General features: G+C 60.2%; 41 protein-coding genes and 1 tRNA gene. 21 read left to right on the top strand and 21 right to left on the bottom strand.

Annotated features, from left to right (window positions below):
* From pbpC to ACRAUW_RS02670, 4 genes are all read right to left on the bottom strand, one after another.
* On the bottom strand, window positions 1-2,206 hold a 2,206-nt coding region (gene pbpC / locus ACRAUW_RS02655), incomplete at its 3' end, for a penicillin-binding protein 1C (RefSeq protein WP_431361075.1).
* A gap of 52 nt (window positions 2,207-2,258) precedes the next feature.
* A complete protein-coding gene (locus ACRAUW_RS02660) occupies window positions 2,259-7,145 on the bottom strand; it encodes an alpha-2-macroglobulin family protein (RefSeq protein WP_431361044.1) in 4,887 nt (1,628 codons plus the stop codon).
* 165 nt (window positions 7,146-7,310) lie between these two features.
* Window positions 7,311-7,970, bottom strand: coding sequence for a DedA family protein (locus ACRAUW_RS02665; RefSeq protein WP_431361045.1), 660 nt, complete (start codon window positions 7,968-7,970; stop codon window positions 7,311-7,313).
* Between the two features lie 213 nt (window positions 7,971-8,183).
* Window positions 8,184-9,872, bottom strand: a complete 1,689-nt coding sequence (locus ACRAUW_RS02670) for an FAD-dependent oxidoreductase (protein WP_431361046.1) — start codon at window positions 9,870-9,872, stop codon at window positions 8,184-8,186.
* Between the two features lie 135 nt (window positions 9,873-10,007).
* On the opposite strand from ACRAUW_RS02670, the gene ACRAUW_RS02675 reads away from it, so the two are divergent.
* The 3 genes from ACRAUW_RS02675 to ACRAUW_RS02685 all read left to right on the top strand — a co-directional run bounded on the left by ACRAUW_RS02675 (window position 10,008) and on the right by ACRAUW_RS02685 (window position 14,536).
* Window positions 10,008-12,944 (top strand): sensor domain-containing phosphodiesterase, encoded by a 2,937-nt coding sequence (locus ACRAUW_RS02675; protein WP_431361047.1) that lies wholly within the window; start codon window positions 10,008-10,010, stop codon window positions 12,942-12,944.
* Window positions 12,945-13,009: 65 nt separating this feature from the next.
* Entirely contained in the window at window positions 13,010-13,807 is a 798-nt protein-coding gene (gene pflA / locus ACRAUW_RS02680) for a pyruvate formate lyase 1-activating protein (RefSeq protein WP_431361048.1), read from the top strand.
* 87 nt (window positions 13,808-13,894) lie between these two features.
* On the top strand, window positions 13,895-14,536 hold the full coding sequence (locus ACRAUW_RS02685; protein WP_431361049.1) for an energy-coupling factor ABC transporter permease: 642 nt from the start codon (window positions 13,895-13,897) through the stop codon (window positions 14,534-14,536).
* 84 nt (window positions 14,537-14,620) lie between these two features.
* Here ACRAUW_RS02685 and ACRAUW_RS02690 read toward each other — a convergent pair whose 3' ends face one another.
* A complete protein-coding gene (locus tag ACRAUW_RS02690; RefSeq protein ID WP_431361050.1) occupies window positions 14,621-15,913 on the bottom strand; it encodes an NAD(P)/FAD-dependent oxidoreductase in 1,293 nt (430 codons plus the stop codon).
* A gap of 74 nt (window positions 15,914-15,987) precedes the next feature.
* The gene (ycfP, locus tag ACRAUW_RS02695; protein ID WP_042083824.1) at window positions 15,988-16,527 is read right to left on the bottom strand and encodes an alpha/beta hydrolase YcfP; all 540 of its coding nucleotides are present in this window, start codon (window positions 16,525-16,527) and stop codon (window positions 15,988-15,990) included.
* A 505-nt stretch (window positions 16,528-17,032) separates the two neighbouring features.
* Here ycfP and ACRAUW_RS02700 point away from each other — a divergent pair.
* Window positions 17,033-18,439 (top strand): nucleobase:cation symporter-2 family protein, encoded by a 1,407-nt coding sequence (locus ACRAUW_RS02700; protein ID WP_431361051.1) that lies wholly within the window; start codon window positions 17,033-17,035, stop codon window positions 18,437-18,439.
* A 63-nt stretch (window positions 18,440-18,502) separates the two neighbouring features.
* Here the strand turns inward: ACRAUW_RS02700 and ACRAUW_RS02705 are convergent, their stop codons facing one another.
* The 3 genes from ACRAUW_RS02705 to ACRAUW_RS02715 all read right to left on the bottom strand — a co-directional run bounded on the left by ACRAUW_RS02705 (window position 18,503) and on the right by ACRAUW_RS02715 (window position 21,485).
* Window positions 18,503-20,299, bottom strand: a complete 1,797-nt coding sequence (locus ACRAUW_RS02705; RefSeq protein WP_431361052.1) for a M3 family oligoendopeptidase — start codon at window positions 20,297-20,299, stop codon at window positions 18,503-18,505.
* Between the two features lie 123 nt (window positions 20,300-20,422).
* On the bottom strand, window positions 20,423-21,343 hold the full coding sequence (locus ACRAUW_RS02710) for a DUF808 domain-containing protein (RefSeq protein WP_431361053.1): 921 nt from the start codon (window positions 21,341-21,343) through the stop codon (window positions 20,423-20,425).
* A 1-nt stretch (window position 21,344) separates the two neighbouring features.
* Window positions 21,345-21,485 carry a hypothetical protein gene (locus tag ACRAUW_RS02715; protein WP_021231002.1) on the bottom strand — a complete coding sequence of 47 codons (141 nt, stop codon included), beginning with the start codon at window positions 21,483-21,485 and terminating at the stop codon, window positions 21,345-21,347.
* A 251-nt stretch (window positions 21,486-21,736) separates the two neighbouring features.
* On the opposite strand from ACRAUW_RS02715, the gene ACRAUW_RS02720 reads away from it, so the two are divergent.
* Window positions 21,737-22,339 carry a DUF924 family protein gene (locus tag ACRAUW_RS02720; RefSeq protein WP_431361054.1) on the top strand — a complete coding sequence of 201 codons (603 nt, stop codon included), beginning with the start codon at window positions 21,737-21,739 and terminating at the stop codon, window positions 22,337-22,339.
* 83 nt (window positions 22,340-22,422) lie between these two features.
* On the opposite strand, the gene ACRAUW_RS02725 is transcribed toward ACRAUW_RS02720, so the two are convergent.
* From ACRAUW_RS02725 to ACRAUW_RS02740, 4 genes are all read right to left on the bottom strand, one after another.
* A complete protein-coding gene (locus ACRAUW_RS02725; RefSeq protein WP_431361055.1) occupies window positions 22,423-23,682 on the bottom strand; it encodes a dicarboxylate/amino acid:cation symporter in 1,260 nt (419 codons plus the stop codon).
* Window positions 23,683-23,886: 204 nt separating this feature from the next.
* Window positions 23,887-24,318 (bottom strand): CC0125/CC1285 family lipoprotein, encoded by a 432-nt coding sequence (locus ACRAUW_RS02730; protein ID WP_431361076.1) that lies wholly within the window; start codon window positions 24,316-24,318, stop codon window positions 23,887-23,889.
* A gap of 266 nt (window positions 24,319-24,584) precedes the next feature.
* Window positions 24,585-24,661: transfer RNA gene (locus ACRAUW_RS02735), tRNA-Pro, on the bottom strand.
* Window positions 24,662-24,773: 112 nt separating this feature from the next.
* Window positions 24,774-26,117, bottom strand: a complete 1,344-nt coding sequence (locus tag ACRAUW_RS02740; RefSeq protein ID WP_431361056.1) for a dihydroorotase — start codon at window positions 26,115-26,117, stop codon at window positions 24,774-24,776.
* 80 nt (window positions 26,118-26,197) lie between these two features.
* Between ACRAUW_RS02740 and ACRAUW_RS02745 the strand changes: the two genes are divergently transcribed.
* Window positions 26,198-27,073 carry a 6-pyruvoyl trahydropterin synthase family protein gene (locus ACRAUW_RS02745; protein WP_431361057.1) on the top strand — a complete coding sequence of 292 codons (876 nt, stop codon included), beginning with the start codon at window positions 26,198-26,200 and terminating at the stop codon, window positions 27,071-27,073.
* Between the two features lie 71 nt (window positions 27,074-27,144).
* On the opposite strand, the gene ACRAUW_RS02750 is transcribed toward ACRAUW_RS02745, so the two are convergent.
* Complete coding sequence (locus ACRAUW_RS02750; RefSeq protein ID WP_431361058.1) at window positions 27,145-29,157, bottom strand: methyl-accepting chemotaxis protein; 2,013 nt, start codon at window positions 29,155-29,157, stop codon at window positions 27,145-27,147.
* 252 nt (window positions 29,158-29,409) lie between these two features.
* On the opposite strand from ACRAUW_RS02750, the gene hinT reads away from it, so the two are divergent.
* The 12 genes from hinT (at window position 29,410) to tyrA (ending at window position 41,764) form a co-directional block, all read left to right on the top strand.
* Window positions 29,410-29,760, top strand: coding sequence for a purine nucleoside phosphoramidase (gene hinT / locus ACRAUW_RS02755; RefSeq protein ID WP_021231009.1), 351 nt, complete (start codon window positions 29,410-29,412; stop codon window positions 29,758-29,760).
* Complete coding sequence (locus tag ACRAUW_RS02760; protein ID WP_431361059.1) at window positions 29,760-31,196, top strand: COG3014 family protein; 1,437 nt, start codon at window positions 29,760-29,762, stop codon at window positions 31,194-31,196. The genes hinT and ACRAUW_RS02760 overlap by 1 nt, the downstream gene beginning before the upstream one ends.
* An 83-nt stretch (window positions 31,197-31,279) precedes the next feature.
* Window positions 31,280-31,678, top strand: coding sequence for a YcfL family protein (locus tag ACRAUW_RS02765; protein ID WP_431361060.1), 399 nt, complete (start codon window positions 31,280-31,282; stop codon window positions 31,676-31,678).
* The gene (gene lpoB / locus ACRAUW_RS02770) at window positions 31,678-32,274 is read left to right on the top strand and encodes a penicillin-binding protein activator LpoB (protein ID WP_431361061.1); all 597 of its coding nucleotides are present in this window, start codon (window positions 31,678-31,680) and stop codon (window positions 32,272-32,274) included. Before ACRAUW_RS02765 ends, lpoB begins: the two co-directional genes overlap by 1 nt.
* A gap of 10 nt (window positions 32,275-32,284) precedes the next feature.
* Window positions 32,285-33,109 carry a phosphotransferase gene (locus ACRAUW_RS02775; RefSeq protein WP_431361062.1) on the top strand — a complete coding sequence of 275 codons (825 nt, stop codon included), beginning with the start codon at window positions 32,285-32,287 and terminating at the stop codon, window positions 33,107-33,109.
* A 3-nt stretch (window positions 33,110-33,112) separates the two neighbouring features.
* Window positions 33,113-33,970 (top strand): DUF6279 family lipoprotein, encoded by an 858-nt coding sequence (locus tag ACRAUW_RS02780; protein WP_431361063.1) that lies wholly within the window; start codon window positions 33,113-33,115, stop codon window positions 33,968-33,970.
* Window positions 33,971-34,066: 96 nt separating this feature from the next.
* Window positions 34,067-34,501 carry a hypothetical protein gene (locus tag ACRAUW_RS02785; protein ID WP_431361064.1) on the top strand — a complete coding sequence of 145 codons (435 nt, stop codon included), beginning with the start codon at window positions 34,067-34,069 and terminating at the stop codon, window positions 34,499-34,501.
* Between the two features lie 159 nt (window positions 34,502-34,660).
* A complete protein-coding gene (secD, locus tag ACRAUW_RS02790; RefSeq protein WP_431361065.1) occupies window positions 34,661-36,463 on the top strand; it encodes a protein translocase subunit SecD in 1,803 nt (600 codons plus the stop codon).
* Between the two features lie 136 nt (window positions 36,464-36,599).
* On the top strand, window positions 36,600-37,517 hold the full coding sequence (secF, locus tag ACRAUW_RS02795) for a protein translocase subunit SecF (protein WP_431361066.1): 918 nt from the start codon (window positions 36,600-36,602) through the stop codon (window positions 37,515-37,517).
* Window positions 37,518-37,806: 289 nt separating this feature from the next.
* The gene (gene glgC, locus ACRAUW_RS02800; protein WP_431361067.1) at window positions 37,807-39,102 is read left to right on the top strand and encodes a glucose-1-phosphate adenylyltransferase; all 1,296 of its coding nucleotides are present in this window, start codon (window positions 37,807-37,809) and stop codon (window positions 39,100-39,102) included.
* A 325-nt stretch (window positions 39,103-39,427) separates the two neighbouring features.
* Window positions 39,428-40,501: a 3-deoxy-7-phosphoheptulonate synthase gene (locus ACRAUW_RS02805; protein ID WP_431361068.1), complete on the top strand. Its 1,074-nt coding sequence runs from the start codon at window positions 39,428-39,430 to the stop codon at window positions 40,499-40,501.
* Between the two features lie 135 nt (window positions 40,502-40,636).
* A complete protein-coding gene (gene tyrA, locus ACRAUW_RS02810) occupies window positions 40,637-41,764 on the top strand; it encodes a bifunctional chorismate mutase/prephenate dehydrogenase (RefSeq protein ID WP_431361069.1) in 1,128 nt (375 codons plus the stop codon).
* Between the two features lie 328 nt (window positions 41,765-42,092).
* Here the strand turns inward: tyrA and icd are convergent, their stop codons facing one another.
* Both icd and ACRAUW_RS02820 read right to left on the bottom strand, forming a co-directional pair.
* The gene (gene icd, locus ACRAUW_RS02815; RefSeq protein ID WP_033114311.1) at window positions 42,093-43,346 is read right to left on the bottom strand and encodes an NADP-dependent isocitrate dehydrogenase; all 1,254 of its coding nucleotides are present in this window, start codon (window positions 43,344-43,346) and stop codon (window positions 42,093-42,095) included.
* Window positions 43,347-43,502: 156 nt separating this feature from the next.
* Window positions 43,503-44,375, bottom strand: a complete 873-nt coding sequence (locus ACRAUW_RS02820) for a helix-turn-helix transcriptional regulator (protein ID WP_431361070.1) — start codon at window positions 44,373-44,375, stop codon at window positions 43,503-43,505.
* 133 nt (window positions 44,376-44,508) lie between these two features.
* On the opposite strand from ACRAUW_RS02820, the gene manA reads away from it, so the two are divergent.
* Window positions 44,509-45,708: a mannose-6-phosphate isomerase, class I gene (gene manA / locus ACRAUW_RS02825; RefSeq protein ID WP_431361071.1), complete on the top strand. Its 1,200-nt coding sequence runs from the start codon at window positions 44,509-44,511 to the stop codon at window positions 45,706-45,708.
* Between the two features lie 295 nt (window positions 45,709-46,003).
* Here manA and hda read toward each other — a convergent pair whose 3' ends face one another.
* The 3 genes from hda to upp form a co-directional block, all read right to left on the bottom strand.
* Entirely contained in the window at window positions 46,004-46,705 is a 702-nt protein-coding gene (gene hda / locus ACRAUW_RS02830) for a DnaA inactivator Hda (protein ID WP_013723920.1), read from the bottom strand.
* Window positions 46,706-46,807: 102 nt separating this feature from the next.
* Window positions 46,808-47,827 carry a DUF2066 domain-containing protein gene (locus ACRAUW_RS02835; protein ID WP_431361072.1) on the bottom strand — a complete coding sequence of 340 codons (1,020 nt, stop codon included), beginning with the start codon at window positions 47,825-47,827 and terminating at the stop codon, window positions 46,808-46,810.
* Between the two features lie 150 nt (window positions 47,828-47,977).
* Window positions 47,978-48,604: a uracil phosphoribosyltransferase gene (gene upp / locus ACRAUW_RS02840; RefSeq protein ID WP_411685236.1), complete on the bottom strand. Its 627-nt coding sequence runs from the start codon at window positions 48,602-48,604 to the stop codon at window positions 47,978-47,980.
* Between the two features lie 176 nt (window positions 48,605-48,780).
* Between upp and purM the strand changes: the two genes are divergently transcribed.
* Both purM and purN read left to right on the top strand, forming a co-directional pair.
* Window positions 48,781-49,818 (top strand): phosphoribosylformylglycinamidine cyclo-ligase, encoded by a 1,038-nt coding sequence (purM, locus tag ACRAUW_RS02845; protein WP_431361073.1) that lies wholly within the window; start codon window positions 48,781-48,783, stop codon window positions 49,816-49,818.
* Entirely contained in the window at window positions 49,815-50,453 is a 639-nt protein-coding gene (gene purN / locus ACRAUW_RS02850; RefSeq protein ID WP_201908343.1) for a phosphoribosylglycinamide formyltransferase, read from the top strand. Before purM ends, purN begins: the two co-directional genes overlap by 4 nt.
* A gap of 118 nt (window positions 50,454-50,571) precedes the next feature.
* On the opposite strand, the gene ACRAUW_RS02855 is transcribed toward purN, so the two are convergent.
* Together ACRAUW_RS02855 and ACRAUW_RS02860 are read right to left on the bottom strand one after the other, a co-directional pair.
* Window positions 50,572-51,333, bottom strand: a complete 762-nt coding sequence (locus tag ACRAUW_RS02855; RefSeq protein ID WP_431361074.1) for a Nif3-like dinuclear metal center hexameric protein — start codon at window positions 51,331-51,333, stop codon at window positions 50,572-50,574.
* A gap of 158 nt (window positions 51,334-51,491) precedes the next feature.
* Window positions 51,492-51,574, bottom strand: an 83-nt coding sequence (locus ACRAUW_RS02860) for a helix-turn-helix domain-containing protein (RefSeq protein WP_431361077.1), incomplete at its 5' end; no start/stop codon positions are given.

Below are 51,574 nucleotides of genomic sequence, written 5' to 3' on the forward strand. Positions count from 1 at the left end.
GCTGGCCATTGAGAAACCAGGCCGGCTTGCCGACACCGCCCAGCACCTTGGGCTGTAATCGGTAACGCTGACTGCGGATAAGGTTACCCTCCCCCAGCGCCACGATACGAATGGGGGCCTGCAGCTCGGCACTCTGCCCTTCCCCTGCACAACCGCTGGCCAGCAGCGCCTGCCGTCGCTCGCCGGATGTTCGCCAAGGCTCCAGCGACAAGGGCCAGAGGGCCCGAAAGCCGGATTGCGCCGCATCTTGGCAGCGGGCCAAGGTCGGCTTGCCCGTGGCGGTCAGTGCGACCTGGCGCAGCGGCGAGGGCCAGTCCATGGGATCCGGCAAGGTGGGAGGATCGCGCCCTTCCAGCAACCAGGCGCTCTGACGCTGCAAACAGGCTTCAGGCAGGGTCGCGCTGGCCTTGCGCCCCAGCGGCCAGCAAACTTCGGCCTCGCTCACCGTGTTGGGTTGTGCCGGCAAGGGGCTGTTATCAGCCAGCCGCGAGTAGACCGAAAGCAGCAGCGGCACCGCTGCACTCTGCCCGTAAAAACCGGGCATGGGAGTACCATCGGGGCGTCCCAACCAGACGCCGATAGTCCAGCGACCGGAGACCCCCATGGCCCAGCTGTCGCGATAGCCATAGCTGGTGCCGGTCTTCCAGGCCAGTCGATTGACCCGGCCGGTCGCCTCGCTGGCAAAGGGTTGATCCGCCCGCCCCTGCGCGCTCAGGATCTGCCAGATGATCCAGGCAGCGCCCGGGCTCAGCAAGGGGCGCGACACCGCCTGCTGCCCCGCCAGCCAGACCGGCATCGCCACCTGCCCCTGCCGGGTCAGCGCGCTGTAGAGCGCCACCAGCTGCTCGAGTCGAATGCCCGCCGCCCCCAGCGCGATGGCCGGATTGGGTTTGTCGGAGAGCGCCAGCCGCACTCCGGCGTTGTCGAGGCGGCTGACCAGCTTGTCGGGCCCGAGCGCCTCCAGCACCTGCACCGCTGGCACGTTGAGGGATTGCTGCAGCGCTTGGGCGAGGGTCACCGGCCCCTGAAAGGCGCCGGAAAAGTTGGCGGGGCGATAATCCGAGCCCAGCCTTGGCGCATCGGAGAGCAGGGAGGCCGAGTGCACCAACCCCTCGTCCATGGCCAGACCGTATATGAAGGGCTTGAGGGTGGAGCCGGGAGAGCGGATTGCCTGCACCATGTCGAGATAACCGTGGCGACGCAGATTGCCATACTCGGCGCTGCCCACATAGGCACGCACCGCCATGGTTTTGTTATCTACCAAGAGCAACGCCGCTGAGGTCTGCTCGGGGAAGCGACGGATATAGCTCGCCACCCGCCCCTCCAGCCAACGCTGCAGATCACCATCGATGGTGGTGTGCACCAACGCCCCCGCCTGATGGTCGGCGGCGAGGCGGGCAAACAGCGGCGCCTCCATCGGCGTGAAGTGACCGCGGGCCAGCACCGGCTCGATGCGCCCCTCCAGCCACACCTGTTCGGGCCAGACACCCTGAGCCACCAGCCGCTGCATTACCTTGTCACGGGCGGCGCGGGCCCGCTCGGGATGCCGGTCCGGCCTGTTGCGGCTGGGAGCCTGCGGCAGCACCGCCAACAGCGCTGCCTCGGCATAGGTCAGCTTGGCCGCACTCTTGCCAAGGTAGGCAAAACTTGCGGCCTGCACCCCCTCCAGATTGCCGCCAAAGGGCGCCCGGTTCAGATAGACGGTAAGCAAGGTGCGCTTGTCATAGTGCCACTCCAGCTGCAGCGCACGCGCCATCTGGCGCAGCTTGCCGAGCACGCTCCTGTGGTAGGGCTCGATAAGACGCGCCACCTGCATGGTGAGGGTCGAGCCGCCCGACACGGCTCGCCCATAGCGCAGCCACTGCCAGACCCCACGCACCATGGCCACCGGATTAACCCCGGGATGACGCCAGAAGTAGCGATCCTCGTAGCCCAGCAGCGCCTCGATATAGCGGGGGGAGACCTGCTCCAGGGTCACGGGGTAGCGCCACACGCCGCTGGTATCGGCAAAGGCGCGCAGCGGTCGCCCCTTCATGTCGAGCACCACCCGTGCGTAGGCAGGGTCGAGCGGTGGCGGCGGGAAGAGTCGATCCAGCGCCAGCAATGACAGGAGCAGTGCTACAACTCCCAGCACCGAGAAACGCAGCCAGCGTGGCAGACGACCAAGCCAGCGCCAGCAAGCGCGGCCAGTGCGACCCACTTTCAGCCAGCCACGCTGCCAGAAAGTGAGCGGGCGAACCCGCTCAAGGGAGGGAATGTTACTCAGAGATGATCACCTCATGGATATCCTCACCCACAGCCCGCAGCTCGGGGCGGTACATATCCTCCACCTGGGTCGGCGGCACCTGATAGCGGCCCGGCGTCACCGCCCGCATCAGGTAGACCAGTTGCTGGTTGCTCCCCTCGCTCAGATCCAGCGCCGCCGTGTAGCGGTCATCGCGAAACTCCTGATGCTTGAGATAGTCGTTCCACTCGCTCTGCCACGCCGGTTTCCCCTCAATGGAGAGCTCTTCCAGCTTGATGCTGTTGCCAAGGGCCGGGTTCTCCAGCTCGAAGCCAGCAGGCACCATCTCTACCAGCAGGGCATCGGGCACCGCCGATTCACTGCTGACGTTGAGCCGCACCACCACCAGATCGCCCACCTTCACCTTGGCGGGATCAAACGGCTGACCATCGCTGTTGAACCAGCTGCGGGTCACGCTCATCCCCTTGCTGATCCGTGCCGGTGCCTGTTCGGGGTAACCGACCAGGGTGCGCTGCACATAGAGGGAGCCCTTGCCCTCGTTGGTGACGGTGCTCGCAGCCAGCGCCTCGGTGGCGCCCTGCTGCAGAGGAGCCGAACCGCTCAGGGGTCCACTGCCAAGAGAGGAAGTTACCTTGGCCTGCCAGTCGACGGCCGGATCGAAGCGGGCGAGTCGCAACAGGGCGAGCCGCTCCTGAGTGCTGAGCCACTGACGGTGAGCCAGGGTGTCGGCCACCTTGGCGCTGAGGGCCGGCCAGCGCTCCGCAGCCAGCTTGTGCTGGCGCAGCAAGGAGAGCTCAAGGGCTTCATCGCGCAGCGGTGAGCCGTAATCACCCAGATAGTCATCACCGCGCTCGGTCGCCAATGCCCGGCTGAGGGCCTTGGCGGCGTTCTGCTCATCCCCCATGGCCGAGAGCGCCAGCGAGAGGTGCAAGAGCGGCAAACCTGAGCGGGCGTGATCGGCCTGCTGCTCCCAGATAAGGCGCAGGGTAGCGAGCGGCGCCTTGCCCACCCGGGCCAGCACATAGGCGCTGTAGGCCTGATAGGCCAACCGGCTGTGCTCGGGGGCACTGCTCCAGCGCTCACCATACTGACTGTCGGTGAGATAGCTTTGCAGCCGGTTCAGCGCCTGATTGAGCATCGCCTCCGGCACTGCGTCGCCCGCCTCCTTGCGCGCCAGCAGGTAGTCGGCGGCATAGGCGGTGAGCCACTGCTCCTCGTCGGAGCGACCATCCCACAGGCCAAAGCCACCGCTTGGCAGTTGCAACCGCTGTAGCCGTTGCAGCAGGGCGCGTTGCACATCCGCCTCACTCGCCGCTTTCTTGCCCTCTGCAGGTTTGCTCCAGGCGGCCCGCTCATCGGCCGTGGTCAGCAAGTAAGGCCAGGCACGGGACAAGGTCTGCTCCAGACAGGCGTAGGGGTAGTCGGCCAGCGCCTGCCACTGGGCTGCCGGATCCCAAGGCGGGGTGCCGGAGAGGCTGAGCAGCCCCTGCAGGTTGGCGCGATCCAGCCCGGTCAGCTCAGCTGGCGCAAAGCTCATCTGCTGGCCGGGGGCCAGCATCTGGTAGCGCTGGCGAGTCTCGGCCGGCCAGGGGGAGCGCAGCGGCAAAGTCCAGTCGCGGCTGATGGCAAAATCCTTGCCGCTAGCCGCCAACTGCAGGCTTGCCACGCCGCTCGCTCCGGTCACAGTGAGCGGCAGGGTCAACCACTGCTCCTCGCCATTTTTAAGGGACAGGGTGCCGGGCAGCTCGCCATTTGCCTTGAGCCCGCCATTGAGGGTCCAGACAAGGGAGAGGGTCTGATCCTCGCCGCTCATGTTGCGCAGCTGCACCAGCGCCCGGGTCTGATCCCCTCTGGCGCCAAAGCGTGGCCAGCCAATTTCGGCCACCAAGGGGGCGACCACCTTGACGGCGCGCTCGGCCTCCCCGACCTGCTGTTCGTTCCAGGCCAGCGCCATCAGTGCCAGCTCGCCGTTGAAGTTGGGCAGTTCGAGCGGGATCACCGCTTTGCCCTGCTGGTCAAAACTCACCTCGCCGCTCCACAGCGCGGCTACTTCGACCCGGCTCTCAAGCGCGCCACCCTTTTTCAGCGGCGCCCGATCGCCGCCGTAGTTGAGGCGGGCCAGCTTGCCATCTTGCGGCGGGATCACCTGACCGTAGTTGTCGAACAAATCTTGGGCGAAGCGCTTGCGACCAAAGAAGATCTCGAACGGGTCGAGAGGCTGGTAGTCGCTGATATTGAGCACGCCCCGATCCACCGCCGCCAGCACCACCCGGCCTTGGCTATTGGGGGTGGAAGTGGCGGTCACTTCCAGCCGAGTGAGCGGCACCGCTTTATCAGGCGCGCTCAGGGTGAGCGGCAGACGGCGCGCTTCCCGGTCCAGGGGGAGCGGCACCAGTCCGACCGAGCGCAGGCTCTGCCCCTGTTGCTTACCAGCCGGTTTGGAGGCGCTGTCTGGCGCGGCGATCTGGGCCGAGATATGCAGATCGTGGCGCTGCCACTCGGGGCTGACCGGGATCTCGAACTCGCCGCGGGCATCCTTGGCATCGCCACCGGCCCCCTTGAGCTCGATACGCTGCCACCAGCGCAGGCCGTCGCCATCTTCCACCAGCAGCAACCCCTTGCCGGGGCGCGGGGCAACCAAAGTCACTTTGGCCTTGTCGCCCGCCTGATAGGCGCGCTTGTCGAGGGTGATGGCAATCTTGTCAGGCCGTGCCTGCTCGCCACCGCCGCCCCAGGCGTAACTGCCGATCTCCACCCGCAGGCTGGATTGATGGCCCTGGCTGTTCTCAACCTCCAACCGATACCAGCCCGCCGCCAGTTGCAGCGTGAGCGGGGTCGGCCCCTTGCCATCCAACTGCAGGGTCTGCTCCTGTTCCAGATAGGGCTGGCTGTTGAACTCGTACTTCCACCCCTCGCCATCGGCGTAATGCCAGTAGTAGTCGCGGTACTCGTTGATGAGGCGCACCTTCACCGCCCCCGCCACCGGCTGGCCTTGCTCATCGAGGTTGAGGATCTGGAAGGGGAGCGGCTTGCCCCCCTCTACCCGATCGGCCACGAAGTCGGCCTTGAGTGCCGGCCACTGGCTGCCCGCGGGCCAGCCATACTGGGTGCGGCTGCGATTGACGGCGCGGCCACCGGGCTCGGCGAGCGACACCCGATAGGCCACCTCCAGCGGCCCGAGGGCGCGCACCCCATCGAGCTCATCAGCAAGCGAAAAAGTCCCCTGCCCCTGCGCATCGAGGGTGAGATTGAGAGGCTCGAGATCCTTGGCCTGCTCCGCGAGCAGCACGTCAGCCAGCGTGAACTCCTGCCACTGGGTAAAGGGCATGGTGGCGCGGCTGATTTTCACCTCCACCTTCGCCTTGGTGGCACTGGCCGGCGCGCCGTAGAGATAGTCCCCCTGCAGTGGCAGGCTGAGGGCGGCGTCCAGACTCGTCACTTCGCCATCCGGCCCCTTGCCAAGCTGCAGTTTCAGCCGTTCCGGCAAAAACTCCTCCACCAGAAAGGGCCACTCGAAGCGACTGCCAGCGGCGGTCTTGAGGTTGATGGTCCAGCGCCCGAGCGGCGCATCATCCGGCAAACGCAGACCGTAGTGGGCCGCGCCCAAATTGTCCGGCAGCAGCCGTTTCTGTTCGAGCAGCTGGCCGTCCGGCTGCTTCACCTCCAGCTCTACCGCCATGCCCGGCAGCAGCTGGCCATCTTGGCCCTTGAGCAGGATCTCGCTGTCGAGCCGCTCGCCGGGACGATAGAGATCGCGCCCGCTGAATAGATAGAGCTGCTGAGCCTGCCAGGGCTGGGTGCCAAGATCGAAGGTGGAGAGATCGAGCGCCGCCCCATCGAGACGCAGCACCGCCAGATGGTTGCCCTGTTCGGCCAGCAGCAGGCGGGCACCCTGCACCTGATCGAAGCGACGATGGCCCTGCGGATCAGTGGTTTGCACCTGCAGCCGGTTGCCCTTCTCGTCGAGCAGGGAGAGCTGCACATCCTTGAGCGGGTCGGCGCTGGCCAGGGAGCTGACGAACACCTCCAGCTGATCGCGGTAACGGCGGGCACTGAGCCCCATGTCGCTCACCGCGAAATAGGTGGTCTCCTTGCGCCAGTCGTAGTTGCCAAGGGGGGACATCACGGCAAAGTAGACGCCAGCCTCCGCCAGCTGCGGCTCCTTCACATTGATGAGGCGGGTCTCGCGCCGGTTAGCATCGAGCTCCAATGCGTAGCGGCCGCTGAATACCCGCTTGGCCCGCTGGGTGATCTGCTCAAGCTCCCAGTTGCCCATGCCAGCACCGGGGCGATACTCGGCCAGAAAGCGGGGCAGATACTCGGCATCGACCCGGAAGAAATCGATATTGACCTCATCCACGTTGACCGCGCTGATGGGCAGGCGCAGTTCCTGACGCAGCGGCAATACCATGCCGCTGGCGGTAAACGAAGCCCCCGCCTCCAGCGGGCGGGTCTTGAGCGTCCAGCTCTGGGGGGATGGGCCCAACCCCGCCTTGAGGCTCACTTCATAGCTCTTGTCGGGCTGTACGTTCGGAAAATAGAGGGTGCGACCATCTTCGGCGAGGATCCACTCCCCCTGCACCTGCCTGCCACCTTCACTGACCCCGAGCCAGCTCTGCCAATTGGCCTTGGGCGCCAAGGAGCCGGAGAAGACCAGCGCCAGCGCCGGGGCATCGCGATACTGGCGGGCATTGGCCTGCACTACAGAAGTTGGCGCCCCGGCCTCCTGCTGCGCAGTGGATTCTGTGGTCGGTACTTGGCTGGCGGGCTTGTCAGGGCCACAACCGGCCAGCAGCAAACCGGCCAGCCCGGATAGCAGCAAGACCGACCAGCGGCGGCGCAAAGCGCCGGTTCCGGCGGTAGAGCGGTGAGAAGCAGAGGGAGAGTCGAAGAGGCGCATAGGTTCCATCCCGAGTTGGAGCGCTGCAAACGCAGCGTGGCTGGAAACAGGATAAGGCATCCTGCTCACCCGACACAAAGCTCATTACCCGAATGGGCACAATTCCGCGCCCCTGCAGCACGAGAACCCCCTTGCCCACTGTTCCAGTGCGGCAAGGGTTGTCATCTAGTCGTGGCTGGTCTCGTTTTTTGCCCCGCCTTTGAACCAGCGAAACAGGATGGCCATGACGGCCGCCAGAAACAGCACCAGCGAGGTAATCAGCAGCGCCCGGGTCAACAGTTCGCTGTGGTGGAGGAAGAAGGGAGTATTCATCGCCAGCTTGCCCACCAGACTCAGACAAAGTGACCAGAGCACAGCGCTGGCAAAGCTCGCCACGCACATCCGCAGCACGCTCAGGCGGCCAATCCCCATCAGCATGGGGGTCAGAACCCGCACGAACGGGATAAAACGGGAGGAAAACATCGCCAGAAAACCGTACTTTTTCAGCAACTGGGTCGCCTTGGGCAGGCTGTCGGGAGGCAACATCCGCTCGATGTGATCCATAAAGCGGGTGCGCTGCAGGGCTCGCCCCTGCCAGTAGGCGAGCACAGAACCTATGCCAGCAGCTAACGGCAGATAGATAAGCGTCACTTCCGTCCCCAGAACGCCCATTCCCACCAGCCCACCAGCCAGCAGCACCAGACTGTCTCCCGGCAGGGGGAGAAAGACAAATGCCGACTCCAGAAACAGCACCAGCATCAGACAACAAATAAGCATGGACATCGCCTGCATCTGAACCAGGGCGTCAAAATCCTGATGCCAAATGGCCATCAGCATATCCAACATGTCACTCTCCCTACTACACGGTTCATGTTCAAAGAAACACGATTTATAACGCCCCCCCCCTGAACAAAACGTTAATTTTGTCCGGCATGGGAAATAAAGTGTGTCGAAATATTGCAGCAAAAGGGGATGCAAGGAGGGCGAAAAGAAGAAGCAAAAAGCCCCTCATCTTGCACGCACAAGGGAGAGGGGCAAACAGGCACAGAAATAAAACGGTTACTCGGCGGTGGCCATCTGCCAGGTTTTGAAGCCGCCGGAGAGATTCTTCACTTTAAAGCCGTGCTGGCTCAGCAGGCGACATGCCACATGGCCACGCAGCCCGACCTGACAGCTGATCAGCAGCTCTTTCTCTTTGGGCAACTCATGGAGGCGACCACGCAACTCGTCGAGGGGGATATGCAGCGCCCCCGGAATGCGGCCCAGCTTGTCGAGCTCCGGGCCATTGCGCACATCCACCACCAGCTGATGGGGGTTACGAGCCTGCACCTCGGCCACATGGCAGAGCAGGGCATCCCCCTTCAGGTGGTTGCTCGCCACAAACCCGGCCATATTGATCACATCCTTGGCCGAGCCATAGGGCGGCGCATAGGTGAGCTCCAGATCTTGCAGGTCAAACACGGTCAGGCCAGCGCGCTGGGCTACCGCCAGCACATCGATACGCTTGTCGATGCCATCCTTGCCGATGGCCTGGGCACCGTAAATCTTGCCATCCGGGGCAAACAGCAGCTTGAGGCTGACCGGATGGGCGCCAGGGTAGTAACCGGCGTGGCTGCCCGGGTGGACATAGACCTTCTCGAACGGCAGACCCAGCTGCACCAGTCGCTTCTCGTTGAGGCCGGTGCTGGCCACCGCCAGATCGAACAGCTTGCAGATGGCGGTCCCTTGCGTCTTCTTGTAGGTTTCGCTTCGGCCCAACATATTGTCAGCGGCGATGCGCCCCTGCCGGTTGGCCGGGCCCGCCAGCGGGATCAGCACAGATTCGCCGGTGACGAAGTCAATCTCTTCCACCGCATCCCCCACCGCGTAGATAAAGGGATCCGAGGTACGCATCCCGGCATCGACCTTGATGCCACCCCGTGGCCCCAGCTCCAGCCCCGCCTTGGCGGCGAGCAGGGTTTCCGGTTTGACGCCGATGGCGAGGATCAAGAGACCGGTATCAAGATGGGAGCCATCATTGAGGGTCAGGCGCAGGCCACCGCTTTTGGCGGTCGGTACGGCGGAGGTCTTCTCGGCAGACAGATCCAGACTCTCGATGGCCAAGAGGCCGGTGCGCAGGCGCAGGTCGATCCCCTCTTCCCGGATGCGGGCATGGAGCATGTTGGCCATCTCCTTGTCCACCGGCGCCATCACCTGATCGGCCAGCTCCAGCAGGGTGACATCCAGCTTGCGCTGGTGCAGCGCCTCCATCATCTCCATCCCGATAAAGCCGCCGCCCACCACGGTAACGTGGCGTGGCTGATCGTGGTGAAGAGAGGCCAGAATCCGATCCATGTCGGGGATATTGCGCAGGGTATGCACCCGGGGGCTATCGATACCGGGGAACGGCGGACGTATCGGGGCGGCGCCCGGGCTCAGCAGCAGCACGTCATAGGGTTCGCGCTGCTCTTCACCGGTTTGCAAGTTGCGCACCAGCAATGTCTTGCCTGCCTTGTCTATCTCGATTACGTCGTGAAAGACCCTCACATCCACGTTGAAACGGCGCTTGAAACTCATAGGAGTCTGCAGCAACAAGGCATCCCGGTCGGGAATATCGCCCCCGATGTGATAGGGCAGACCGCAGTTGGCGAAGCTGACAAACTCGCCCCGCTCGAACATCACGATCTCCGCCTTTTCACTCAAACGACGAGCTCGAGCAGCCGCCGATGCGCCCCCGGCGACACCACCGATAATCAGGATCCGTTTCATCTGCAAGACTCCTCGTAGAAAATAACGACCAATAAATTAGCAACAACTAATTTAGATTTCAATGAAATTTTGTTTCTCGCGATTTTGCAGTATCCTTGCAACCCCGACGGTTGCTTAACAGGATGTGGTTTGTTCATGTCGTCTACCGCTCTCAGTCCTCTTCATCCAGCCATCCATACGCCGCTCTTTTTTCGTCTGGATCTGCGCAGTCAACGGCTGGTCGCCCTGACCGACGTGATGCAAACCCCGCTCTACTGGCTCGATGAACCGCGCACCCCCTGGCCGGCCCAACTTCCCGATGCCCTGCGCCTGCCCATCGAACAACTGCTGGCCAACGGTCATGGCGGCAAGACCAGCGTGCGCTTTGCCAATCAGTTGTGGCATATCGCCCTCGCCCACGAGCAGGATGGCTTCTGGCTTATCTGCCTGCAGCATCGGCATCTGGAGCCGGTCTGCGAACTGACACTGCAACTGCCACGCCTCAGCCAGATGGCGAGCCGACAACAGTATGCGCCTCTGCTGGAAACCCTCAAGGAGAGCCTGGGTGCCGATCGGCTTATCCTCTGGCACTATCAGGCCAACGGCGATCTGGGCTGCGAGCAGCTCACTCCGGTGTTCACCCTGGGGGTCGAGGCGCTCTACCCCATTCGCGGCGACAGCCGCTATATCCGCGCCCTGCGTACCCGCAAATCGTTGAGCTTCTCGGAAGCGGCCCACCAGCCGATGCTGAGCAATCACCTCTATCTGACCAGTGCCGGTGTGCGCTCACGCCTCGATGGCGCCCTGCTGGAGCAGGACAAGCTGTTCGGGGTGCTGAGTCTGGAGTATCTCGACCCCACCCCCATTAGCGATGAAATGCTGCAACTGGTGCGCAACAGCGCCCAGTTGCTCGGCCACTGGCAGCCACAACCGGAAGAGCAGCACGCCGAGTTGGCCCTCCCACCCGAGTTGCACCAGCAGACCGGCATCGACTACTGCAAGACGCTGGTAAGCTGGGCCATGAGCGCCAGCGGTGCCCGGGTGGGCTGGATCGGCGAGTTCCAGCCCCGCGGTCAGGATCTCTGGATCATCCCCCGCTGCTTCATCAATGAGCAGAGCTTCTCCACCCTCAAGCCCATCCAGCTCGATCCCGGCCCCGCTCAGGAGCTGTTCCAGCACGGTCAGGCTATCTACGTGGAAGATCTGCCCGTGCGCTATCCCAAGGCAACCCAACTACTGGCCCTCAATGCCAGCGCTTATATTGGCATTCCGCTCCATGGCCAGATCGGGACTCCCATTGGCCAGCTCACCCTGCTGCTCGATACCCCCCTTGAAGAGCCCGAGCCTTTGCTGGATCTCTTGAGCAGCCAGCACAAGCGGGCCGCCATCGAGCTCAAGCGACTCGCTACCGATGATGCCCTGCGCCTCGCCGAAGTGGCCTTCAATACCCACGATGGTCTGATCGTGATGGATCACAACGGCATCATCCTCAAGGTCAACAACTCCTTTACTCGCATCTCCGGGTTTGGCGAAGTAGAGGTGATCGGTCACTCCATTAGCAAGCTGCGCCCCACCTACTACGGGGACAATATCAAGGAAGATATCAGCCACACCGTCAGCAAGCAGGGGTTCTGGCTTGGGGAAGAGCGCTGCCTGCACAAGGATGGTCACCTCTTTCCTGTGCGCTTGATGGTTAACGGTGTCAAGGATGAGCAGGGTGAGCTCAGCCACTTTATTTGCAGCTTCTACGACATCACCGAGGAGAAAGAGGCGGCCAGACATATCGAGCAGCTCGCCTACTACGACGATCTCTGCGGGCTGCACAACCGGCGCAGCCTCAACCATATTTTGCAGCAGACCCTGAGCGCCCCCAACGGACAATGGGGCGCCCTGCTGCTGCTGGATCTCGACAACTTCAAGTCGATCAACGACTCCCTCGGTCACGCCTGCGGCGATCAACTACTGCAGGCCGTGGTAGAGCGTTTCAGGGCCTTGCCCCAGGACAATCTGGTACTGGCGCGCATCTCGGGGGATGAATTTGCCCTGCTCTTTACCCAGCTCGGACAAGGGGAAGTCACCGCCAAAATTTTGGCTGAGCACTTTGCCCGCGAGCTGATGGGGCTGTTTCGCACCCCGTTCGATATCGGTGATCACAAGCTGCACTGCAGCGCCTCGGTGGGGATCAGCCTCTTTACCACTAACGGGATAGATCACCTCACCCTGATGCAACAGGCTGACACAGCCACCCACATGGCCAAGCGGGCCGGTCAGGGTCACTACGTCTTCTTTACCGCGGCGATGGCCCAGCAAGAGAAGAACCGCCTGACCCTTACCAATGAGCTGCGCGATGCCCTGCGTCATCATGAGCTGCAGCTGCACTATCAACCGCAATACCGGGTCGACAATGGTTCACTGTCGGGTATCGAGGCGCTGCTGCGCTGGCAGCGCAGCAACGGTACCATGGTGCCACCCGGGGAGTTTATCCCCATCGCCGAAGAGACCAGCCTGATCCTCGAAATCGGCTACTGGGTGATGAAGACCGCCTGTGCGCAATACAGCTTCTGGCTCAACCGTGGCCTGCAGATCCCCCATCTGTCGGTCAACGTCAGTGCCCGCCAGTTCCACACTCAGGGCTTCGTGCAACAGGTGGAGTACATCTTGCGCGATACCGGTGTGCCCCCCTCCCGCCTGCTGCTGGAGGTGACCGAATCGGTAGTATTGGAGAATCGGCAGGAGAGTATCGCCAGAATGCGCCAGCTCAAGGAGCTCGGCATCCTCATCTCCATCGACGACTTCGGTACCGGCTACTCGTCACTGGCCTATCTGCGGGATCTGCCCGCAGACGAGGTGAAGCTTGACAGAAGCTTCATTCAGACCCTTGTACACAGTGAACAGGACAGAGCCATCGTCAAGGCGATACTCGATCTGGCCCAGGTCTTCCGTTTTACCGTCACAGCCGAAGGGGTGGAAGAGGAGGCGCAGCTGGCCATCCTCAAAGCGCTGGGATGCCAGCATTATCAAGGGTTTCTCACCAGTCGGCCGCTCACAGTCAAGGGGCTGGAACAGCGGCTTGGCAGCCGGGCGCCGGACTAAAGGTGTAGGATCAATAGGGGTTTATGTAATAAAATAACGGCCTGCTCGAATCGTTGGAGTTGTCTATGTCAGTCATTAACCGGATCCCTGCCGTTGAAATCAGTGAACACGCCGAGAATCACGACACCATTGGCCGGATCCATTCCGTCGAAACCTGCGGCACTGTCGATGGCCCGGGAATACGCTTTATCGTATTCATGCAAGGCTGCCTGATGCGCTGCAAGTACTGCCATAACCGCGATACCTGGGATACCGAAGGTGGCCGCGAAGTGACCGTACCGGAGTTGATGAGTGACATCACCAGCTATCGCCACTTCATGAATGCCTCCGGCGGTGGCGTGACAGCGTCCGGCGGTGAAGCCATGCTGCAACCGGCCTTCATTACCGAACTCTTTACCGCCTGCAAAGAGAAAGGGATCCACACCTGCCTCGACACCAACGGCTTCGTCCGCCATCTCGACGAACAGGTGGACAAGCTGCTCGAACAGACCGATCTGGTGCTGCTCGACATCAAACAGATCAATGACGAGAAACACATTCCGCTGACCCACGTCAGCAACAGATACACCCTGGAGTTTGCCCGCTATCTGGCGGCCAAAGGCAAGACCATGTGGATCCGCTATGTAGTGGTTCCAACCTGGAGCGATGACGACCAGAGTGCCGAAGATCTCGGCAAGTTTATCGCCGAGCTGGGCGAGAGCGTGGAGAAGGTGGAGCTGCTCCCCTACCACGAGCTCGGCAAACACAAGTGGGACGTGCTGGGCGATCCGTACGAGCTGAGCGGGATCAAGCCCCCCAGCAAGGAGACCATGGAACGGGTCAAGGGCATCCTCGGCAAGTACCACAACAACGTCAAATATTGATGGTAACAGCAGGCTGACTCGTCAGCCTGCTCTGCTATGAGCGGTCGGGAAGGCCGCCCGGACTCTACTGCATGAATGGACGACAAGATGAGTGAAGGACAACTCGCCGCCCTCCTGATCTGGCTGGTACTGCTGGCTTTCAGCCTGCGCCGCCCCCTGTGGCAGAGCCTCCATGACAACCCCCTCTATCAACACCTGCTGCTGGGGAGTGCCATCGCGCTGGTGCCGCTCTGGTATCTAAGGGCCGGTCTGCATGAGGGGCTGGAGGTCCATTTTCTCGGGCTCACCACCCTCACCCTGCTGCTTGGCTGGCGGCTGGCGTTGCTCGCCCCCTGTCTGACCCTGCTGGTGCTCGGTTACTTCGGCGTCACCAATCTGGCCGATTTTGGCTGGCAGGCACTGGTTGGCATCGCCCTGCCGGTGGCCACCAGCTGGCTGCTGTTTCTGGCCAGCTGGGCCTGGCTGCCGCGCCATCTCTTTGTCTATATCTTCGTTGCCGCCTTTCTCGGTGGCGCCATCACCATCTCGGTCAAGGTGGCCGCCAGCGCATTGCTGATGGGGCTGAGCGACAGCTACCCCTGGCATACCATCACGGCAGATTACCTCTCCATCTGGCCACTGCTGCTGTTCCCCGAAGCTCTGCTCAACGGCATGGCGATGACGGTGCTGGCCATCTACCGCCCTCACTGGGTCAATACCTTCTTCGACCGCACCTATCTGGGCAAGTAACGCTCTCTTTCCTGATCTGCGCCCATAAAAAAGGAGAGGCCATCGCCTCTCCTTTTGGTATTCCGAATTGTGGTTAATCCTGGCTTAGTGCAGCTTCAGGGTCGGGCGCAGTACCCGGTTGATGCGACCCACCAGCATGATAAGGCCGGTCTTGACGTAGCCGTGCAGGGCGATCTGGTGCATCCGGTAGAGGGAGATGTAGACCAGACGGGCAATGTAGCCCTCCACCATCATGGAGCCGCGCATCAGGTTACCCATCAGGCTGCCCACGGTGGAGAAGCGGCTGAGGGATACCAGCGAACCGTGGTCGTGGTAGAGGTAGGGCTTCATCTCGCCGCCGTTCATCTTGGCCAGGATATTCTTGAACGCCTGGCTGGCCATCTGGTGGGCAGACTGGGCGCGAGGCGGCACGAACTTGCCATCCGGCTGCGGGCAGGCTGCGCAGTCACCGATAACGAAGATGTTCTCGTCACGGGTGGTCTGCAGGGTCTCTTTCACCACCAGCTGGTTGATGCGGTTGGTCTCAAGACCAGCGATATCCTTCATGAAATCCGGCGCCTTGATACCGGCCGCCCACACCATCAGGTCAGCGTCAATCAGCTCGCCATCCTTGGTATGCAGACCATCGCTGGTCGCTTCGGTGATCATGGTGGCGGTACGCACGTCCACACCCAGCTTGACCAGCTCCTGATGGGCGGCGCCGCTGATGCGCTCCGGCAGAGCCGGCAGAATGCGCGGGCCCGCTTCCACCAGGGTCACCTTCAGGCTGTCGGTGGTGAGGTTCTTGAAGCCGTAGGCGTAGAGCTGCTCGACCGCGTTGTAGAGCTCGGCAGAGAGCTCGACGCCGGTGGCGCCGCCGCCGACGATGGCAATCTTCACCTTGTCGCCCGGCTTATATTCGGTGGCGAACTGCAGGAAGCGGTTCATCATGCTGTTGTGGAAACGGTGCGCCTGGGTGGGGCTATCGAGGAAAATACAGTGATCCTTGATGCCCTTGGTGTTGAAGTCGTTGGAGACAGAACCGATGGCCATCACCAGATAGTCGTAGGGCAGTTCGCGCTCGTTGACCACGATGTCGCCATTGTCGTCGTGGATCGGGGCCAGCACGATGCGTTTATCGTCACGCTTGATGTCGGTCAGGGTGCCGAGCTGGAAGTCGAAACCGTGGTTCTTGGCGTGAGACTGGTAGCTCAGGGCATCGATGCCCGCATCCATGGAGCCGGTGGCCACTTCGTGCAGCAGGGGTTTCCACAGGTGGGTGCGGTTGCGATCGACCAGAGTGATCTTGGCCTTGTTCTTCTTGCCAAGCTTGCGACCCAGACTGGTGGCCAGCTCCAGGCCACCGGCGCCGCCGCCTACAACGACAATATTCATCATGATGATTTTCCTCGGTTCCTCAAAACGAAAGGGAGCCATTGGCTCCCTAAAACGAAATCGGTCGACGTGATGGATCAGGCTTCTTTGAAGGCCTTCATCCGCTGCAGATGATGCGAGATATTTTTGAACTTATGAGTCTCGCGCTCATCCCACACGATGTCGTAATAGTTCTTCAATTCACGTTCAGTTTCCCGATTATCGCGCACTTCATCCTGAACGGAAAGGATACACAGGCAGTTTCCTGAATTTTTCTTACGAAATTCAGTTACACACTTGGTACCGATATCGTCATATTCTTCCGGTCGGTCGATCTTGCCCTGCATGTTCTCTTCCGGATGGAGGTTGGGGTTGAAGATCACTTGGCGAATGCCGCACAGAAAGCCGATCCGCTCGCTCCAGTAGCCACCAAGACCCACGCCGCAGATCAGCGGTTTGGGATCGGTACTCATATCGAGCTGTTTTTTCACTTCCTTGAGCAGATGGCTCATATCATGACGGGGGTGAACCGTGCTGTAGTGCACGAAACGCACATCATCATCAATAAACTGCAACTGCAGCACTTTCTCGTGATTGCCTGGGCTGGTGGCATCAAAGCCATGCAGATAGATGATCATGGATAAGACCTCAGGATCTGTGTCGGTTTTATCGAAACTACCCCAGCGGCGGCCCCGTGCGCCACCAAAACATCCAACTTTCTTGCTTTGGATCACGCCCCAACCCCCGATTGCGCCCAGCAGCCCGCGAGCGCCGTTACATGCAGACGGGCGTATTGCGAGCAACGTTATGGTGCCTGGCTATCAAAGTGAGATCGACAGACCGATAATGATAAATCCCTTACCAATCTGAGATGCCCCCACCTCCTTCCCCTGCCAGCAGCCGGACACTTATCTGGTCGGTATGTGACTCATCCCGCAAAAACAAGGCGTTATCGCCAAACGTTTTCTCTCGTGAGCGGAATTGTGCATGTTTTGTGCACTGACCCGTGCAGTACCGGCTCCCTCTCACCACGGAAAAGGGATCTGGCACCTCTGTCAATACACGAGATCAATGACCGGGAAAGCTGCGGCTTTCACTATCTTGCCTGTAGCAGTTGCGCGGGCTTCAAGGAGTGATCTGTTGATGAACGAGACCAATCCCCCCTCCCCCCGACCGGGTGCGCGCAAGCGCCCGGTGGATGAAGTGGAGCGCATGCTCCCCATGGGCCAACTCTTTACCCTGGGCCTGCAACATGTGCTGGTGATGTACGCCGGCGCCGTGGCGGTGCCGCTGGTGATTGGCGGCAGTCTGGGGCTGCCCAAGGAGCAGATCTCCTACCTTATCAGTTCGGATCTCTTCTGCTGCGGCATCGTCACCCTGCTGCAATGTGTCGGGATTGGCCGCTTTGCCGGGATCCGGCTGCCGGTCATCATGTCGGTCACCTTTGCTGCCGTGATGCCGATGCTGGCCATCGGAGCCAACCCGGATCTGGGGCTGACGGGCATCTTCGGCGCCACCATCGCCGCCGGTATCATCTCGACCCTGCTGGTGCCGCTGATAGGTCGGCTGATGCCGCTCTTCCCCACCGTCGTGACCGGGGTGGTTATCACCTCCATCGGGATCAGCATCATGCAGGTGGGGATCGACTGGATGGCGGGGGGCAAGGGCAATCCGGAATATGGCAGCCTGCGCTATATCGGCACCAGCTTTCTGGTGCTCGTCTTTATCCTGCTGGTGACCCGCTTCACCAAGGGCTTTTTCAGCAATATCTCGGTGCTGCTCGGGATCATCTTCGGTTTCGTGGTGGCCATCGCCATGGGCGAAGTGAGCCTCGATGGCCTCGGCGAGGCAGCCTGGTTTGCCCCTATAGTGCCCTTCGCCTTCGGCTGGCCCACCTTCGATCCCATCTCCATCGCCACCCTGACGGTGATCATGCTCATCACCTTTATCGAGTCGATGGGGATGTTTCTGGCCCTTGGCGACATCGTCGGCCATCCGGCCAGGCGCGGAGATATCGTGCGCGGGCTGCGGGTGGATGGCATCGGCACCATTATTGGTGGGATATTCAACAGCTTCCCCCACACCTCCTTCTCCCAGAATATCGGTCTGGTGAGCGTGACCGGGGTATCGAGTCGCTGGGTCTGCGTGATGTCGGGGGGGATCCTGCTCGCCTTTGGCCTCATCCCCAAGATGTCGGTGCTGGTCGCCTCCATCCCGCCCTTCGTGCTGGGGGGCGCCGGTATCGTCATGTTCGGTATGGTGCTGGCCACCGGCATTCGCATCCTGGCGCGCACCGATTACAACAGCAACCGCCACAACCTCTATATCGTCGCCATCAGTCTCGGAATTGGCATGATCCCGACGGTCTCCGGGAATTTTTTCCAGCAGCTTCCGGCGCAGCTACAACCGCTTTTTCATAGCGGTATCCTGTTGGCCACCATCAGTTCGGTGCTGCTCAACCTCTTCTTCAACGGCTATCAGCCGGACCTGAGTCACCAGACCCGTCCTCTGTTCGTTGGTCCCATCAAACCGCAGCAAGATCAGGCATAACAAACAGGCCCCCGGACTGCGAGACTGTCCGGGGGCCTGTTGTTCATATCACCGCTGACCCAATCAGGCAGGCAACTGCGCGAAGCGCTCTACCGCCTGCGCTACTTGTGCCAGACTCCCCTGCCAGAAGGCGGCCTCACGGATATCCTGCCCCAGATGCTTGGCTACCAGATCTTCGGCGCTCATCCGGCCGGTATCGCGCAGCAAGGCGCGATACGCCTCGGCCACGCCCTCTTCCCCCGCCGCCTTGCGGCTCATCAACTGCTGATAGACCCCGAGGCTGAACAGATAACCGAACAGATAGGGGTAGTTGTAAAAGCCCAGCCCGGCGATGGAGAAGTGCGCCTTGGCCGCCCAGAACATGGGGTGATAGCGGGTCAGGCTCCCCTCATACCAGCGTCCCCACGCCTCGTCGGTCAACGCCTTGAGCCGCGCTGCCGGCACATAACCCTGCGCCCGCTCGGCCACCAAGGCCTGCTCGAAATCGAAGCGGGCCGGGATATTGACCAGGAAGGTGGCCGCGCCGTCGGCCTCAGCCCAGGCGATGGCCAGCTGCTCTTCCGTGCTTTGCGCCTGCTCGAACAGGGCGCTGCGCACCAGGGTTTCGGCGAAGATGGAGGCAGTCTCCGCCAGCGTCATGGGGTAGCTGCGCTGGCTCATCGGCAGATCGCGAATGACCCAGTTGTGCCAGGCGTGGCCCAGCTCATGGGCCAGGGTAATGACGTTATCCATGGTGCCGGCATAGGTGACGAAGACCCGCGGCTCGACCGGTTCGGCAAACTTGGTGCAGTAGGCACCGGTGCGGCGATTTGGCGTGGGCGCCGCATCGATCCACCCCTTCTCGGCCATCATCCGGGCAAACTCCCCCATCTCGGGATCGAAACGGCTAAAGGCATCGGCAATCAACTCGATCGCCTCATCAAAAAGAATGTCACGGCTGCTGGAAGCTGGCGGCGGCGCAAAGAGATCCTCCGGCCCCAGATCGTCGAGACCAAGGCGCTCGGCCATCAGCTCCAGCGCCCGCTGGCCCAACTCACGGGCTCGCCAGGTTTCGCTCATCAGGGCATCGAGGGTAGCGCGCTCGATATGGCTCTGGTGACAGGAGAGATCCAGCGCATCGAGCAACCGGGTGTTGCCACGCTGACGAGCCAGCTCCAACCGCCAGCCGTTGAGGGCATTGAGGATGGCGGCGACCGTCTCCTGCTCACCTGCCCAGCCAGCACTGATGGCATCAAACGCCTCAAGGCGCAATGCCCGCACCGGACTGGAGAGCAGATTGCTCGCCTCGGCCAGCCCCATCTCGCGGCCATCAATGGTCAAGCGGATCTTGCCCACCAGATCGTTATAGAGGTTGCCCCAGGCGTGCAAGCCATCGGTGCCCAGACCGATCACCAGTTGCTCAGCCTCCACCGGCAGGCGCTGATCCTGCAAGCGACGCTCTTGGCGCAGGCGGTATGCCTCTTCACCGAGCAGCGGATCCACCATCAGCGCCGCGAACTCCTCTTCCGGCAACGCCAGCATCAGATCTTCCACCGGCGCCAGCGTCTTGAACAGATCGGCATTAAGGGCGCGGGCACGGGACGCCAGCTGTTTGGCCTGCGGATCCCGTGCATCCTGACTGCCACGGCAGGCGGCCAGAATGGCGACGTTCCAGCCGATATGGCGAATATCACGGGCGCGCAGCCGCACTTCCCGCAAGAAATCCTGCAGCGCGGCGTCATCGCCGCGCACCACGTCCAGACCTGCCATATAGCTGGTCAGTTCTTCCAGCGCGTGGCGGGCTGCGCGCATGTCCGCTTCCAGCTCTGGGCTGTCGAGGCCCGGGTAGATATGGTCGTTATTCCACTGTTGTTGATACATAGCTTCTCGCAAAGGCCTTTATCGGGAGGCACAACAGACCTGCGGGCAGCAAGTCAGAGACCGAGCGTCCCGCTGGCTAAAAAATGAAGAGAGGAAAAAAGAGAACATGGCCCGCAAGCTCGCTTATCCCTTGGCCGGGGCAAGACGGCTCACCAGCGTCATCACCGCGACCAGCAGCAGACCCGCCACCACACCGGCCACGGCGTTGAGCAGGGTCGGCGTCATCGCCGCGAGCACACCGCCAACAGTAGGCAGAGTTGCCACGGCTATCGCGGCACTTTCAATAAGATGGTGCACAACCGGCAGACCGTGTACCAGAATACCGCCCCCCACCATAAACATGGCAATGGTGCCGACCAGTGCCAGCAGGTGCATCAGACGGGGCGCCGTCACCAACAGCCCTTGCCCCACCGCACGGCGCAGGGCGCTGCCATCGGGCTTTTGCAGCAGATGCAGACCGATGTCATCGAGCTTGACGATCAGCCCCACCAACCCGTAGACCCCGATGGTCATCAGCAGGGCAATGCCCGCCACGACCGAGAGCTGCAGGGCGAGGCTCGCCCCCTGCACCGTGCCAAGGGCGATGACAATGATCTCGGCAGAGAGAATAAAATCGGTGCGGATCGCTCCCTTCACCTTCTGCTGCTCAAACGCCACCAGATCATCGGGAATGGGGGCTGTATGTGCCTCACCTTCACTCGCCTTATGGGGCAGGAACTTGTGGGCCAGCTTCTCGGCCCCCTCAAAGCAGAGGTAGGCGCCTCCCAGCATCAAGAGCGGCGTGATAAGCCAGGGCACCAGCGCACTGATGGCGATGGCGGCGGGCACCAGGATCAGCTTGTTGCGAAATGAGCCCTTGGCCACCGCCCACACCACCGGCAACTCCCGCTCGGCGCGCACCCCGGAGACCTGCTCCGCGTTGAGGGCAAGATCGTCCCCCAACACCCCGGCGGTCTTCTTGGCCGCCATCTTGGTCATCAGCGCCACGTCATCGAGCACGCTGGCGATATCATCGAGCAGGGCTAACAAACTGGTTCCGGCCATATCAAAGATCCCTTATATCAGTGAGAAACGTCTTCCCGAAAAATGTCTCGCGCTTGTTCACCACGACCTTGGTCATCAGCGCCACATCATCAAGCACGCTGGCGATATCATCGAGCAGGGCCAACAAACTGGTTCCGGCCATATCAGAGATTCCTTATATCAATGAGAACAACCCCGGGAGAGAGGTGTACGTCCCGATAACCACCAGGGTCAACAGGACCACCTCATGGCGATCGCAGGCCATCATCGGCCGAGCCAAAAATCCGGCGCTCGCCATCGGAGGGGTACGTCTTGCGGGCAAAAGATGGCACAGTGTAACGAGAAGCTACCGTTTCGGCAGCACCCCTGAGCCATTTGTTCCTGGTTCCCTCTGAATCACCTCAAGGAGTTCCCATGCAACCCTGGCAACCTCTGCTCGATCTCTGGTTTGGCGATGAGGCCGATGACGTCCTGCGGGCCACACGGCAAGCCCCCCTCTGGTGGGGAAAAAGCAGCAAAACGGATGCCCTGCTGGCCAGCCGCTTCGGCGAGCTGGCACAGTCCGCGGCAGAAGGCAGCCTCGCCCAATGGGCCGAAGCTCCCAGCGGTCGGCTGGCGCTGATCCTGTTGCTCGACCAACTGCCGCGCAATATCCATCGCGGCACGCCTGCAGCGTTTGCCCAGGATCCGCTGGCACGGGCTCTCTGCCTGAAAGGGCTGTCCATCGGGGCTGACAAATCCCTCTCGCCACTGGCGCGGGTCTTCTTCTATCTGCCGCTGGAACACGCCGAATCCCGTGAACAACAGGCCAGAAGCATGGCGCTGTTCGAGGCACTGGCTGCCGAGCAGGCTGGCACCCCGGCGCAGGCGACCTTCGCCGGATTTGCCGACTTTGCCCGTCGTCATCAGGTGATCATCGAACGCTTTGGCCGCTTCCCCCACCGCAACAACATACTCGGTCGCACCAGCACACCGGAAGAGGCAGTATTTTTGCAGCAACCGGGCTCAGGCTTCTAAGCAAGCCATATAAAAAATCCCCGCCATGGTCATGACGGGGATTTTTTTCAACCTGCCAACCCTGCGGTCAGCTTAAACCGTTGTTACGCCTTGGCGGGTTCACGCTCGCCCAGTTCATCAGTCTCGCCCAGACTGTCTTCGGTCTTGGCAACCACGCTGGCGGCGATAGCGTTGCCCAGCACGTTGGTGGCAGATCGGCCCATATCGAGGAAGTGGTCGATACCCAGCAGCAGCAGGATGCCCGCTTCCGGAATATGGAACTGGTTCAGGGTCGCGGCAATCACCACCAGAGAGGCGCGCGGTACCCCGGCCATCCCCTTGGAGGTGACCATCAGCAGCAACAGCATGGTGATCTGCTGGGCCATGGAGAGCTCGATACCATACGCTTGGGCGATGAACATCACCGCGAAGGTGCAGTACATCATGGAGCCATCGAGGTTGAAGGAGTACCCCATCGGCAGCACGAAGCTGGCGATACGCTTGTCACACCCAAACTTCTCCAGACGATCCAGGGTCTTGGGATAGGCGGCTTCAGAGCTGGCGGTAGAGAAGGCCAGCAGGATGGGTTCGCGGATAAGCGCCAGCAGTTTGATGACGCGACCACGCAGGAAGACGCTACCCATGGCGATCAGCAGCAGCCAGAGGCAGGCCAGCGCGATGTAGAACTGGGCCATAAAGCTGCCGTAGGTGACCAGAATACCCAGCCCCTCTTTGGCCACCATGGCGGCGATGGCACCAAATACCGCGAACGGCGCAAAGTTCATCACGTAACCGGTCACTTTCAGCATGATCTCGGCGGCACTGGCCATCAGCACCACCACCGGCTTGGCCAGATCGCCGAGCGCGGCGGCAGCCAGACCAAAGAACAGGGAGAAGACCACGATCTGCAGGATCTCGTTGGTGGCCATCGCCTCGACCACGCTTTTGGGGATGGCGTGGGTCACAAAATCTTTCAGGGTAATGGCACCGGCAGCAATACCGGAACTGGCGGTGTCATTGGGCAGGGAGAGGGAGAGCCCCACGCCAGGCTGCATCAGGTGAACCATCACCAGACCCAGACTCAGGGACATCAGAGAGGCCAGCATAAACCAGCCGAGGGTTTTGGCGCCGATACGTCCCACGGTGCGGGTGTCGCCCATCTTGGCGATGCCGACCACCAGAGTGGTGAAGACCAGCGGTGCGATAATCATCTTGATCAATCGCAAGAAGATATCGGTCAGGATCGTGATGTTATTGGCGAAATCCGCAGCCTGATCTGCGGCAAACATGCGATAGCCCTGGCCGGTGAGGATGCCAAACATCATGGAGATGAGGATGGCGACCGTCAGTTTATTCATTTTCATGGGGGAGTCCCGGTTTTGATTGGTGCAAGCCGTTAACGGTGGCATGGGAGCCACTACAGTCCGTTTTTGTGATCCGAGCCGTTGATTCCTGGCGGCTGGTATGCTGGGAGAATGCCTAAAAGCAGGGGGTAAATCTAGAGGGTTGTTCCAGAATTTTATGCTGCGATTAGGTGTATGTGATATGGATCTTGCGAAACACCAATATTAATCGCTGTTTATTTTAATTGTGGCGAGATATTTCGCATTCAGAGTTCGCTCGTCGAGTGCCCGTGGCAACAGGCGAAAAGTGAGCAGCGCCGAGATGGTGTGCTGCACCTGCATCTGGGCCATAAAGAGATCCGGTTCATCCTCGTCAAAGCCGAAGATCGGCCGTGATGGGGTCACCCTGACGGCATCACGGTTAATGGTCAGCTCATCGACCTTGAGCCAGAAGTAACCCTCTGCCAGTGCCAGCTCCCCTGCTCGCTTGAGCACATATTTGCGGGCGGTCTCCCTGTCCACCAGATCGTTGCCGACAAACTCCAGCTGCCACTTGTCCGGGCCAAGCCGGGTCTGGGAGAAACCGGTCTGGCCATTCCAGAACGACTTTTCACTCTGGTAAGGGGTGGCGCAGCCCGCCAGCAGCAAGGTGAGCATCAACAGACAAAACAGTTTGAACAGACGTGCAGGCACAGAAGACCTCGGCTGGGGGGTGAGCAACTGAGCCGTTACTACAGCACAAACCCCGGCGGCGGCACAATCACTGTGGCCATCTCCGCTATCCGTTTCTTCTACCCGTCTCTGTTCGCTGCTGCCTCTGCCCGCTCTTCCGGCCTGATCCGCCTGTCCGGGCCACTCACCGGCGCCGAATTGCGCGCAAAAGAAAAGGCCTTGTCGTTTGACAAGGCCTTTACCGGGGAATTTGGTCGGTGTGAGAGGATTCGAACCTCCGACCCTCTACACCCCATGCAGATGCGCTACCTGGCTGCGCTACACACCGACGGAGTCAGCTCGGCTGACGGGGGCAGAGTGTATGGAGATGACCCTGCCCTGTCAACAGGGAAACGCCGCAGCCCACCAGACCATGATGCATTCGCCTGCTTTGCGAACAATCAGCGGTTAAAGGTCAGCCGCTTGCCCAGGATCTGGTCAGTCAGCTGGCCGTTTTGCCAGGCAATCTGACCGTTGACCAGGGTCATCTCTATCGTGCTGTGAAAGCGGTAGCCGTTGAAAGGAGACCAGCCGCACAGATAGAGGAGGTTGTCATCGTTAACCACATAGGGCTTGCCCAGATCCAGCAGCACCAGATCGGCGAAGTAACCCTCGCGGATATAACCGCGATCTTCTACCTGAAAACGCTCGGCCACCGCGTGGGAGGTCTTCTTGACGATGGTTTCCAGCGAGAATACCCCGTTGTGGTAGAGCTCCAGCAGCGCCTGCAAAGAGTGCTGCACCAGCGGTACGCCGGACGGCGCCTTGAAATAGCTGTTCTGCTTCTCTTCCCAGGTGTGGGGGGCGTGATCGGTGGCGATGATGTCGAGCACATCGTTGCGCACCGCATCCAGCAGCGCCTGCTGGTCAGCCGCGCTCTTCACCGCCGGGTTGCACTTGATCAGGCTGCCCTGGGTCTCGTAATCGGCCTCATTGAAGAACAGATGATGCACACATACCTCGGCGCTGATGTTCTTGTCCTTGAGGTCCTTCAGGTCCGGAGTGGCGGTAAAGAGCGACAGCTCTTTCGCCGTGGTCAGGTGTAGCACGTGCAGCTTGGCACCGTACTGCTTGGCCAAAGAGACTGCCAAGCTGGAGGATTTGTAGCAGGCATCGGCGCTGCGGATGCGGCCGTGCTCGCCCATCGGCACATCTTCACCCCATTTGGCGCGGGCTTCGTCCTCCAGCACCTTGATGGTAGGCGTGTCTTCGCAATGGGTGACAATCATCACCGGGCTCTCACGGAAGATGGCGGCCAGAGTCTCCTGATTATCCACCAGCATGTTGCCGGTAGAGGCCCCCATGAAGATCTTGATGCCACAGGACTGTTTCGGATCGAGCTTCTTGATCTCTTCCAGGTTGTCGTTAGTGGCACCGAGGTAGAAGCTGTAGTTGGCGACGGAGGAGTTGGCGGCGATCTGGTATTTGGCTTCGAGGGCGTCGAGGGTGGTGGTCTGGGGATTGACGTTGGGCATTTCCATGAAACTGGTGGTGCCACCGGCGACGGCAGCGCGGGATTCGCTGGCGATGGTCCCTTTATGGGTCAATCCCGGCTCCCGGAAGTGGACCTGATCATCGATCATTCCGGGGATGAGATGGCGACCTGCGGCATCGATAACCAGCGCATCGGGCGCCTCGATATCCGGGGCAATGCGGGCAATCCGTTCACCCTCGATCAACACATCAGAGGCATAGATACGGCCTTCGTTGACCAGGGTGGCATTCTTGATAAGCAGTCTGTTCATGGGGGGTTCCAGTTCCTTTGCCGATAATCGCGGGTCATAATAGCTCAAAACTGCCCTTTCTCTGTAGCAAGGCCTGACTGATGAAGTTATTTGTAAGAGATTTGACCGTGATCGACTCCAGCTACCTCTGCGAACGCCGCGGCATGGTGGGCGAGAGCTGGCTGGTAGATATCGAAATGAGCGGTGAGCTCAACGAAATGAGCATGCTGCTGGACTTTGGCCGGGTAAAGAAGCTGATCAAGTCGATCATCGATGAAGAGGTGGACCACAAGCTGCTGGTGCCGACCGAGTGCCCGCTGATCCACGTCGAGACACTGGATGGTGACGAAAGCACAGTGGATCTGCTGCGCCCGGGTCGCTCCATCCATCTGCGCTGCCCATCCCAGGGCTTTGCCTTTATCCCTGCCCCGCAAGTTGATAAAGAGTCGGTGACCCGCTACCTGCTGGCGGTACTGGCCAAACGGCTGCCGGGCAATATCAAGGATCTCTCCCTGACTCTGCGCCAGGAGGCGATCACCGGTGCCTTCTACCACTACAGCCATGGCCTGAAAAAGCACGATGGCAACTGCCAGCGTATCGCCCACGGCCACCGCTCTCCCATCGAGATCCACATCGATGGCGAGCGCGACCAGGAGCTTGAGCTCAACTGGGCCGAACGCTGGGGCGATATCTACCTCGGCACCGAGGAGGACAAGGTGGCGCTGACCGAGCTCGCTTTGAGCCCTCGCGCCAATGCCCAGCTTGGCGAGCATCACTGCGGTTTCAAATATATGGCGCCGCAGGGGCTGTTCCAGCTGGCCATCCCCAGCGCCGAGGTGGAGATGATCGATACCGACACCACGGTCGAGCTGCTGGCCTGCTATATCGCTCGCGAAGTGAAGAAGATGGTGGGCGACAAGTTCGTCAAGATTGTCGCCTATGAAGGGGTCGGCAAGGGCGCGATTGCCTACGCCTGATCCCCTTGTCGCTGCCGCAATAAAGAGAAGGCCCCGCAGCTGCGGGGCCTTGTTATTTCAATTCTCGACCATCAGGCGCTCAGGCGGAAGCGCTTGACCAGGCTTTCCTGCTGCTCGGCGAGGGAGTCCAGCTGCTGGCTGGTCTGGGCTACCCGCTCGATCCCCTGATAGTTGAGATCCGAGATATCGGAGATGCGGTTGAGGTTGGTGGCGATGTCGGCGCTGGTGGCCTGCTGCTGCTCGGCGGCAGAGGCGATCTGGCTCGACATGTCGCTGATCAGCACCACAATCCCCTGCACCTCCTCCATGGCGTTGTTGGCGTGAGAGCTCTGATCCACGCAGGTGTCCATCTCGCGAGAGCACTCCTGCATCACGGTCACCGCCTTGGCGACCCCCTGCTGCAGGTTCTCGATCATGGTCTGGATCTCGCTGGTGGACTGGGCGGTACGCCCCGCCAGACTGCGCACCTCATCGGCCACTACCGCAAAACCGCGTCCCTGCTCGCCGGCCCGCGCCGCTTCGATGGCCGCGTTGAGGGCCAGCAGGTTGGTCTGCTCGGCAATGCCGCGAATGACGTCAAGGATATTGCCGATCTGGCTGCTCATGGCACTCACATCACCAATCACCTTGCCGGTCTGTTGCAGCTTGCCCGCCAGTTGATGAGTGGTGGTGATATTGCCTGCCATCACCTTGCGCCCCATCTCGGAGGCCTTCTCCACATCCTGCACCCGCTCCAGGGTCTGGTTGGCAGCCTGTGCCACCTCCCGCACAGAGGCCTCCATCTGGGTCATGGCAGCAGCGACCGAGGCGGTCTCCTGCCGCTGTTTCTCCAGATCCGCCCGCACCGATTCGGTGGTATGGCGGTTGCCATGGGCGGCATCATTGAGCTGGGCAGATGCGTTGGAGAGCTGGGCCAGCATCTCCCCCATCTGGGCGATCAGCAGGTTGATCTGGCTGCCCAGCTGGCCAAATTCGTTGTTGCTGTGAAAGCCGATGCGCTGGGTCATGTCGCCCTGGGTCACTTCGGTCAGCACCCGCAGCAACTCTTTTAACGGACGACGGATCGCCTTGCCAAGGGTATAAGCCACCAGCATGGCGATCAGGATGGCGACTACGATGCTGGCTCCCTGGGTCAGGGTACTCTGACTCTGCGCGATGCTGGCATGCTGAATACTCTGGTTCATCAGTTGCTGACTCTGAGCGGTGATCCGCTCAAGTCGATCCTGAATGGCCACAATAAGCGCACTTGCCTGCTTGCTCTTCTCCCGTATCTGTTCTTGCTGCTTCATCAGCGCCAGATACTGGGAGAGCACCCCTTCGCTGGCTGTAGTGTCGCGTACGAAGCCGTGGACGTAGTGGCCCATATTGTTGTCGAAATCCTTGAGCTCCCCCTGCAGATCCTTGATGGTGCTGTTGAACCCCTCGATTTGCATCCTGTTGCGCTTGAGCGCGGCCTCAATGGGCGTCGGAATCGTCTGGTTGAGGGCATCCATGGTGGAGAGTTCGATGGCGGAGAGCTTGGTGATCAGGGTCTCGGAGAGCATCTTGATAAAGCTGTCATCGATGGTGATCATCATGTCATCCAGATTCTTCTTGAACTGGGGCAGACTGACCTGAAACTGCCCCTTAGCCAGATTGACCTTGTGCAGCCGGGTGAGCAACGTCTCGTGTTCGCCGGGCAGGGTATCTGTCAGTTGCAGGTAGCTGTCGATCTGCTGGCTGAGGCTGCTCATCTCCCCTTGCAGTTCGGGGTGGTGAGCGACCTGTTGACGCAAGGCAGCCAGGGTCTTGTCGACCTGTGCTCTGGCCTGTTTCAGCTCGGCCACTTCTGCTGGCAGCTGCTTCGGATCCTGTGCTGTCAGCACATCCCCCAGCCACTTGTTGGCGCTGAGCAGTCCGATCTGAGTCTGGCTGCTGGCAATCACCAGCGGCATCGACTGCCGGGTAACCTGTTCCAGCGCCCCGCCGAGGGTCTCCTGACTACGAAATGTGAGCAGTGAACTGGCCACCATCACGGCCACCAGAATAGCGAAGCCGAGATAGACTCGCTGCAAGATGGAGAGATCCGACATTGTTTGTTTCATTATTATCCCGCTGTATATGCAAAAGTCCCTTGCCTGAGTACCCCGTCCTTTTGATACCCTGCAGACCACCCTGAACAGGCGCTGCAGATGACGTCCCTCCGGCTATCGGTATTTTTAACAATAACTGAAGGGAATGGGACATCAGCTGTGTCAAATGTCGGCTTGTGTCACACTTGGCGTGCTGCTCGCCCCCCTTTCGGGAGCCGCTTGGGGTTCTAGTTCAATTTTCTGTTTCATATAAGGGAGTTAGCCATGGCGCAAGAAACCATTTTCAGCAAAATCATCCGTAAAGAGATCCCCGCCGACATCCTTTATCAAGACGATCTGGTCACCGCATTCCGGGATATCCAGCCCAAGGCCAAGACCCATATTCTGATCATCCCCAATGTGCTGATCCCCACCGTCAATGACGTGGAAGCCGAACATGAACTGGCCCTTGGCCGGATGTTCACCGTGGCCCGCAAACTGGCAAGCGAGGCGGGCATCGCCGAAGATGGCTACCGCCTCATCATGAACTGCAACCGCCACGGCGGGCAGGAGGTCTACCACATCCACATGCATCTGGTCGGTGGCCAGCCGCTGGGGCCGCTGCTCAGCCTGTAATGAATCGCCACGCCTCAACCTGCCGCAGCGCTCTGTTGCTCTGCGGCACCCTTCTGTTGCTTGGGGGCTGCGCCTCCCGCTGGCAAGATATGTTCGTCTCCTACTCCGATCAGATGGTGCCCCTGCGCAACCAGCTGCTGCAGGGCCATGCCGCCGAGGCGCTGCCCGAGGTGCGTGACTCCACCCTTGGCGATGACACCTTTGTGCTGGATCGACTCGAACAGGGGCGCATTGCCTGGCTGGCGGGTCAGGATGCGGGCAGCAAGCAGGCATTCACCGCCGCCGACAGCCGCCTTCAGTGGGAAGACAATCAGGCCGAATACCGGCTGAGCCACGGTCTGGATCAGGTGGGCAGCCTGCTCACCAACGACCAGTCGATGGCCTATCTCACCCCCGATTACGAACGCACCATGCTGCACCACTATCTGGCCCTCAGCTACCTGCAACGGGGTGATGCCGATGGCGCCCTGGTGGAGGTGCGCCGGGCCAATCAGGTGCAGGAGCAGGCCCTGAAACGGCGAGCCGATGAGGTACGCAAGGCAAAGGATGAGAGCGAAGAGGCCGAGGCTGAAGGTGAGATGCGCCAGCTGATGTCGCGCGGCGCACCGGATCTCGACCGGTTGATCGGCAAGGTCAAGAACGGTTTTCAGAACGCCTACACCTTCTATTTTTCCGCCGTGCTCTATGAGGCGGCCGGGGATCTCAACGATGCCTGGGTCGACTATCAGCGCAGTTACCAGATAGCGCCGGACAACCGTAGCCTGCAAGATGCCTTGCTGCGTCTGGCGCGGCTGCGTGGCTCACCGGACGAGATCCGCGAGACAGAGAAAAAGATAGGCCGCAAAGCGCCGCCGCTTGCAAAAGATCAAGGCCAACTGGTGGTGCTGTTTGAAGATGGCTTGATCCCGGCGCGGCGCGAACTGTTCCTGCCTCTGCCCATCCCCACCTCCCGCGGCGATTTTCGCACCTTTACCGTCGCCATCCCCTATTACGATAATCGGGCCAGCGACACCGGCCCGCTGACGGTGGAAGTCGGCAAGCGGGTCGAGCAGACCAGCGAGCTGGTGCGACTGGAAGCGCTGGCCGCCAAAGATCTGCAAGAGCGGCTGCCCGGCATGCTGACCCGCCAGGCACTGCGACTGGTGGCCAAGGAACAGATGCGCCGCACCGCCGCCAAAGAGGGGGGCGATGTGGGCAATATTCTGGTGGGGATCTTCAACACCCTCTCCGAGCGGGCCGATACCCGCAGCTGGCTGACGCTGCCAGCGCAGGCATCGAGCTGGCAGGGAATAGTGCCGGCAGGTGACATCAATCTCACCCTAAACGCGGGGGCAGCGCAGCGGCAATTGCCGCTCACCATCCACAAGGGACGCACCACCCTGGTCTGGGTACAGCGCCTCGGCGCCGGTCTGACCACCCGGGTGATGCCGCTCTGAGCAGATGGCGAAGAGAGATGAGCAAGACAATTAACCGGGCAGGCACACACGCGGCCCCACTCACCCCGATTAAGGAGAGCAAGATGAAAGCATACGGGTTGGCCCTCGGGCTCGCGCTGCTGCTGACCGGCTGCGCCACCAACACCTCAGGTGTGGCGCTCTATGGCCCGGCGGGCGGTGCTCCCACGCTGGAGCAGCATCAAAACGTCAACGTCACCCTGACCGAGCTGAGCCGGCGCGAACAGAACGGCCTGCTGCAGATCAATGTGGCAGCGGCCAGCACCCAGCGAGGCGATAACAAGCTGCAATATATCTTCTATTGGTATGATGAGGCCGGCCAGGAGGTCGCCAGCGATGGCCGCGGCTGGACCCCCATCAAGCTGCATGGCTATCAGACCCGCACCCTCTCGGCCCTGGCGCCCAGCCCGGCGGCGCAGGGTTACCGGATTTACGTACGCGAAGTGATTGAGGAATCCTACTGATGAAAATGAATCATGCCCTGCTGATCCTGACCGGCGCTTTGCTCTTGGGCGGCTGCTCCAGCACCACCGTCAGCTATGGCGATCCCACTGAAACCGAAACCGTCACCGTCGATTACGGCTCAAGCGACCTGCAGGCCATCGCCGACAAGATGGCAGACTCCATGCTCGCCTCCCCTGCCACCAGCGAGATCACCGCAGGCGGTCGTCCGGTGATGTTTATGGACTCTATCCGCAACAAGACCTCCGAGCACATCGATACCGAAGCCATCACCGATACCATCCGTACCAAGCTGCTGCGCGCCGGCAAGTTCCGCTTCGTCGACATGAGCAAGGTGGCGGCGGTCAAGCAGCAGCTCGAATACCAGCAGAGCAGCGGCATGGTGGATCCTGCCTCCATGGTACGTCTGGGCAAGCAGACCGGCGCGCGCTACATGGTCTATGGCAACCTCGCCAGCATCGTCAAGGACAACGGCAAGGTGAAGGATGTCTACTACCAGATGACCATGAACCTGATGGATCTGCAAAACGGCGAACTGCTGTGGTCCGATCAGAAAGAGATCCGCAAACAGGCGAAGAAATCCACCTTTGGCTGGTAACAGGCTCCTGGTGACGGGCAACTGTGATCCGCTACTGGCCTGCCTGCCCGCGCCCTGGCGGGACGGGCTGCTGGAACCGCTCGGGTTAGGTCTGACCAACTGCAACTATCGACTGCGCCTCCCCTCGGGGCGCAGTTACTTTTTGCGCCATGGCCACTCCGATCCGTTGCGCCTTGGCATCGACCGCCCCACCGAGTGGCAGCTTTATCAGGGGGCGATGGCCGAAGGGCTGGCGCTCCCTTGCCACTATGGCGATCCCGCCAGCGGCCTGATGCTGCTCGAATGGAGCGATGAGCCAAACTGGGTGCACACGGCGCCACCAGCAGCCGATCAGCCCCGTCTGCTGGCTGAGGTGCTGCGCAAGCTCCATCGCCTGCCGCTGCCTGCGGTGGTGATGGCGGTGCGAGCCCACGCGGCGGGCTATCGCGCCCGACTGGCCCGCATTCCCTCCTGGCTGCCCGCACTGGAGCGGAGCTTGCTCGCCAGCAGTGAGCCAAATGATTACTGGCGCCCTTGCCACCATGATCTCAATCCGGCTAATTTGTTGGGAAGCAAGCCTTGGGTCATCGACTGGGAGTATGGCGCCGCAGGCCATCCCGGCTTCGAACTTGCCAGCATCCAGCGCACCCACGACTGGCCCGCAGAGCAGCGCATGGTACTGGAAGAGCACTATCTGCGCTCGCTCCCGCGCCATGAGTGGCCCGGTTTTCAGAGCGAGGATTTTTTACCCTGGGTCGACTATATCGGCCTGCTCTGGGCCCTGCTGATGGCAGAGCAACAGCCCTCACTCGACTATGACACCCTGATCGCCATCAACCGGCAACGACTGGAGTAACAGATGATAAACAAGGTGCGCTGGCACAAGCCGAAAACCTGGGGTCTGCTGCTGATCGGCCTGCTGCTGACCGGCTGCTCCACCCGGGTGATCTACTACTGGCTCGATACCGCCATCATCTGGCAACTGGACGACTATTTCGCCCTCACCACCTCCCAACAAGGTCTGCTCAGCCGCGAAGTGAAGGAGCTGATGGCCTGGCATCGCCAGCACGAGCTACCCCGCTACGCCAAGGATCTCGATGCGCTGGCCAAGGCAATGGCCAGCCCCATGACGCCGGAGCAGATCTCCACCTATCTCGATGCGTTGCAGCAAAGCCTGACCCGCACGCTGGAAAATACTATCCCCCGCGCGGTCAGGCTGGCGAGCACCCTGAGCGATGAGCAGGTGACCCGCTTCATGGCCGATCGGCTCAAGCGGCAACAGGAGCGGCAACAGGACTTTGCCACCCAGCCCAAAGAGCTGATGCTGGCGGAGTTTCGCGACAAGATGAACAAGCGACTGGAATTCTGGATTGGCGAGGTCAAACCGGCACAGGCGCCACTGGTGGTCCAGTGGGCCGAATGGCAGTACGAGCTGATGCCCCCCTGGCTCGAGTTCCAGACCGCCTGGACCCAGGAGCTGGACAGGTTGATGAAGCAGCGCCAGAGTCCCGACTTTACCCGCGAACTGACCGAGCTGCTGGCACAGGGGGATAGCATGATGGATGGCCGCTTTACCGGCTATACCGAGCAGTCGCGCCAGCGTACCGTCAACTGGCTCTGCGCCATGAGCCAGTCGCTGGATATCTCCCAGCGGGCCCATCTCTACTCCCTGCTCAAGGGCTACGCCCGCGACTTCAAGCAGATGAGCGGCAGCTAACGAGCAGCACCGAATGGTGCCATGCGTTCGGGGCTACCTTGTTCAAACCGGGCGTTTGTGGTAGTTTGCTCTTCCTATTTATCGGGAATTAACTTTTTGCGCCTTATCGACAAAGTAAAACTGGTGCTGGTAACTCTGGTTATCGCCCTCACCCTGCTTTGTTCCATCGCCCGAATGGAAGGCCCGCAGCTACCCGCATATCCCCAGAGTGAACAGCAGCAGACTCAGGTGTTCAATCAGCTTAGCGACAGCGATGATGGCATCATCAAGTTTGTCGGCAGCCATCAGAATCACCTGCTGCGTCTCGAACAATCCCTGCGCAGTGACAACCAGCCCAAGAGTGTGGTCTACGAGCTGATCCAGAGCTGGTCGGCCCAAGCCATCTTGCTATTGCTGCTCGGCTGGCTGATGCTGGCACCCGAGCTCTATCACAAACAGAGTTTTCGCGATCGCTTCGGTGCGATCCACCGGCGTCATCTACAGCGCCAACATCTGCAATACCGCTTCAGCCAAAGCTATCTGAGCGCCTGACCCCGGAGGGGCTGGCACATCCACTGTTTGCTCATCTCCTCTTCCTGACGGATCCGGCAACTGCCTGATCCGCATCTGATGCATCCCATTTTTTTGCGCCTTGCCAAGCCTTGTTGCTATCGGCCCGGGCACCATTCTCCTGACAGAGGCTTGTTTGCCATGAGAAAGAGCAATCGCACCGTTCTCAACCGCATGAGCAAGTGGCAGTACGCACTGCTGCTGTTGATGCTGTTGACCTTTACCTTTTACTCCCTGCCCACCTTTTTCGGTGAGCAGCCCTCCCTCGGCCTGCACGGACAGCAGCGCCTGACCACCCAGCAGCAGATGTTGCTGAGCGACAAACACCTGACACCAGTCAAGGTGATCGAACAAGCCGAGCGGGTAGAGCTGGTCTTTGCCAGCCAGGGCGAACAGCAAAGAGCCAAACAACTGCTGGAGCAGCAGGGCCTCGACAGTGCCGCCCTGACCCTGGAGTTTCACTCCAACGCACCGGCCTGGATCACCCGCCTCGGCGCCGACCCCATCAAGCTGGGGCTCGACCTGCGTGGCGGCTCCCAGCTGCTGATCGGGGTGGACGTGGACTTTGTCATCGACAATCAGACCAAGAATCTGGTGGACACCCTGCGCACCCGCTTTCGTGAAGCCAACCTGCGCGGCGCCAGCGTCACGCGCACGGCACAGGGCGCGGTAGCCGTCACCCTGCCGGAGGTCGCCGAACAGGAGAGCTGGCTCGCCATCATCAAGGAGAGTGCCGGTACCCGTCAGGATCAGTGGCAGCTGACCCGCTCCGGCAATGATCTGAAACTGGTGCTGAGCGAGGCGGAGCGTACCCTGCTGGTCAACAACGCCGTGACCCAGAACCTGTCGATCCTGAAAAAACGGATCAACGAGCTCGGCATCGTCGAAGCCTCGGTGGTGCGTCAGGGCCAGGATGGCATCCGTATCGAACTGCCCGGGGTACACAACCCCAAGCAGGCGAAAGAGGTGATCGGCGCCACCGCCTCCTTGGCCTTCTACGAGGCCAAAGCCGACAGCCACTTCTATATCGCCGATCGCAGCGGTCAGGCCGTCGGCATGGCACGCAAGCCGGTACTGACCGGCGAGCACATCGTCGATGCCCGCGCCAATATGGGCGAGATGGGCCAGCCCCAGGTCAATATCGTGCTCGACACCCTGGGTGGCAGCAAGATGAACCAGTTCAGCCGCCAGCATGTGGGCAAGCCGATGGCGACCGTCTTCACCGAGTACAAGACCAACGCCCAGGGTAAATTGCGTGCCCAGAGCGAGGTGATCAACGTCGCCACCATCCAGACCGCCCTTGGCAACCAGTTCCGCATCACCGGCATTGGCAGTCTGCCGGAAGCGCAAGAGCTGGCCATGCTGCTGCGTGCCGGCGCCCTCACCGCCCCTCTCAAGATCCTCGAGGAGCGATCCATTGGCCCGACGCTGGGGATGCAGAATATCGAGGCGGGTTTCACCGCGCTTGCCTTCGGCATGGCGGGCATGATGCTGTTCATGATGGCCTGGTACCGCAAATTCGGCTGGGTTGCCATCACGGCGCTGGTCGCCAACCTGTTGATGCAGGTCGGCATGCTGGCGGTGCTGCCGGGCGCCGTGCTGACCCTGCCGGGGATCGCCGGTCTGGTGCTGACGGTGGGCATGGCGGTGGATACCCATGTACTGATCTTCGAGCGGATCAGGGACCGTCTGCGAGAAGGGGGCTCACTGGCCAACGCCATCGACTTTGGCTATCGCTCGGCCTTCCACACCATATTCGATGCCAACATCACTACGCTCATCTGCGCCGTGGTGCTCTACTCCATCGGCTCCGGGCCGCTGCAGGGCTTCTCCATCACCCTTATTCTGGGTCTGCTCTCCAGCATGATCACCGGGATCTGGGGAACGCGCGCCATCATCAACCCCCTGTGGGGACGTAACAACGAGCGCACGCTGAAGGTGTAATGGGGCAGTCCCTCTGATAAACGGCGTTGGCTGCGCAGACATGGCCTGCGCACCAAAGCAGAACCCTTTTCCCCAGCGTGTTGCGACACGTTGCGATGGGCCAACAGCCTGAAGCTGGATGGCCAAGGAGATAATTATGTTGAGAATGATCGTTGCCATGGGGCTGACCCGTTGGCGTTATATCGGCCTGTGGGCCTCTATCCTGCTGACCGTAGCCAGCATCGGAATCTTGCTGGTGAACGGTCTGACCCTAGGACTCGATTTTACCGGCGGGATCCTGCTGGAGTTTCATATCCAGACCCTGAAAGAGGCCCATGAGCTCAATGCCATGCTGGTCTCCCCACTGGCGGGAGCCGTTGAGCTGAGCTCGTCCGGTATTCCCAGCGAGTGGTTGATCAAGCTGCCACCGCACGAGCTGCCCTGGCCGGCGGAGGATCTTGCCACCATGCTGACCCAGCAGTTGGGGATGCCGGTCGAGTTGCTGCGCACTACCATAGTCGGCCCACAGGTAGGTGCCGAGCTGTTCCAGCAGGGGATGTTGGCGGTGCTGGTCGCTTCGCTGGCGATGTCGGCCTATCTGGCGTTTCGCTTCGAGTGGCGTCAGGCCATCGCCATCCTGCTCTCGGTGGTCCATGACGCCATAGTCGCGCTGGGGCTGCTGTCACTCTTTCAGATCGAATTCGATCTGAACATCATCGCCGGTTTGATGGCGGTGATCGGCTACTCCCTCAACGACAGCATCGTCATCTCGGACAGACTGCGGGACCTGCTGAGCTCGCGTACCCATATGGGGATCCACGAGTGCTCCGATGTGGCCATCAAGGCGACCTTCAGTCGCACCATGATCACCTCGGGCACCACTCTGTTTACCGTGGGCGCATTGTTGCTGTTTGGCGGTGACGCCCTCTACGGCTTCTCCTTCACCCTGTTTGCCGGGATCCTGGTAGGCACCGTCTCCTCCATCACCGTTGCCTCGACCGTGCAGGAACTGCTGGGCCTCACCCCGCAGGCCTATCAGAAAAAGAGCGAGGAGCCACTGGCCAACGCAGCCTGATCCTTGCTAACCAGAGTCGCCTAATCGAGCCTCTACCAACTATGCCCTTGCCAACCATTGGCCGGGGCTTTTTCCATCCCTCTTCTCAGTCTCTCGCTACCGCTTTTGTCGCTCGATTCGCCTCAATTGACAACCTCCCATATTGAATGCAATGACGGTTTAACTCGCCACCACTAATAACAAATAACTCATTTATTTACGTTAAAAACCAAAATATGTGATTGAAAGCACTTTCTTTAGGGCTCAAAGGAGGCAAGATTGTGGTGATTTATCTACAAAAGGATATGAGATGTTGTTACAACCTGCCAATACAGCAAAATCCAGACAGTTGCTGAACGAGACCATGGCCTTGGTACTCGCAGGAGGGCGGGGTAGTCGCCTCAAACAGTTAACCGACAACCGGGCCAAACCTGCAGTTCATTTTGGCGGCAAATTCCGCATTATCGATTTCGTGCTCTCCAACTGCATCAACTCCGGCATTCGCCGGGTCGGTGTCGTGACCCAGTACAAATCCCACAGTTTGTTGCGCCATCTCCAATCGGGCTGGTCTTTCCTGCGCTACCAGATGAACGAATTTATCGATCTGCTCCCCGCCCAGCAGCGGGTGGATGAGGTTAACTGGTACCGGGGAACCGCCGATGCGGTCTACCAGAACTTGGATATCATCCGCGATCACGCCCCCAAATATGTGGTGGTGCTGGCTGGCGATCACATCTACAAGATGGATTACGCCGCCATGCTGCTCGACCACGTCAATATGGGGGCCAAGGTGACCGTGGCCTGCATCGAAGTGCCACGCAGTGAAGCAAGCGCCTTCGGGGTAATGGCTGTGGATAAAGATCGCAAGATCAACGCTTTCGTCGAGAAACCGGCCAACCCGCCCGCCATGCCGGGCAAAGCAGACACTGCACTGGCCTCCATGGGCGTCTATATCTTCGATGCCGAATATCTCTATCAGCTGCTGGAAGAGGATATTGCCAACGAGCACTCCCACCACGATTTCGGCATGGACGTGATCCCCCGCGTGGTGAAAGAGGGCACCGCATTCGCTCACCCGTTTGGCATGTCCTGTGTCGGCTGCAGTCCGGATCGTCGACCCTACTGGCGCGATGTGGGCACAGTGGACTCCTTCTGGGAAGCCAACATGGATCTCGCTTCAGTCACTCCGGAGCTGGATATCTACGATCAGGAGTGGCCTATCTGGACTAGTCAGAACCTGACCCCCCCCGCCAAGTTCGTACAGGACCGAAACGGTCAGCACGGCATGACCATCAACTCGATGTTTTCGGGCGGAACCATCGTCAGTGGCTCCTTTATCCTGAGTTCGGTGCTCTTTACCAATGTACGGGTCGATTCCTTCTGTACCCTGGATCAAGCCGTTATCTTCCCGGGTGTGGAGATAGGTGCAGGTTGCCGACTGCGCCGGGTTGTGATCGATAAAGGGTGCAAACTGCCGGAAGGCACGGTGATTGGTGAAAACGCCGATGAAGATGCCCGTCGCTTCTACCGCTCCGAGCAGGGCATCGTACTGGTTACTCAGGAGATGCTCACTCGTCTGAACAAAGAACTGAAGAGGCAGCAATAAGCGCGGATCCGCAGCCAGACCTCCATCGCAGAGGGAGCCATAATGGCTCCCTCTTGCTATTGCGTGGCTACAAACCCTCACACCGCCAAGAATGTAAACATTAAATTACAAAAACAACTAAAAACCTCCGAAAATCTCTCTGCGTTATTCCTGTTTGCGCTATATACCGACTCCTTTATCTGACTTTTAGCGCTAAATCAGCTGGTTTCACTTGATTGTTTGTTTTTACTTGGTAAGGTGAGGGCGGTTGCGTAACAAAGCAGGTACCAGTGTAAATATATCGGTACGACTGCTTTTGGCTTAATACAGTAGAGAGAATGAAATCATGCACAGAGACCCCCTGAACAACATCCATATCCAGTCCGAACAAGTGATGATCACGCCTGCCCAGCTCAAGGAGAAGTTACCCATCTCCGACAAGGCGCTGGCATTCGTGCAAGGGGCCCGCACTACCATCGCCGACATCATTCACCGCCGCGATCACCGGCTGCTGGTGATCTGTGGTCCCTGCTCCATCCACGACATGGATGCCGCCAAAGAGTACGCAACCAGACTCAAAGCGCTGCATGATGCCTATCAGGACTCTCTCTACATTGTCATGCGGGTCTACTTTGAGAAGCCGCGCACCACGGTCGGCTGGAAAGGCTTTATCAACGACCCCAATCTGGATGGCACCTTCGATGTGGAGCTGGGGCTGCACCGTGCCCGCGAGCTGCTCTGCTGGCTGGCGGAGCTGGAGTTGCCGCTGGCCACCGAAGCGCTCGACCCCATCAGCCCGCAATATCTGGCCGAGCTCTTCTCCTGGTCCGCCATCGGCGCCCGCACCACCGAATCCCAGACCCACAGGGAGATGGCGTCCGGCCTCTCCATGCCGGTCGGCTTCAAGAACGGCACCGACGGCAACCTGGGGACTGCCATCAATGCGCTGCAGGCGGCCTCCTCCCCTCACGCCTTTATGGGGATCAACCAGCAGGGCCAGGTTGCGCTGCTGCAGACCCAGGGCAACCCGGATGGCCACGTGATCCTGCGCGGCGGCAAACATCCCAACTATGACTCGGTCAACGTGTCGCTGGCGGAAGAGGCGCTGGAGAAAGCGGGCCTGCTGCCGAGCCTTGTGGTGGATTGCAGCCACGGCAACTCCAGCAAGGATCACCGTTTGCAGCCCAAGGTGGCCGACAACGTCATCCACCAGATCCAGGAGGGCAACCGCTCCATCATCGGGGTGATGCTCGAATCCAACCTGTTCGAGGGAAACCAGTCCAGCGAGCAGCCCAAGCAGCAGATGCGCTACGGGGTCTCCATCACCGATGCCTGCATCGACTGGGACACCACCGCCACCCTGCTGGCCCGCTGCCACAACCAGCTGGCTGACCCTCTCAAGGGCAGAATTGCGCGGTAAGCCGTGGTATCTTGGCGTAACCTATTGAACAATCGAGGTATCACTGCTGGTGGCATCAAGCCGTTCACGCCGTGATACCTTGTTGCATCTTGAATTTCAGGGCGCCGCCGCTCGCGGCGCCAGCAGGGACTGGATATGGCTGAAGAGTTAAATGTACTCAGGGACAAGATAGATGCGGTGGACAAGCAGCTGATCGATCTGCTGGCCGCCCGTCTGGCCCTGGTGGGAGAAGTGGGTGAGGTAAAGAGCCGCCACGGCCTGCCCATCTATGCACCGGATCGGGAAGCGAGCATGCTGGCCCGCCGCCGCGCTGAGGCCGAGCAGTTGGGGGTGCCCGGCGATCTCATCGAAGACGTGCTGCGCCGGGTGATGCGTGAATCTTATGCCAGCGAGAAAGATACAGGCTTCAAATGCATAAAGCCGGATCTTGGCAAGGTGGTCATCATCGGCGGTCAGGGCCAGCTTGGTCGGCTGTTCGGTCATATGTTCGGCCTCTCAGGATATCGGGTCGAGACGCTGGAACAAGCCGACTGGCCGCGCGCTGACGAGATCCTCGCCGGAGCCGGTCTGGTGATGGTGGCGGTGCCCATCGATATCACCTGCCAGATCATCGATCGCCTCGGCAACCTGCCCGCCCACTGCCTGCTGGTCGATGTCACCAGCGTGAAGGCGGCACCGCTCGAACATATGCTGGCGGTGCACCAAGGGCCAGTACTGGGACTGCACCCCATGTTCGGGCCGGATGTGGCGAGTCTCGCCAAGCAGGTGATCGTCTGCTGCCAGGGTCGTGACCCCGCCGCCAGCCAATGGCTGCTGGATCAGATGACCATCTGGGGCGCCCGCTTGCAACAGGTGGAAGCCAAGGCCCACGATGAGGCGATGACCCTCATTCAGGCACTGCGTCACTTCGCCACCTTTGCCTATGGCTTGCACCTCTCCCGGGAGCAGGCCAATCTGGATCGCCTGCTGAGTTTGAGCTCCCCCATCTACCGGCTGGAGCTCGCCATGGTGGGGCGGCTGTTCGCTCAGGATCCCCACCTCTATGCCGACATCATTTTGTCGTCACCGCAGAATCTGGCGATGATCCGTCGCTACTACCAAAACTTCGGCGAAGCGCTGGGGCTGCTGGAGCGGGGGGATAGGGACGGTTTCATCGAGGCCTTCTCGCAAGTCTCCGGTTTCTTCGGCGAACATGCCGACCAGTTCCTGCGTGAAAGCCGCATGTTGCTCGCCCAGGCCAACGACCGCCGCCAACACGGCTGATCCTGCGATGACTTTTTGGTCTGGCTACTCCGGAGACTGACAATCCCGGGCACCCGGCCCCAAGCCATTTCCTTCATTTAACAAAAAAATAAGCCCACCATCTTTGTGATTAGATATTCGATAGAATGAATATCAAAAATGACTCCATGGTTACAGCGCCAATTTGGCTTCAGCCCTTGCCCTAACGGCTCGCAATAAAAAGAGGGAGGCATCATGCCTCCCTCATTCGTCACTCCTTATACCTATGGTATCGTGACCCACATTCTCTTAACTGACTTGCACTACCGCTCATGGTGCCGGAGCTGCCGTGCAGACAAGGAACAACTGATTACATCTGGTCGATCATGTCCTGAGCAAACTGGGAGCAGGAGCGCAGGGTGGCCCCTTCCATCAAACGCTCGAAGTCATAGGTGACGGTCTTGTTGCGGATCGCCGCTTCCATCCCCTTGATGATGAGATCGGCCGCTTCGACCCAACCCATGTGGCGCAGCATCATCTCGGCGGAGAGGATGAGGGAACCCGGGTTGACCTTGTCCTGACCGGCATATTTCGGCGCAGTACCGTGGGTCGCTTCAAACAGCGCCACACCGTCACCGATGTTGGCACCCGGTGCGATACCGATACCGCCTACCTGAGCGGCCAGCGCATCGGAGATGTAGTCACCGTTGAGGTTCATACAGGCGATGACGTCATACTCGGCCGGGCGCAGCAGGATCTGCTGCAGGAAGGCGTCGGCGATGACATCCTTGATGACGATGGTCTTGCCGGTTTTCGGGTTCTTGAAGGAGCACCAGGGGCCGCCGTCGATCAGCTGGGCACCGTACTCGTTCTGGGCCAGAGCATAACCCCAATCCTTGAAGGCACCTTCGGTGAACTTCATGATGTTGCCCTTGTGTACCAGGGTCACGGAGTCGCGATCGTTGTCGATGGCATACTCGATGGCGGCACGCACCAGACGCTCGGTACCGGCCTTGGACATCGGCTTGATGCCGATCCCGCAGGACTCCGGGAAGCGAATTTTCTTCACGCCCATCTCGTTTTGCAGGAAGGCGATCACCTTGTTCGCTTCGGCGCTGTCGGCCTTCCATTCGATACCGGCGTAGATGTCTTCGGCGTTTTCGCGGAAGATCACCATGTCGGTCAGATCAGGACGTTTCACCGGGCTCGGGGTGCCGTCATAGTAACGCACCGGGCGCAGGCAGATGTAGAGATCCAGCTCCTGACGCAGCGCCACGTTGAGAGAGCGGATACCGCCACCGACCGGCGTGGTCAGCGGGCCCTTGATGGCCACACAGTATTCGCGAATGAAATCCAGGGTTTCGGCCGGCAGCCAAGCACCTTCGCCATAGACATGAGTCGACTTCTCGCCGGTGTAGATCTCCATCCAGGCGATCTTGCGCTCGCCTTTGTAGGCTTTCTCGACCGCAGCATTCACCACATTCAACATGGCCGGGGTGACGTCAACACCGATGCCATCCCCTTCGATAAACGGAATGATCGGATGGTTGGGAACCTGCAGCTTGCCGCTGGCATCGACTGTGATTTTCTGGCCCTGTGTCGGGATTACTACTTTGCTTTCCATCGGCATCTCCTAACTTCCGTTTGTTATCAACTTGTTTGTTGCGCGCGGCCATCTTAGCCCATTCATTTTCATAATAAAACGACAAGCAAGCATGTCAGACCAAAGAGGTAGCCACCCGCCAGTACGCTGCTACAACGCCTTCCCAACCCCGCCCCGTTATCCCTCCAGCTCGCTGGCCGCCTGCGGCTGACTCAGGGAACGGTACTGTGAAGGGGTCAAGCCGGTCTTCTGTTTGAACACCCGGCAGAAGTAGTTCACGTCGCTGTAACCGCAGCGACTCGCCACCTCTTCAAGACGGAAACGGTACTTTTTCAGCATGAATTTGGCCCGGTCGATCCGCACCCAGCTGATGTAATCGGCAAGGCGCATATGACCTTGTTCACGAAACAGGTGGGAGAGATGGCTGGCCGACACATTGAAGCGGCCAGCGATGGAGTCACGGGTAATGGGACGGTGAAAGTTCTCCTGGATATAGATGCAGATCCCGTGAAAAAGCTCAGCCCCTCGTGGTCGATCCGCAGCGGACTCCAGTAGCAGCTGACGAGCACTCGCCAGCAATGCCTGTAGCAGATGCTCATCGGTGGGGGAGCGACCGGGATCCTCGGTCAGCACGTTGAGCGCAGCCAGAATATGTTCAATCACATGGCCCGCCCGCGCCATGATGCTGTGCTTTTGCACATCGAAAAAGTCCGGGTCTTCACGGCGCTTGCTCACCAGACTGAACCCCAGCTGGCGTTTGCCAAACAGCAGGCTCAGTACCGAGCAGTCCGTGGTCCAGAGCGGCTTGTTCCAGCCATTGGGAGGGATATAGAGCGCCTGTCCCGGCAACACGCAGATCTCCTTGCAACCACCCTCCCTGTCCCAAATCTGGTTGAGATACTCACCGCTAAAAACCAGCTCGAGGCGGGGAAAGTTGACCTGATAACTGAAGCTGGGTGGCACCCCCTGTTCGCTGGCAAACCAGATTTGGTCAAAAGGAACCTGTTCGCCGAGTGCGCCGTCGAGCAGCTGGTTGAAGATGATACTCATGGTGATCCTGATCAAGAGAGAGGCAAGCGATTGCGGCGCGCGCAATGGCCCATGTTATAGTCCGGCACGGACTATCAATTCCACCCTTTTCTTCACACGAACACATTTATTCAAACTAAATGAGGCATCCCTTATGAGCAGTAGCGATCTGCCCTCCTTTCTGTTGATGCAAAACCCGATTCAAGGCTACGACTGGGGCAGCCATGACTCTCTGACCACGCTGTTTGGCATTCCCAACCCGCAAGGCAAACCTCAGGCTGAGCTGTGGATGGGTGCTCACCCCAACGGCTGCTCTGAAGTGACGCTGGCAGGGAGTACACAGAAGCTCTCCACCCTGCTCGACGCAGCCCCCGCCGCCGTGCTGGGTGAGGCCACCCTCGCCCGTTTTGGCAGCCTGCCATTCCTGTTCAAGGTGTTGTGTGCCGAGAAGGCTCTCTCCATTCAGGTGCACCCGAGCAAGGCTCAGGCTGAAGCGGGCTTTGCCAAAGAGGAGGCCGCAGGCATCGATATCAAGGCGAGCAATCGCAACTACAAGGACCCGAACCACAAACCCGAGCTGGTGTTTGCCCTCACCCCCTATCAGGCGATGAACGGTTTTCGCGCTATCCCGGCCATTCTGGCACTGTTCGAGCGGGTCAATCTGGCGGCCATCGCCGAGCTGACCGCAGCCCTTGCCGCCAACCAGAATGAAGCGGGCCTGCAGCACTTCTTCCACCAGCTGCTGGTACTGGAAGGGGCGCGCAAGGACGAGGCGCTGGCAGGGCTCCTGACCTATGCCGCCGCCCATCAGGATGAGGAGACGTTTGCCCTCATCACCAGTCTGGCGGTCCAGTACCCGGGAGACGTAGGCCTCTTCTCGCCGCTGCTGCTGAACGTGGTAACCCTCAAGCCCGGGCAGGCGATGTTCCTCGATGCCTGCACCCCGCACGCCTATGTACGCGGCACCGGCCTCGAGATCATGGCCAACTCGGACAACGTGCTGCGCGCCGGTCTCACCCCCAAATACATCGACGTGGCAGAGCTCTTGGACTGCACGCGCTGCCAGGCCAAACCGGATGACCAGATCCTGCTGCCCCCCCGCTGTGATGGTGCGGTACAGCACTTCGACGTGCCGGTACCTGACTTCACTTTCAGCGTCTACCCGGCTGGCGAGCATCAGCTCACCACTGCCAGCGCCGAGATCCTGTTTGCCATCGATGACACCGTGACCCTCAAGCAGGGTGAACAGTCACTGCGTCTGGAAAAGGGGCAATCTGCCTTTATTCCTGCAGCGACCGGCAGCTATCAACTGCTGGCCCAAGGACGGGTCGCTCGCGCCGGTAACCGCTGCTAACAGGCACATATCCCCCCATCCAAACATGCACAAGGGAGATAACGAGGGAAACCCGTCTGCGGGGACAGGGGGGGCTGTGGCCAAACCGGGCCCGAAGAGCTGGTTAAGTGAGGGGGATGTCAGGATCTGAGTGGAAGAAGGTGAAAGGCCCAGATCACGGGATGAAAAATCAGTTCAATATAATCCCCAGCCGATGCCGGGGACTTTTGGATAAGAGACTGGTCATCACGCCCGGATTGACTTTCTCTGCAATTCAGACGCCATACACAAGCCCAACCGCATACCCTCAACAGGATTAGAGTTCGAGGATCTCTTTGACAAAGGGGATGGTCAGCTTGCGCTTGGCGCGAAATGAGGCGTTGTCAAGCTGATTGAGGGTGGTAAGCAGGGTTCGCATATCGCGGGAGAGGCGGTTGAGCAGGAAGCGGCCCACATCGATGGGCAGTTTGAAGCCCCGCAGCTCGGCACGCAGCTGCAGGGCACTGAGCTTGCCTTCATCATCCAACTCTTCGAGATGGAAACTCACCCCCCAATCGAGGCGCGAGGCGAGATCCGGCAGTTGCAGTCCCAGTTTGCGCGGGGCACTACAACCGGTGACCACCAGCGTCCCCTCGCCCTTCTCCTGCCATCGATTGTAGAAATCGAACAGCGCCCGCTCCCACACTGCATTGCCGGCTATCGCTTCAAGACTGTCGAGGCAGACCAGCGGCAGACTTTCGAGGGCATCGAGCATGCTGGGATCGAGCTGTTCAAATTGATCGAGGGAGAGATAGGCCGCCGCCGCATCGCGGGCGTTGACCTCGGCACAGGTGGCGTGGAGCAGATGAGAGCGTCCGGATCCCTTGGCTCCCCAGAAATAGAGGAAAGGTGAGCCCTGACCAATGGCCGCATTCTTGAGGGCGGTGATCAGATGAGCATTGTTGCCGGGATAAAAACTGACGAAGGTTTCATCATCCGGTAGTTGTACGGCTAAAGACAGTTGGGCCGGTTGCTTCACTCGTTGGGCTTTGACTGTGACATTTGTGGCTAAGTGTATCATCGCAAAGGCAGATAGAGAACCGCCCGGACGAGCCGGGCGGTCTACAAAAGCCTTATAAAATCAGGGCTGCGACCATTGGTAACGCAAACCGTTGCCATTATCGTCAACCTTGCGCAAACGGCTCTCAAGCTGCAGCGCCCGCACCAACTCGCTCTGATCCCCCTGCAGGGTGAAGTTGAAGGTGACCTGATTGCCTTCCAGCTTGCCGATCGCCACCTTGCTGACGTTGGCCATCCCCTGCAGCATCTTCTGCACGGCGATCATGCTGTCCACTTCGGAGAGGCCATCTACCACCAGGGTCTGGCTGGTTGCCGGACCCGAGATACGGGCACCGTAGTTTTTCACCAGCCAGGCCGCCAGGGTATCGACAAACCCTTGCGCCACTTCGACTTGAGTGCCCGTGGTGTTGCCTCGGGTCAGCTCGGTCACTTCACCGGCCGCTTTGGGGCCGTAGAGTCCCCAATCGATGCTCCACTTGTCACCTTCCGGTGTCAGCTTGCCCAACACCACCATCTCGGCGCCATAGCGCTGGCTTGCCTGCAAAATCGGGTTGGCAAAGCGTCCCCAGACGTCGGTGGCACTGACCGCCATGTTGTCATCGAGATCCATCAGCGGAATGCTGATGGGCAGCCCCAGCGTCTGGGCCTGCTCGCGCAAGGCTTGCGCCCAACCATCGCTGGATTGATCCGCCAGCAAGTGACGCTCACCCTGATCCACCACTAGCCAGATAGCCATCTGGGGACGAGCCGGGCCAAGCAGGGCAAACTGGCTCTCGGAGACCAGGCTGTTGACCTTGTCACTCTTGAACTCGGCTTTCAGATACTTGACGGCGTCCTGATCCTGATAGCCATAGTTTTTGACATAGTCGCCCGGGGCCGCCAGCGCCTTGAGCACCACCGGCTGGGTGAGGATGTCTCGCTTGCCGGTCACCTTGATCAGCACCTGACCGAGAGCCTGCCCTTGAGCGGCCACCATGTCACCACTGGTCGGGGCCTTGCCCTGATAGAGGTCGGTCACCTGAGCAGCCGAGGCCATGAATGACAAGCCGCAGCAGAGGGCGGTCACAACACGTTTGAACATGAACAGAGTCTCGAAATGGGAGAGTGTGCTTATGGTAGCGGCAAGGCGCGCCCTGCGGCAAGGCTGGCACAAGCGGCCACAAACAGCAGAGCCGGCGATGCGCCGGCTCCGATCACCCCTTCCACATGGGAAGCAGGTTAAAGCATTAAGTTACTTGGTACCGAAGATCTTGTCGCCGGCATCGCCCAGGCCAGGCACTATGTAGCCTTTCTCGTTCAGGCCCTGGTCGATGGAGGCACAGAACAGCTCTACGTCAGGGTGAGCGGCTTCCAGCGCCTTGATCCCTTCCGGCGCGGCAACCAATACCAGCACCTTGATGGATTGGCAGCCTTTCTTCTTCAGCAGATCGATGGTGGCGATCATGGAGCCGCCGGTGGCCAGCATCGGATCGATGACCAGCGCCAGACGCTCTTCGATGTTGCTGACGATCTTCTCGAAATAGGGAACCGGTTGCAGGGTCTCTTCATCGCGGTAGATACCGACCACGCTGACGCGGGCGCTCGGGATGTGCTCCAGCACGCCATCCATCATGCCAAGGCCGGCACGCAGGATGGGTACGACGGTTACCTTCTTGCCCTTGATCTGGTCAACTTCTACTGGCCCATTCCAGCCATCGATGGTAACCTTCTCGGTTTCGAAGTCAGAGGTAGCTTCATAGGTCAACAAACTGCCCACTTCTTTGGCCAGTTCACGGAAACGCTTGGTGCTGATATCGCCTTCACGCATCAGACCGATCTTGTGTTTGACCAGGGGGTGTTTGACTTCAACGACTTTCATTATTATCTCCTCTAACCTGCCGCAAAAAAATCGCGGAATCATACAACAAAAGCCGCCGCTTGTAGAGCAGTTTTGCGCAAAGTCGCGCAAACGATTTCCTTTCTGGTTTTTCACCACCACTGTTAGAATACGCCCCGAATTTTACCCTCCACTTCTTTACATGACGGGGACTACTCGTGACTGACAAAACCTCACTGAGCTACAAGGATGCTGGCGTGGATATCGATGCCGGCAATGCACTGGTTGAACGTATCAAGGGCGTGTCAAAGCGCACTCGTCGTCCTGAAGTCCTTGGTGGTCTTGGCGGCTTTGGGGCCTTGTGTCAAATCCCTGCAGGCTACAAGGAGCCGGTACTGGTCTCCGGTACCGATGGTGTGGGCACCAAGCTGCGCCTCGCCATCGACCTGAAGAAGCACGACACCGTGGGCATAGATCTGGTGGCCATGTGCGTCAATGACCTGATCGTACAGGGCGCCGAACCGCTGTTCTTCCTCGACTACTATGCAACCGGCAAGCTGGACGTGGACACCGCAGCCGCGGTAGTCACCGGGATCGGTGCCGGTTGCGAGCAATCCGGCTGTGCCCTGGTGGGCGGCGAGACCGCCGAGATGCCGGGTATGTATGAAGGGGAAGACTACGACATCGCCGGTTTCTGCGTCGGTGTGGTGGAGAAGAGCGAAATCATCGACGGCAGCAAGGTCGGTGAAGGGGATGCCCTGATCGCGCTGGCTGCCAGCGGCCCTCACTCCAACGGCTTCTCACTGATCCGTAAAATTCTGGAAGTCTCCAAAGCCGATGTGCATCAGCCGCTGGGCGACACCACCCTGGCCAACGCCCTGCTGGAGCCGACCCGCATCTATGTGAAACCTGTGCTCAAGCTCATCAAGGAGTGCGAGATCCACGCCCTCTCCCACATCACCGGCGGTGGCTTCTGGGAGAACATCCCGCGCGTACTGCCAGCCAACAGTCAAGCGGTGATCGATGAGCAGAGCTGGCAGTGGCCGGCGGTGTTCAGCTGGCTGCAGCAGGCTGGCAACGTCACCCGTCACGAGATGTATCGCACCTTCAACTGCGGTGTCGGCATGATCATCGCCCTGCCCGCCAACCAGCTGGAGAAGGCGCTGACCCTGCTCAAGGCGGAAGGTGAAAACGCATGGCACATCGGTCATATCGCCAAGGCAGCCGACGGTGAGGAGCAGGTCGTCATCAAATGATGCGGATCCTCGTCCTAATCTCCGGCAGCGGTAGCAATCTGCAGGCGATCCTCGACCACTGTGCCAGCGGCAAGATTGCAGGTCAGGTGGTCGGCGTCATCAGCAACAAGGCTGATGCCTATGGTCTGGTTCGCGCCAAAGAAGCAGGGGTGGCGACCTCCATTCTGGCCCAGCAGCAGTTTGCCAGCCGGGAGGAGTATGATGCCGCCCTGCTGGCGCTGATGGCAGACTATCAGCCGGATCTGGTGGTGCTGGCCGGGTTTATGCGGATATTGAGCGGCGATCTGGTGCGCCATTTCGCCGGGCGGATGATCAATATCCACCCCTCCCTGCTGCCCAAGTATCAGGGCTTGCACACCCACCAACGCGCTATCGATGCCGGTGACAGTGAACACGGCGCCAGCGTCCACTTCGTCACTGAAGAGCTGGACGGGGGCCCGGTGATCCTGCAGGCCCGCGTGCCCATCTTTGAAGGGGACACGGCGGACGAGGTAGCAGCACGGGTACAGGCGCAGGAGCACAGCATCTACCCGCTGGTAGTGCGCTGGTTCTGCGAAGGCAGGCTGCAGATGGTAGATGGCGCCGTGCAACTGGATGGCGCCCTGCTGGGCCCCGCTGGTTACGCCTGCGAGTAACCGCCAAGCACAGTATGCAACATGTGACAAGGGAGGCTTAGGCCTCCCTTGTCATTTCTAGCTACCCGCACAATTGCTGCAGTCATGTCCGATTACGCCGCTACGCGGCTAATCGAACTTACACCGGATTATCGATATCGATAAAGGTGACATCCAGCCCGTGCACGGTTGCCAGCCACTCCCCCAGCGCCTTGACGCCGTAACGCTCGGTAGCGTGATGGCCCGCGGCGTAGAAGTGCATCCCCATCTCGCGGGCGGTGTGAATGGTCTGCTCTGAAGCCTCGCCGGAGATAAAGGCATCGATGCCCTGCTCCGCCGCCAGATTGATGTAGCTCTGACCGCCGCCGGTGCACCAGGCCACGGAACGAATAAGCTCAGGGCCGGTATCGCCACAATAGAGTGGTTCGCGGCCAAGGCGCTCGGCAATCAGCTTGGCAAAATCGCGGCCGCTCATCGGCTCTTCCAGCTTGCCCACCATGGCGACGCTCTTGCTGTTCCACGGCTCCAGACCGCGACGCACCTTGATGTCGAGCAGCTTGGCGAGCTGGGCGTTGTTACCCACCTCGGGGTGAACATCCAGCGACAAATGGTAGGCAAACAGGTTGATATCGTGGGTCAGCAGGGTCTTGAGCCGACGCTGCTTCATGCCGGTGATCTGGGCCGGTTCACCGCTCCAGAAGTAGCCGTGATGGACCAGGATGGCATCGGCCTCGGCAGCCACCGCCGCATCGATAAGCGCCTGACTGGCGGTGACACCGGTCACCACCTTGCGAATACGCTCACGCCCCTCCACTTGCAAGCCGTTGGGGCAGTAATCCTTGATGGCGTGGGGCTCAAGCAGGTGGTTGAGTACGGTTTCCAATTTTCGATGAGAGATCATAAGGGGCCCTTATATAACGGCGCGATTCCCTGTTTTACCAATAAAAACAAGGCTCCGGCTCAAAACGCCAAGGGCCCTATGATAATCGAGAGCCGCCATCAAGACCATGACGGCTCCCACATAGTGATACTTCCCTCTATATGAGACAGCAGCCTGACTCAGGCAGGAAACTCGATCCCCGCATCTCGCATCTGGGCCAGCTTGTAGCGCAGGGTGCGCGGACTGATGCCGAGTCGGTCGG

It is taken from the genome of Aeromonas sp. (assembly GCF_050633025.1).
Classification (GTDB): Bacteria; Pseudomonadota; Gammaproteobacteria; order Enterobacterales; family Aeromonadaceae; genus Aeromonas.

Coding starts and splice junctions, on each gene's coding strand:
- ACRAUW_RS02660 (WP_431361044.1), bottom strand. CDS start 7,145: ATGCGCCTCTTCGACTCTCCCTCTGCTTCTCACCGCTCTACCGCCGGA.
- ACRAUW_RS02665 (WP_431361045.1), bottom strand. CDS start 7,970: ATGTTGGATATGCTGATGGCCATTTGGCATCAGGATTTTGACGCCCTG.
- ACRAUW_RS02670 (WP_431361046.1), bottom strand. CDS start 9,872: ATGAAACGGATCCTGATTATCGGTGGTGTCGCCGGGGGCGCATCGGCG.
- ACRAUW_RS02675 (WP_431361047.1), top strand. CDS start 10,008: ATGTCGTCTACCGCTCTCAGTCCTCTTCATCCAGCCATCCATACGCCG.
- pflA (WP_431361048.1), top strand. CDS start 13,010: ATGTCAGTCATTAACCGGATCCCTGCCGTTGAAATCAGTGAACACGCC.
- ACRAUW_RS02685 (WP_431361049.1), top strand. CDS start 13,895: ATGAGTGAAGGACAACTCGCCGCCCTCCTGATCTGGCTGGTACTGCTG.
- ACRAUW_RS02690 (WP_431361050.1), bottom strand. CDS start 15,913: ATGATGAATATTGTCGTTGTAGGCGGCGGCGCCGGTGGCCTGGAGCTG.
- ycfP (WP_042083824.1), bottom strand. CDS start 16,527: ATGATCATCTATCTGCATGGCTTTGATGCCACCAGCCCAGGCAATCAC.
- ACRAUW_RS02700 (WP_431361051.1), top strand. CDS start 17,033: ATGAACGAGACCAATCCCCCCTCCCCCCGACCGGGTGCGCGCAAGCGC.
- ACRAUW_RS02705 (WP_431361052.1), bottom strand. CDS start 20,299: ATGTATCAACAACAGTGGAATAACGACCATATCTACCCGGGCCTCGAC.
- ACRAUW_RS02710 (WP_431361053.1), bottom strand. CDS start 21,343: ATGGCCGGAACCAGTTTGTTAGCCCTGCTCGATGATATCGCCAGCGTG.
- ACRAUW_RS02715 (WP_021231002.1), bottom strand. CDS start 21,485: ATGGCCGGAACCAGTTTGTTGGCCCTGCTCGATGATATCGCCAGCGTG.
- ACRAUW_RS02720 (WP_431361054.1), top strand. CDS start 21,737: ATGCAACCCTGGCAACCTCTGCTCGATCTCTGGTTTGGCGATGAGGCC.
- ACRAUW_RS02725 (WP_431361055.1), bottom strand. CDS start 23,682: ATGAAAATGAATAAACTGACGGTCGCCATCCTCATCTCCATGATGTTT.
- ACRAUW_RS02730 (WP_431361076.1), bottom strand. CDS start 24,318: ATGCTCACCTTGCTGCTGGCGGGCTGCGCCACCCCTTACCAGAGTGAA.
- ACRAUW_RS02740 (WP_431361056.1), bottom strand. CDS start 26,117: ATGAACAGACTGCTTATCAAGAATGCCACCCTGGTCAACGAAGGCCGT.
- ACRAUW_RS02745 (WP_431361057.1), top strand. CDS start 26,198: ATGAAGTTATTTGTAAGAGATTTGACCGTGATCGACTCCAGCTACCTC.
- ACRAUW_RS02750 (WP_431361058.1), bottom strand. CDS start 29,157: ATGAAACAAACAATGTCGGATCTCTCCATCTTGCAGCGAGTCTATCTC.
- hinT (WP_021231009.1), top strand. CDS start 29,410: ATGGCGCAAGAAACCATTTTCAGCAAAATCATCCGTAAAGAGATCCCC.
- ACRAUW_RS02760 (WP_431361059.1), top strand. CDS start 29,760: ATGAATCGCCACGCCTCAACCTGCCGCAGCGCTCTGTTGCTCTGCGGC.
- ACRAUW_RS02765 (WP_431361060.1), top strand. CDS start 31,280: ATGAAAGCATACGGGTTGGCCCTCGGGCTCGCGCTGCTGCTGACCGGC.
- lpoB (WP_431361061.1), top strand. CDS start 31,678: ATGAAAATGAATCATGCCCTGCTGATCCTGACCGGCGCTTTGCTCTTG.
- ACRAUW_RS02780 (WP_431361063.1), top strand. CDS start 33,113: ATGATAAACAAGGTGCGCTGGCACAAGCCGAAAACCTGGGGTCTGCTG.
- secD (WP_431361065.1), top strand. CDS start 34,661: ATGAGAAAGAGCAATCGCACCGTTCTCAACCGCATGAGCAAGTGGCAG.
- secF (WP_431361066.1), top strand. CDS start 36,600: ATGTTGAGAATGATCGTTGCCATGGGGCTGACCCGTTGGCGTTATATC.
- glgC (WP_431361067.1), top strand. CDS start 37,807: ATGTTGTTACAACCTGCCAATACAGCAAAATCCAGACAGTTGCTGAAC.
- ACRAUW_RS02805 (WP_431361068.1), top strand. CDS start 39,428: ATGCACAGAGACCCCCTGAACAACATCCATATCCAGTCCGAACAAGTG.
- tyrA (WP_431361069.1), top strand. CDS start 40,637: ATGGCTGAAGAGTTAAATGTACTCAGGGACAAGATAGATGCGGTGGAC.
- icd (WP_033114311.1), bottom strand. CDS start 43,346: ATGGAAAGCAAAGTAGTAATCCCGACACAGGGCCAGAAAATCACAGTC.
- ACRAUW_RS02820 (WP_431361070.1), bottom strand. CDS start 44,375: ATGAGTATCATCTTCAACCAGCTGCTCGACGGCGCACTCGGCGAACAG.
- manA (WP_431361071.1), top strand. CDS start 44,509: ATGAGCAGTAGCGATCTGCCCTCCTTTCTGTTGATGCAAAACCCGATT.
- ACRAUW_RS02835 (WP_431361072.1), bottom strand. CDS start 47,827: ATGTTCAAACGTGTTGTGACCGCCCTCTGCTGCGGCTTGTCATTCATG.
- upp (WP_411685236.1), bottom strand. CDS start 48,604: ATGAAAGTCGTTGAAGTCAAACACCCCCTGGTCAAACACAAGATCGGT.
- purN (WP_201908343.1), top strand. CDS start 49,815: ATGATGCGGATCCTCGTCCTAATCTCCGGCAGCGGTAGCAATCTGCAG.
- ACRAUW_RS02855 (WP_431361074.1), bottom strand. CDS start 51,333: ATGATCTCTCATCGAAAATTGGAAACCGTACTCAACCACCTGCTTGAG.